Annotated in this window: 55 protein-coding genes (2 of these 55 running past the window's edge); 35 read left to right on the forward strand and 20 right to left on the reverse strand. The window is 29.9% G+C overall.

Annotated features, from left to right (window positions below; genetic code table 11):
• Positions 1-506, forward strand: partial view of an excinuclease ABC subunit UvrB gene (gene uvrB / locus MED152_RS03435; protein WP_015480464.1) — the 3' end only. The gene continues 1,483 nt to the left of window position 1, outside the view; 506 of the gene's 1,989 nt are visible here — the last part of the coding sequence; the start codon falls outside the window, past its left edge; the stop codon is at positions 504-506.
• A gap of 67 nt (positions 507-573) precedes the next feature.
• Here uvrB and sucC read toward each other — a convergent pair whose 3' ends face one another.
• On the reverse strand, positions 574-1,770 hold the full coding sequence (gene sucC / locus MED152_RS03440; RefSeq protein WP_015480465.1) for an ADP-forming succinate--CoA ligase subunit beta: 1,197 nt from the start codon (positions 1,768-1,770) through the stop codon (positions 574-576).
• Between the two features lie 300 nt (positions 1,771-2,070).
• On the opposite strand from sucC, the gene MED152_RS03445 reads away from it, so the two are divergent.
• The 9 genes from MED152_RS03445 to MED152_RS03485 all read left to right on the forward strand — a co-directional run bounded on the left by MED152_RS03445 (position 2,071) and on the right by MED152_RS03485 (position 12,333).
• The gene (locus MED152_RS03445; protein WP_015480466.1) at positions 2,071-4,494 is read left to right on the forward strand and encodes a DUF5916 domain-containing protein; all 2,424 of its coding nucleotides are present in this window, start codon (positions 2,071-2,073) and stop codon (positions 4,492-4,494) included.
• 85 nt (positions 4,495-4,579) lie between these two features.
• Positions 4,580-5,239, forward strand: a complete 660-nt coding sequence (locus MED152_RS03450) for an ABC transporter ATP-binding protein (protein WP_041383839.1) — start codon at positions 4,580-4,582, stop codon at positions 5,237-5,239.
• Positions 5,240-5,256: 17 nt separating this feature from the next.
• A complete protein-coding gene (locus MED152_RS03455; protein ID WP_015480468.1) occupies positions 5,257-5,802 on the forward strand; it encodes a CPBP family intramembrane glutamic endopeptidase in 546 nt (181 codons plus the stop codon).
• Positions 5,803-5,806: 4 nt separating this feature from the next.
• On the forward strand, positions 5,807-6,571 hold the full coding sequence (locus MED152_RS03460) for a TIGR02757 family protein (protein WP_015480469.1): 765 nt from the start codon (positions 5,807-5,809) through the stop codon (positions 6,569-6,571).
• Between the two features lie 68 nt (positions 6,572-6,639).
• Positions 6,640-8,124: a S10 family peptidase gene (locus MED152_RS03465; protein WP_015480470.1), complete on the forward strand. Its 1,485-nt coding sequence runs from the start codon at positions 6,640-6,642 to the stop codon at positions 8,122-8,124.
• A 4-nt stretch (positions 8,125-8,128) separates the two neighbouring features.
• Positions 8,129-10,078, forward strand: coding sequence for a BatA domain-containing protein (locus MED152_RS03470; protein WP_015480471.1), 1,950 nt, complete (start codon positions 8,129-8,131; stop codon positions 10,076-10,078).
• A complete protein-coding gene (locus tag MED152_RS03475; RefSeq protein WP_015480472.1) occupies positions 10,075-11,331 on the forward strand; it encodes a dihydroorotase family protein in 1,257 nt (418 codons plus the stop codon). The genes MED152_RS03470 and MED152_RS03475 overlap by 4 nt, the downstream gene beginning before the upstream one ends.
• A 4-nt stretch (positions 11,332-11,335) precedes the next feature.
• On the forward strand, positions 11,336-11,674 hold the full coding sequence (locus MED152_RS03480) for a hypothetical protein (RefSeq protein ID WP_015480473.1): 339 nt from the start codon (positions 11,336-11,338) through the stop codon (positions 11,672-11,674).
• Between the two features lie 20 nt (positions 11,675-11,694).
• Complete coding sequence (locus MED152_RS03485) at positions 11,695-12,333, forward strand: alpha/beta hydrolase (protein ID WP_015480474.1); 639 nt, start codon at positions 11,695-11,697, stop codon at positions 12,331-12,333.
• 5 nt (positions 12,334-12,338) lie between these two features.
• Here the strand turns inward: MED152_RS03485 and MED152_RS03490 are convergent, their stop codons facing one another.
• The 5 genes from MED152_RS03490 to MED152_RS03510 all read right to left on the reverse strand — a co-directional run bounded on the left by MED152_RS03490 (position 12,339) and on the right by MED152_RS03510 (position 16,429).
• Positions 12,339-13,862, reverse strand: a complete 1,524-nt coding sequence (locus MED152_RS03490) for an ATP-binding protein (protein WP_015480475.1) — start codon at positions 13,860-13,862, stop codon at positions 12,339-12,341.
• Between the two features lie 5 nt (positions 13,863-13,867).
• Positions 13,868-14,353 (reverse strand): Rab family GTPase, encoded by a 486-nt coding sequence (locus MED152_RS03495; RefSeq protein WP_015480476.1) that lies wholly within the window; start codon positions 14,351-14,353, stop codon positions 13,868-13,870.
• A gap of 15 nt (positions 14,354-14,368) precedes the next feature.
• Positions 14,369-15,184 carry a hypothetical protein gene (locus MED152_RS03500; protein ID WP_015480477.1) on the reverse strand — a complete coding sequence of 272 codons (816 nt, stop codon included), beginning with the start codon at positions 15,182-15,184 and terminating at the stop codon, positions 14,369-14,371.
• A complete protein-coding gene (locus MED152_RS03505; RefSeq protein WP_015480478.1) occupies positions 15,185-15,538 on the reverse strand; it encodes a hypothetical protein in 354 nt (117 codons plus the stop codon).
• 108 nt (positions 15,539-15,646) lie between these two features.
• Positions 15,647-16,429, reverse strand: coding sequence for an MBL fold metallo-hydrolase (locus tag MED152_RS03510; protein WP_015480479.1), 783 nt, complete (start codon positions 16,427-16,429; stop codon positions 15,647-15,649).
• A gap of 79 nt (positions 16,430-16,508) precedes the next feature.
• Between MED152_RS03510 and MED152_RS03515 the strand changes: the two genes are divergently transcribed.
• From MED152_RS03515 to MED152_RS03530, 4 genes are read left to right on the forward strand one after another with little or no spacing between them, the layout of a single operon-like run.
• Positions 16,509-17,951 (forward strand): hypothetical protein, encoded by a 1,443-nt coding sequence (locus MED152_RS03515; RefSeq protein ID WP_015480480.1) that lies wholly within the window; start codon positions 16,509-16,511, stop codon positions 17,949-17,951.
• 56 nt (positions 17,952-18,007) lie between these two features.
• Complete coding sequence (locus MED152_RS03520) at positions 18,008-18,556, forward strand: RNA polymerase sigma factor (RefSeq protein WP_015480481.1); 549 nt, start codon at positions 18,008-18,010, stop codon at positions 18,554-18,556.
• 31 nt (positions 18,557-18,587) lie between these two features.
• Positions 18,588-19,127, forward strand: coding sequence for a hypothetical protein (locus MED152_RS03525; protein ID WP_015480482.1), 540 nt, complete (start codon positions 18,588-18,590; stop codon positions 19,125-19,127).
• A gap of 32 nt (positions 19,128-19,159) precedes the next feature.
• Positions 19,160-19,585: a sensor of ECF-type sigma factor gene (locus MED152_RS03530; RefSeq protein WP_148284795.1), complete on the forward strand. Its 426-nt coding sequence runs from the start codon at positions 19,160-19,162 to the stop codon at positions 19,583-19,585.
• Between the two features lie 36 nt (positions 19,586-19,621).
• Here MED152_RS03530 and MED152_RS03535 read toward each other — a convergent pair whose 3' ends face one another.
• From MED152_RS03535 to kdsB, 5 genes are all read right to left on the reverse strand, one after another.
• The gene (locus tag MED152_RS03535) at positions 19,622-19,816 is read right to left on the reverse strand and encodes a hypothetical protein (protein WP_015480484.1); all 195 of its coding nucleotides are present in this window, start codon (positions 19,814-19,816) and stop codon (positions 19,622-19,624) included.
• 121 nt (positions 19,817-19,937) lie between these two features.
• Positions 19,938-20,198: a hypothetical protein gene (locus MED152_RS03540; RefSeq protein ID WP_015480485.1), complete on the reverse strand. Its 261-nt coding sequence runs from the start codon at positions 20,196-20,198 to the stop codon at positions 19,938-19,940.
• Positions 20,199-20,223: 25 nt separating this feature from the next.
• Complete coding sequence (locus MED152_RS03545) at positions 20,224-20,850, reverse strand: chloramphenicol acetyltransferase (protein WP_015480486.1); 627 nt, start codon at positions 20,848-20,850, stop codon at positions 20,224-20,226.
• Entirely contained in the window at positions 20,847-21,539 is a 693-nt protein-coding gene (locus tag MED152_RS03550; protein ID WP_015480487.1) for an HAD family hydrolase, read from the reverse strand. Before MED152_RS03550 ends, MED152_RS03545 begins: the two co-directional genes overlap by 4 nt.
• Positions 21,532-22,269 (reverse strand): 3-deoxy-manno-octulosonate cytidylyltransferase, encoded by a 738-nt coding sequence (gene kdsB, locus MED152_RS03555; RefSeq protein WP_015480488.1) that lies wholly within the window; start codon positions 22,267-22,269, stop codon positions 21,532-21,534. Before kdsB ends, MED152_RS03550 begins: the two co-directional genes overlap by 8 nt.
• 103 nt (positions 22,270-22,372) lie before the next feature.
• Between kdsB and MED152_RS13665 the strand changes: the two genes are divergently transcribed.
• From MED152_RS13665 to MED152_RS13380, 3 genes are all read left to right on the forward strand, one after another.
• Complete coding sequence (locus MED152_RS13665; RefSeq protein ID WP_015480489.1) at positions 22,373-22,543, forward strand: lmo0937 family membrane protein; 171 nt, start codon at positions 22,373-22,375, stop codon at positions 22,541-22,543.
• A gap of 185 nt (positions 22,544-22,728) precedes the next feature.
• Positions 22,729-23,646 carry a hypothetical protein gene (locus MED152_RS13375; protein ID WP_187288767.1) on the forward strand — a complete coding sequence of 306 codons (918 nt, stop codon included), beginning with the start codon at positions 22,729-22,731 and terminating at the stop codon, positions 23,644-23,646.
• A gap of 173 nt (positions 23,647-23,819) precedes the next feature.
• Complete coding sequence (locus tag MED152_RS13380; protein ID WP_015480491.1) at positions 23,820-24,749, forward strand: hypothetical protein; 930 nt, start codon at positions 23,820-23,822, stop codon at positions 24,747-24,749.
• A gap of 6 nt (positions 24,750-24,755) precedes the next feature.
• Here the strand turns inward: MED152_RS13380 and MED152_RS03575 are convergent, their stop codons facing one another.
• Together MED152_RS03575 and idi are read right to left on the reverse strand one after the other, a co-directional pair.
• Complete coding sequence (locus MED152_RS03575; protein ID WP_015480492.1) at positions 24,756-25,169, reverse strand: 6-carboxytetrahydropterin synthase; 414 nt, start codon at positions 25,167-25,169, stop codon at positions 24,756-24,758.
• Positions 25,162-25,680 (reverse strand): isopentenyl-diphosphate Delta-isomerase, encoded by a 519-nt coding sequence (gene idi, locus MED152_RS03580; RefSeq protein ID WP_015480493.1) that lies wholly within the window; start codon positions 25,678-25,680, stop codon positions 25,162-25,164. The genes MED152_RS03575 and idi overlap by 8 nt, the downstream gene beginning before the upstream one ends.
• A gap of 123 nt (positions 25,681-25,803) precedes the next feature.
• Between idi and MED152_RS03585 the strand changes: the two genes are divergently transcribed.
• Positions 25,804-26,499: a peptidylprolyl isomerase gene (locus tag MED152_RS03585; protein ID WP_015480494.1), complete on the forward strand. Its 696-nt coding sequence runs from the start codon at positions 25,804-25,806 to the stop codon at positions 26,497-26,499.
• Here the strand turns inward: MED152_RS03585 and MED152_RS03590 are convergent.
• Positions 26,496-27,089: a hypothetical protein gene (locus MED152_RS03590; RefSeq protein ID WP_015480495.1), complete on the reverse strand. Its 594-nt coding sequence runs from the start codon at positions 27,087-27,089 to the stop codon at positions 26,496-26,498. The two genes, MED152_RS03585 and MED152_RS03590, sit on opposite strands and share 4 nt — an antisense overlap.
• 116 nt (positions 27,090-27,205) lie before the next feature.
• Here MED152_RS03590 and MED152_RS03595 point away from each other — a divergent pair, with 116 nt between their 5' ends.
• From MED152_RS03595 to MED152_RS03640, 10 genes are all read left to right on the forward strand, one after another.
• Entirely contained in the window at positions 27,206-28,798 is a 1,593-nt protein-coding gene (locus MED152_RS03595; RefSeq protein WP_015480496.1) for a peptide chain release factor 3, read from the forward strand.
• A gap of 6 nt (positions 28,799-28,804) precedes the next feature.
• On the forward strand, positions 28,805-30,373 hold the full coding sequence (locus tag MED152_RS03600; protein WP_015480497.1) for a hypothetical protein: 1,569 nt from the start codon (positions 28,805-28,807) through the stop codon (positions 30,371-30,373).
• Between the two features lie 20 nt (positions 30,374-30,393).
• Positions 30,394-31,323: a peptidylprolyl isomerase gene (locus MED152_RS03605; protein ID WP_015480498.1), complete on the forward strand. Its 930-nt coding sequence runs from the start codon at positions 30,394-30,396 to the stop codon at positions 31,321-31,323.
• A gap of 127 nt (positions 31,324-31,450) precedes the next feature.
• Positions 31,451-33,127: a response regulator gene (locus MED152_RS03610; protein ID WP_015480499.1), complete on the forward strand. Its 1,677-nt coding sequence runs from the start codon at positions 31,451-31,453 to the stop codon at positions 33,125-33,127.
• A complete protein-coding gene (locus tag MED152_RS03615; RefSeq protein WP_015480500.1) occupies positions 33,120-34,823 on the forward strand; it encodes a response regulator in 1,704 nt (567 codons plus the stop codon). The genes MED152_RS03610 and MED152_RS03615 overlap by 8 nt, the downstream gene beginning before the upstream one ends.
• 145 nt (positions 34,824-34,968) lie before the next feature.
• Complete coding sequence (locus tag MED152_RS03620) at positions 34,969-36,657, forward strand: response regulator (protein ID WP_015480501.1); 1,689 nt, start codon at positions 34,969-34,971, stop codon at positions 36,655-36,657.
• Complete coding sequence (locus MED152_RS03625) at positions 36,650-38,335, forward strand: response regulator (protein WP_015480502.1); 1,686 nt, start codon at positions 36,650-36,652, stop codon at positions 38,333-38,335. Before MED152_RS03620 ends, MED152_RS03625 begins: the two co-directional genes overlap by 8 nt.
• 74 nt (positions 38,336-38,409) lie before the next feature.
• The gene (egtB, locus tag MED152_RS03630) at positions 38,410-39,555 is read left to right on the forward strand and encodes an ergothioneine biosynthesis protein EgtB (protein ID WP_015480503.1); all 1,146 of its coding nucleotides are present in this window, start codon (positions 38,410-38,412) and stop codon (positions 39,553-39,555) included.
• The gene (locus MED152_RS03635) at positions 39,556-40,503 is read left to right on the forward strand and encodes an L-histidine N(alpha)-methyltransferase (RefSeq protein WP_015480504.1); all 948 of its coding nucleotides are present in this window, start codon (positions 39,556-39,558) and stop codon (positions 40,501-40,503) included.
• 1 nt (position 40,504) lies between these two features.
• Positions 40,505-41,185: an aspartate/glutamate racemase family protein gene (locus tag MED152_RS03640; RefSeq protein ID WP_015480505.1), complete on the forward strand. Its 681-nt coding sequence runs from the start codon at positions 40,505-40,507 to the stop codon at positions 41,183-41,185.
• Between the two features lie 87 nt (positions 41,186-41,272).
• Here the strand turns inward: MED152_RS03640 and leuB are convergent, their stop codons facing one another.
• The 4 genes from leuB to leuC form a co-directional block, all read right to left on the reverse strand.
• Positions 41,273-42,328 carry a 3-isopropylmalate dehydrogenase gene (gene leuB, locus MED152_RS03645; RefSeq protein WP_015480506.1) on the reverse strand — a complete coding sequence of 352 codons (1,056 nt, stop codon included), beginning with the start codon at positions 42,326-42,328 and terminating at the stop codon, positions 41,273-41,275.
• Between the two features lie 28 nt (positions 42,329-42,356).
• Positions 42,357-43,880, reverse strand: coding sequence for an alpha-isopropylmalate synthase regulatory domain-containing protein (locus tag MED152_RS03650; RefSeq protein ID WP_015480507.1), 1,524 nt, complete (start codon positions 43,878-43,880; stop codon positions 42,357-42,359).
• Between the two features lie 20 nt (positions 43,881-43,900).
• Entirely contained in the window at positions 43,901-44,500 is a 600-nt protein-coding gene (leuD, locus tag MED152_RS03655) for a 3-isopropylmalate dehydratase small subunit (protein ID WP_015480508.1), read from the reverse strand.
• Positions 44,501-44,589: 89 nt separating this feature from the next.
• A complete protein-coding gene (leuC, locus tag MED152_RS03660; RefSeq protein ID WP_015480509.1) occupies positions 44,590-45,990 on the reverse strand; it encodes a 3-isopropylmalate dehydratase large subunit in 1,401 nt (466 codons plus the stop codon).
• A 277-nt stretch (positions 45,991-46,267) separates the two neighbouring features.
• Between leuC and MED152_RS03665 the strand changes: the two genes are divergently transcribed.
• The 4 genes from MED152_RS03665 to MED152_RS03680 are packed head-to-tail and all read left to right on the forward strand — an operon-like array spanning position 46,268 to position 48,337.
• A complete protein-coding gene (locus MED152_RS03665; RefSeq protein WP_015480510.1) occupies positions 46,268-46,948 on the forward strand; it encodes a lipopolysaccharide assembly protein LapB in 681 nt (226 codons plus the stop codon).
• Complete coding sequence (locus MED152_RS03670) at positions 46,949-47,485, forward strand: YfiT family bacillithiol transferase (RefSeq protein ID WP_015480511.1); 537 nt, start codon at positions 46,949-46,951, stop codon at positions 47,483-47,485. It abuts the gene before it with no gap.
• Positions 47,486-47,529: 44 nt separating this feature from the next.
• Entirely contained in the window at positions 47,530-47,997 is a 468-nt protein-coding gene (locus tag MED152_RS03675) for a DUF962 domain-containing protein (protein WP_015480512.1), read from the forward strand.
• A gap of 1 nt (position 47,998) precedes the next feature.
• Positions 47,999-48,337, forward strand: a complete 339-nt coding sequence (locus MED152_RS03680) for a tRNA-binding protein (RefSeq protein WP_015480513.1) — start codon at positions 47,999-48,001, stop codon at positions 48,335-48,337.
• Here MED152_RS03680 and MED152_RS13485 read toward each other — a convergent pair.
• Both MED152_RS13485 and MED152_RS03685 read right to left on the reverse strand, forming a co-directional pair.
• The gene (locus tag MED152_RS13485; protein ID WP_015480514.1) at positions 48,334-48,492 is read right to left on the reverse strand and encodes a YqaE/Pmp3 family membrane protein; all 159 of its coding nucleotides are present in this window, start codon (positions 48,490-48,492) and stop codon (positions 48,334-48,336) included. The genes MED152_RS03680 and MED152_RS13485 overlap by 4 nt on opposite strands.
• Before the next feature lie 151 nt (positions 48,493-48,643).
• Positions 48,644-51,133, reverse strand: coding sequence for a M14 family zinc carboxypeptidase (locus MED152_RS03685; protein ID WP_015480515.1), 2,490 nt, complete (start codon positions 51,131-51,133; stop codon positions 48,644-48,646).
• 171 nt (positions 51,134-51,304) lie between these two features.
• On the opposite strand from MED152_RS03685, the gene MED152_RS03690 reads away from it, so the two are divergent.
• From MED152_RS03690 to MED152_RS03700, 3 genes are all read left to right on the forward strand, one after another.
• Positions 51,305-52,348: a family 16 glycosylhydrolase gene (locus MED152_RS03690; RefSeq protein WP_015480516.1), complete on the forward strand. Its 1,044-nt coding sequence runs from the start codon at positions 51,305-51,307 to the stop codon at positions 52,346-52,348.
• An 89-nt stretch (positions 52,349-52,437) separates the two neighbouring features.
• On the forward strand, positions 52,438-55,131 hold the full coding sequence (locus tag MED152_RS03695; protein WP_015480517.1) for a chondroitinase-B domain-containing protein: 2,694 nt from the start codon (positions 52,438-52,440) through the stop codon (positions 55,129-55,131).
• 159 nt (positions 55,132-55,290) lie between these two features.
• Positions 55,291-57,671, forward strand: the 5' portion of a protein-coding gene (locus MED152_RS03700; RefSeq protein ID WP_015480518.1) for an FAD-binding and (Fe-S)-binding domain-containing protein. It continues 523 nt past the right edge of the window; the window shows 2,381 of its 2,904 coding nt (coding positions 1-2,381); the start codon lies at positions 55,291-55,293; its stop codon lies beyond the right edge, outside the window.

The following is a 57,671-nucleotide window of genomic DNA, read 5'->3' on the forward strand; positions in this document are numbered from 1 at the left end:
TTGATGTTTTAATTGGTGTAAACCTTTTAAGAGAAGGGTTAGATTTACCAGAAGTATCTTTAGTAGCCATTTTGGATGCTGATAAAGAAGGTTTTTTACGTAACAATAAATCGTTAACGCAAACTGTAGGTAGAGCTGCAAGAAACGTAAATGGTTTGGCTATTATGTATGCTGATAAAATTACGGACAGTATGCAAAAAACCATAGATGAAACAGAGAGGAGAAGAGAAATTCAAATTGCTTACAACACCAAACATAATAGAGTACCTACACAAATTAATAAGAAAATTGAAGATACTTTAACCAAATCTGCTGTTTCTAGTTTTCATTATGATAATGCCATTACAAAAGCTGCAGAACAAGAATTACAATACTTACCTAAAGAAGAAATACAAGATAGAATTCGTAAAAAACGTAAACAAATGGAAGCTGCAGCTAAAAGTTTAGACTTTATTGTAGCAGCACAATTAAGAGATGAAATTGCAGTTTTAAAAGAGCAAGTTTAAAACTAAATTTCTCATAAATAAAAAACCTCGCAAAAGCGAGGTTTTTTATTATATATAAACTTAAATATTAAGCTTCTAAAACTTCAGCAACTTTATCTGCTGCTTCTTGAAATTCTGTAGCAGAAATAATTTCCATTCCAGAATTGTCTATTAATTCTTTTGCTTCTTTAGCATTAGTACCTTGTAATCTACAAATAATTGGAACTGTAATTTTATCTCCCATACTTTGGTACGCATCTACAACACCTTGCGCTACTCTATCACAACGTACAATACCTCCAAAAATATTTACTAAAATTGCTTTTACGTTTTCATCTTTTAAAATGATACCAAAAGCAGTTTCAACTCTTTGTGCATCTGCAGTACCACCTACATCTAAAAAGTTTGCAGGCTCTCCTCCAGATTCTTTAATTAAATCCATAGTTCCCATTGCTAAACCAGCACCATTAACCATACAACCAACATTACCATCTAAATCTACGTAGTTTAAACCTGCAGCTTTAGCTTCTACTTCAATAGGATTTTCCTCTCTTAAATCACGCATTGCTGCATAATCTTTATGTCTAAATAGTGCATTTTCATCTAAAGAAACTTTAGCATCAACAGCCATTATTTTGTCATCAGAAGTTTTTAATACTGGATTAATTTCAAACATTGAAGAATCTGATTTAATATATGCAGTATATAAAGCAGAAACGAATTTTGTCATTTCTTTAAATGCTGTACCAGATAAACCTAAGTTAAAAGCAACTTTTCTTGCTTGAAATGGCATTAAACCTAATAACGGATCTATTTCTTCTGTAAAAATTAAATGCGGAGTTTCTTCTGCAACAGTTTCAATATCCATTCCACCTTCTGTAGAATACATAATCATGTTTTTACCAGTTGCTCTATTTAATAAAACAGACATATAATATTCTTCTGGCTCAGAATCTCCAGGATAATATACATCTTCAGCAACTAAAACTTGATTAACCAACTTACCTTCTGCAGAAGTTTGAGGTGTAATTAACATCATACCTAAAATATCATCAGCAATGCTTTCTACTTGCTCTAAATTCTTAGCTAGCTTTACTCCACCACCTTTTCCACGTCCACCTGCATGAACCTGAGCTTTAATAACATGCCAACCTGTGCCTGTTTCTTCAGTTAATTTCTTAGCAGCTGCAACAGCTTCAATTGGTGTACTTGCTACAATTCCTCTTTGAATTCTAACACCAAAACTATTTAATATTTCTTTTCCTTGATATTCGTGTAAGTTCATTTGTATCCTTTTAAAAAACGTAAACAAAAATACAAATTCAATAGAGAAAGCAACTAAAGTTTTTTAAAAAAAATAAAATAAAATCAATTCTTATTATTTTCTAGAATTCTGGAAGTAGATTTTGTTAAAATGATACTAAAAATGCCTCTGAAAATTATTTTAATATGCTTTTAAGAATTAATTAACAGTCCATTTTTGTCACACTTGAAATATTACAGTGTCTTTACTTATAGTTACAAATCCTTTAAAATCCTCCTATTAATTTTAAGATAGCGTAACAACAAATCAACCAAAAAATACATGTTACAAAAAATTTCTATGCTTCTTTTTGCAGTATTTCTATTGCAACAGGTAAATGCACAAAATCAAAAGGACAGAAAAACAATTAAAACTACAAGAGTTAGTAAAGCACCTAAAATTGATGGTGTTTTAAATGATGAGGCTTGGAAAAATGCTGAATTAGCTACAGACTTTGTAATTTTTAGACCCGCTAACGGAGTTTTAGTTCCTGCAGAATATCAAACTACAGTTAGAGTTGTTTACGATGATGATGCTGTATATATTTCTGCAGAAATGCTAGATCCTGATCCTGAAGGTATACCAAAAGAATTTGCAGTTAGAGACAATTTTTCTATTGCAGATTTTTTTCTAATAACAATAAATCCAAATGATGATGGCCAAAATCCTTTTGAGTTTATAATACAAGCAACAGGTAACCAATTAGATGCCAAAATTTCTAACGGAAATGAAGATTTTAATTGGAGTGCAGTTTGGGCAAGTGCTGCTATAATTACAGATAAAGGTTGGAACGCAGAAATAGAAATACCTTACAGAGCTATTCGTTTTGCAAATAGACCTGTACAATCTTGGGGATTTAATTTTCACAGAAGACTAGAAAAATTAAACGAACAACATACTTGGACGCACATTGATAATTCTGTTGGAAGATGGACACAATATGATGGTCTTATTGAAGATTTTAGAAACATTAAACCATCAACAAGATTAAATTTATACCCATATGCTTCAGCCACCACAAATACTTTTGAAGGAAATACCGAGTTTGACTGGAGTGTTGGAATGGACATTAAATATGGTATTACAGAAAACTTTACATTAGATGCTACTTTAATTCCAGATTTTAGTCAAGTTGGATTTGACGATGTTGTACTAAATCTAGGGCCTTTTGAACAGCGATTTACAGAACAAAGACAGTTTTTTACTGAAGGTACAGAACTGTTTAATATTGCCAACTTATTTTACTCGAGAAGAATTGGGGCTGCCCCAATTGATCAATTTAATGTTTCTAGTACTTTAACTACTAATGAAGAAATTATAGATTATCCTAGAAAAGTAACTATGATTAATGCAATTAAAATATCTGGAAGAACCAAAAAAGGGCTAGGTATTGGTTTTTTTAATGCCATTACAGAAAAAACAAATGTCACTATTAGAGATAATACTACAGGTGATGTAAGAGAAGAAGTCATAGATCCTTTTACCAACTACAACATTTTGGTGTTAGATCAGCAATTCAACCAAAACTCTACTGTATCTTTAATTAATACAAATGTTACAAGAGATGGTAGATTTAGAGATGCAAATGTAACCGCTTTAGATTGGCATATAGAAACCAAGGATAGTAAATACAATGTTGATGGTTCTTTTAGAATGAGTAATATTTCTGATGATGTGAATAATCCAAATACAGGTTACACTTTTGACAACAGTTTTGGATACAACTCTGGACATTGGTATTGGGAGTTAGGTTATAATTTTGAAAACAAAGATTTCAATCCGAATGATTTAGGAATTCTATTTAGTAATGACCAACAAACCTTTTATAATAATGCAGGTTGGCGAACTTTACAACCCACCAAAAACTTTAATAGGTATAATTTCAATTTTTATAGCCAAACCAATTTTCAACATTTCTCTGGCTTATTTACAGGATTCAATTCTGGTTTAAACTACAATGCACAAACTGTTAAAAGATTCTCTTTTGGTGGAAACTTAAATTATGGCTCTGAACAAAAAGACTTTTTTGAACCAAGACAAGGAACTACTAGTGGAGTTTATTTTTTACAACCAGAAAGAATGAATGTTAATGGCTATATTTCTACCAACTCTCAAAAAAAATTAGCCTTAGACGCAAACGGATATTATTCAGGCTATACCAATAACCCAAAGCAAGGTTTTGGGTTTAGCCTTGCTCCCAGATATCGTTTTAACAATCAATTTTCATTACGTTATCGTTTAAATTATAATAAAACAAATGACGATCAAGGTTATGTAAATGAAACATCAAACAATATTATTTTTGGAATGAGAGATCGTAAAAGTTATACCAATACCATTTCAGGTAAATACAGCTTCAGTACAAATTCTTCTTTATCATTAAGCTTTAGACATTATTGGAGTGATGTAAAATATAATGCATATTACAATTTAAATAGTGAAGGTGGTTTAGATGCTAATAACTCATATATTGGTGAAGATGTAAACTTCAATAGCTGGAATTTAGACTTAAACTACATTTGGCAATTTGCACCTGGAAGTCAATTAATAGCTTTTTATAGAAATTCAATATTTAATTTAGATACACAATCTGAACTTACTTTTTTTGAAAATCTAGACAATTTATTTGAACAATCACAAAGACATACATTTTCAGTTCGATTTGTATATTTTATTGATTACAATAAATTGAAGAAAATATTTTAAATAGGTTCCCCAACTTTAAATAAAAACGGGTATACAATAAAAGTATATCCGTTTTTTCATAAATTCGTATTTCGATATGCAACCTATGATAGTTACAAAAAACATCCATAAATATTATGGTGATGTAGAAGTTTTAAAAGGCTTAGATTTAGAAATTAAGAAAGGAGAAATTGTAGCCATTGTTGGGCCTTCAGGAGCTGGTAAAACTACGCTTTTACAGATTTTAGGCACCTTAGATCAACCTATTAAAGAGCAAGATTTCGAGTTACAAATCAATAATACTTCTTTAAAAAATTTGAGCGACAAAGCACTTTCTAAATTTAGAAATGAACATATTGGTTTTATATTTCAATTCCACCAACTATTACCAGAATTTACTGCCTTAGAGAATGTATGCATTCCTGGTTTTATTGCAAAAAAAGAAAAGAAAGATGTAGAAAACAGAGCCAAGGAATTGCTAACCTTTTTGGGTTTGTCACATAGAATAAACCATAAACCTAGCGAACTTTCTGGTGGTGAGCAGCAAAGAGTTGCTGTGGCTAGAGCTTTAATTAACAATCCATCTATTGTTTTGGCAGATGAACCTAGTGGAAATTTAGATAGTACTTCTGCTAAAAATCTTCATGAACTCTTTTTTAAACTAAGAGACGAATTTGGTCAAACTTTTGTTTTAGTAACTCATAATGAGGAACTTGCAAATATGGCTGATAGAAAATTAACAATGAAAGATGGTAAAATATCTTAAAAATCCAACATAATTTTATGATCGAAACTCTAAAAGAGCTTTTTATTTATTTTAAGAACCCAATTCTTGAAGAAGACCAAAATATTGATTTTAGTTATAGAATTAAAAAATTCATTTCATTATTATTAATATGTTTGGCAACTGGTTTCTTAATATCACCTCTTTTTATTCTTATTGAAAGTTTAGGATTTGTAGACATGCAAAACCATGCTATGGAAGATTTAATGAAGAAACTTTCTAAACCCATAATATTTTTATTTGCAGCAATTATAGCACCTGTTTTTGAAGAATTAATATTTAGAGCACCTTTAACAGCTTTTAAAAAGAAGAATCAATTTAGAATTGCTTTTTATGTTTTTACCATTTTATTTGGTTTAGTTCATATCACAAATTTTGATATCACTACTAATGTTCTACTTCTTTCACCGATTTTAGTTTTACCTCAATTGCTAGTTGGCGGTTATTTCGGATTTATTAGAATACGTTTTGGTTTGGTTTGGAGCATGGCTTTGCATGGCTGTTATAACGCTATTTTAATGCTTGTTTCTTTCTCAACTTACTAGTTAAATGAGGAAAAAAGATTTAAAAATTTTCTTAGACGAAAAAGTTCAGCAATACAACAATCCAAAGTTTATTGATTCTGATCCGATTCAAATTCCACATTTATTTCACAAAAAAGAAGATATTGAAATTGCTGGTTTTTTAGCTGCAACCATTTCTTGGGGTAACAGAACAATGATCATCAAGAATGCAAAAAAAATGATGCAATTGCTAGATGATGCTCCTTATGATTTTGTAATAAATCATGAAGAAAAAGATTTAGAAAACTTAAATAATTTTGTCCACAGAACCTACAATTCAATTGATTTTAAGCAATTTATAAAATCACTGAAACATATTTACAAGAATCATAATGGGCTAGAAAGTGCGCTAAACATCAAAGATAATTCAAATAATTATCAAACTGCCATCCATAGTTTTAAACAAATGTTTTTTGAAATAAATCATGAAAGTAGAACCTTAAAACATGTTTCAGATCCTTTAAAAAATTCTGCAGCAAAACGTATTAATATGTTTTTAAGATGGATGGTAAGAAATGACAAAGCTGGAGTAGATTTCGGAATTTGGCCTAGTCATAATCCTGCAAACCTTTCTTGCCCATTAGATGTTCATTCAGGGAATGTAGCCAGAAAACTAAAGTTACTTACCAGAAAACAAAATGATTGGAAAGCATTAACTGAGCTTGATAAAAATCTTCGAAAATTAGATGCTAAAGATCCAGTAAAATATGACTTTGCGTTATTTGGTTTGGGTGTTTTCGAAAAGTTTTAATAAGTAGTTAACAAGTTTTTTTAGTTCTTTTTATTTGTAATAAATTAGATTCTCTAATCTAATTCATTATGAAAAAACTAATCTTTTTAATAGCGTTAGCTGTACACTTTTCTTATCAAGCCCAAGATCATAGAATACCTTTAGACACCATGGTTGTTACAAACAACTCTGTAGTAATTAAAGGTAAAAATGTACCTTATAAAGCCACAACAGGCATGCAACCTGTTTGGAATGATAATGGAAAAATTATAGCCTCTTTATATTATACTTACTACAAAAGAAGCGATGTTAAAAATGATGAAAACAGACCTATCATTATGTCTTTTAATGGTGGACCAGGATCTGCATCAGTTTGGATGCATATTGCATATACTGGACCAAAAGTTCTAAAAATTGATGATGAAGGATTTCCTGTGCAACCTTATGGCGTTAAAGACAATCCTAATTCAATATTAGATGTGGCTGATATTGTTTATGTAAACCCAGTAAATACTGGCTATTCTAGACCAGTATTGGCAAAAGGAGAAAAATTAGATAAGTCTCAATTTTTCGGAATTAATGCAGATGTAAAATACCTTGCAAGTTGGTTAAATACCTTTATCACTAGAAACAACAGATGGAAATCTCCTAAATATATTATTGGAGAAAGTTATGGAGGAACAAGAGTTATGGGCTTAGCTGCAGAACTTCAAAACAGACAATGGATGTATTTGAATGGAGTAATTATGGTTTCTCCTGCAGATTATAAAGTGCTAAGAACAGAAGGTTCTGTAGATTATGCAATTAACTTACCTTATTTTACAGCTGCTGCTTGGTATCATAAAATGCTTAGCCCTGAATTGCAAAACAAGGACTTAAACCAAATTTTACCAGAAGCCGAAGATTTTGCAATTAACACATTACTACCAGCCATTTCAAAAGGAGGATTTATTTCAGACTTAGAAAAAAACTCTGTTGCCAAAAAAATGGGCTATTATTCAGGATTAAAAACAAAAGTAATATTACAAAACAATTTAGAGGTATCTCCAAGCTTCTTTTGGAAAGAGTTGTTACGTGATAAATCAGGTCAAACAATTGGAAGATTAGATTCTAGATATCTTGGAGTAGACAAAAAAGAATCTGGGGCAAGTACAGATTATAACTCAGAGATAACCTCTTGGCTACATTCTTTTACTCCAGCCATAAATTACTATATCAGAGAAGAATTAAACTTTAAAACCGATGTTAAATACAATGTTTTCGGCTCTGTTTCTCCCTGGGACAATAGAAACAATAACGTTAGAGAAGGATTAAGACAGGCAATGGCTCAAAATCCGTACTTAAAAGTACTCATACAGTCTGGATATTATGATGGTGCCACAACCTATTTTGGTGCAAAATATACGATGTGGAAAACTGATCCTAGTGGAAAAATGAAAGATAGATTTTATTTTAAAGGATACAGAAGTGGCCATATGATGTATCTAAGAAACGAAGATTTACAAAAAGCAAATGATGATTTGAGAACTTTTATAAGCAACAGTTTATCGAATGGAAAATCTGCAAAATACTAAGTAAATGCAATTCCAAAATCCTGAAATTTTATATTTTCTAGCACTCTTAATTATACCAATTTTAGTGCATCTTTTTCAGCTACAAAAATTTAAAAAAGTACCATTTACAAATGTTGCTTTTTTACAAAAAATAGAGCAACAAAGTAGAAAGAGTTCAAGCCTAAAAAAATGGTTAATATTAGCCAATAGATTACTATTATTTTCAGCGATACTTTTTGCATTTTCTCAACCCTATTTAGGTAAAAAAAATGATAAGAAAGATAACCAATTTTTCATTTATTTGGATAATTCTTCTAGTTTAAACACGAAAGGAGAGAGAGGGAATCTGTTTAAAATTTCGGTGCAAGAGGTAATTGAAAATACTCCTAAAAATGCTATTTATTCATTACAAACTAATTCAGATTTCTTTCAAAATTTAGACTATTCAGCGCTTAAAAATAAGCTCTTATCATTAGAAATAAATAGCCAAGAAGCTAAAAAAAGCAATATTCTCTTAAAAATACAGTCAAAAAACAAAGCCGAAACTAAAGATTTAGATGAAGTTATTTTAATATCTGATTTTCAGAATACTTACATTAACGAGTTTACAAATGTAACACCCAGTACTTCTGCTATAAAAGTGAATGCCAGCACAAAAACCAACCTTTCTATTGACAGTGTTTTTATTTCTGGAAGAACCAACAATAACCTTACTGTAAATGTTATTATAAAAAATCAGGGTGAAGCAAAAAACAACGTTCCTATTGCAATATTTAACAACAAAGAACCTTTAAGCAAACAAGCTTTTTCAATAGAAGAAAACACACAAAAGAAAATTGAATTCACACTTCAAGACAAACCAATTCAGCTAGGTAAAATTGAGATAACTTTTAACGATACTTTTCTGTTTGACAACACATTTTATTTTTCACTAAACAATGCTAAAAAAATTAATGTTTTAAGCATTGGAAAAGGAACTGAATACTTATCTAAAATCTACGCAAAAGAGGAGTTTAATTTTATATCATCAACAGCAAAAAACACCAATTATAATTCTTTCGAAAATCAAGATATTATCATTCTAAATGAATTAGAAAATTTACCTCAAATTTTAATAAACAGTTTAAATACATTTTCTGAAAAAGGAGGCACTTTAGTTTTAATTCCGAATTCAAATTCAAATTTGAATTCCTATAATTTGCTGCTTTCTAAATTTGGTAAAACAAAATTACAATCGAAAATTTCGGATACTTTAAAAATCACTTCTATAAATTTTGACCACCCACTTTTTAAAAATGTTTTTTCTAAAAATGTGAAGAATTTTCAATTTCCAAAAGTAAATAGCTACTTCCCTATTAAAGGCTCAAATAGTAGTTCAATTATAGATTTTGAAAACAAATTATCATTTATATCAGAAATTAAAGGCTCTAATGGTAATTTGTACTTATTATCAAGTTCACTATCCAAAGAAAATAGTAACTTCTTAAATTCACCCTTAATTGTGCCTGTTTTCTACAATTTTGGAAAATTAAGTTATCAAAATTCAGAATTATACTATTATTTAAATGAAGAAAACAAGATTGATGTAAATGTAAGTTTAGAGAAAGATCATATTTTAACAATGTCCAACCAAGCATCAACCTTTATTCCCATACAACAAACCTACCAAAACAAAGTTAGTATCGTTACAGAAGACACACCAGTTTCTGCTGGATTTTACTTTGTTTTAAAAGATAAAGATACTTTGCAAACTTTAGCTTATAACAATCCTAAACAAGAGAGTTTATTAAATTTTCTTGATTTAAAATTACTAAAAGAGACAAATAAAAATATTAAAATAGAAGACAGCATAACTTCTGTTTTTAAAGAAATTAACGAAAAAAACGAAGTTCAATGGCTTTGGAAATGGTTTTTAACCTTGGCAATTGTATCTTTGCTACTAGAAATTTTGATTTTAAAATTCTATAAAACATGAGTACGCTTCTAAAAAACGCAACTATTGTAGATGCTTCAAGTCCTTATCATCATCAGCAAAAAGACATTTTAATTAATAATGGAATCATTGAAAAAATTTCAGATTCAATTTCTGCAGATGATACAACTAATATTATTGAATTAGAAAATTTACATATTTCTTGTGGATGGTTTGATACTAGCGTTTCTTTGGGAGAGCCTGGTTTTGAAGAAAGAGAAACAATAGCTAATGGTTTAAAGGTTGCTGCTGAAAGTGGTTTTACAGCTATAGCTGTAAATTCTAATACTAACCCTGTAATTGACTCAAAATCTGATGTGGAGTATTTGATTAATAAAGCTAGAAATTCTGGAGTAACTTTATACCCAATTGCAGCTTTAACTCAAAAAAGTGAAGGGAAAGAATTAGCCGAATTATATGATATGCAACAATCTGGAGCTATTGCTTTTTCTGACTACAATAAACCTGTTGAGAGTGATAATTTAATGAAAGTTGCACTTTTGTATGCTCAAAACTTTGATGGTTTAGTGCTTAGTTTTCCAAAAAATAATTCAATTTCTGGAGAAGGAATTGTTAATGAAGGAATTAATAGCACTAAATTAGGCTTGAAAGGAACACCTACTCTAGCAGAACATATTCAAATTGATAGAGATTTATTTTTACTTGAATATACTGGAGGCAAGCTACACATACCTACAATTTCTACAGCAAAATCTGTAGATTTAATAAAGGAAGCTAAAATGAAAGGCTTGCAAGTAACCTGCAGTGTATCAGCTCATCACTTAACACTTACAGATAATGAATTACATGGTTTTGATAGTAGATTTAAAACAAATCCACCATTAAGAACAGACAAAGACAGAAAAGCATTAGTAAAAGGTATAAAATCTGGAGTGATTGATATCATTACATCAGACCACAACCCAATAGACATTGAACATAAAAAAGTAGAATTTAGTGAAGCTAAAGATGGTGTAATTGGTTTAGAAACTTTATTCCCTGCCACTAATACTGTTTTAGATTTAGATGATTTGATAAATGCTTTAACCACAAAACCTAGAGCTATTTTTGGATTAGAATCTACAAGCATTAAGGAAGATAATAAGGTAGATATCACTTTATTTAATCCTGATAACAACTTCATTTTTACAGATAAACATATAGCATCAACCTCTAAAAACAGTCCTTTTGTGGGTAAAAAATTAAAAGGAGAAGTTTATGGTATTTATGCAAACAACCAATTAACTCTAAAATAAACACATGGAAGTTATCAATAACGAACAAGATGTAAAAGAAGGTAAACTAGCAGCAATTATTTGTCATTTTTGGATTGTAGGATTAGTAATAGGGTTTGTAATGAACCTAAATAAGAAGAATTATTTTACCAGCTTTTACTTAAGACAAATGATAGGAATGAATTTAGCCCAATTTTTAAACGGAGTTGTAGTGTATGCTTATTTAGGAGATACTGCAGGCTGGATTGTTGGAATTTTACTTTTCGTTGGCTGGCTAATATCATTATTTGGTGCTATTAAAGGAGAAGAAAAGTTAGTACCTTATGTAGGTGAATATTTTCAAGATTGGTTTAATCAAATTTAAATTTAGAATTCGTTAAAATTATGAATCTAGAACACATTGTTAGAGAACCATTAGTAAAATCTGAAAATCCACCTTTGTTAATTTTACTACATGGATATGGAAGTAATAAAGAGGACTTATTTTCTTTTGCAGAGGAATTACCTAAAGAACTTTTAATAATAAGTGCACAAGCACCGATTGAAATGGGTTATGGAGGTTACGCATGGTATGCCATTAATTTTGATAATGTAAATGGTAAATTTTCTGATTTAAAACAAGCTAAAGAATCTATAGATAAAATTGCAATTTTTATAGATGATGTAAAAACAAAATACAATACAAACCCAAATAAAACTTTTTTATTAGGTTTTAGTCAAGGAGCTATTCTAAGTTATTCACTAAGTTTATTTTACCCAAACAAAGTAAATCATGTTATTGCTTTAAGTGGTTATATAAATGTTGATTTATTACCAGATAACATACCCACAAACATAAAAACAGATTACTACATTTCTCATGGAATTGTAGATCAGGTTTTACCAATTGATTGGGCTAGAAAAAGCAAACCTTTTTTAGATAGCTTAAATTTAGAAAGTGTTTATTCTGAGTATAAAGTTGGTCATGGAGTAGCACCTCAGAATTTTTATAGTTTTAAAAGTTGGATTGAAGATAGACTATAAAAGTCTTATAAATGACTTTTTAAGATCTCTACAAACTGAATAGCTGTAAATGGTTTAGGTATAACACCTGCAAAACCTAAACCTTTATATATTTCTATATCTTCTTTAGAGTTGTTGGCTGTTAAAGCTAAAAAAGGAATCTCTGAATTAGATTGCTTCATTTCTTCTTTACGCTTAATAAGCTCATCACCTTTTAAGTTTGGCATATTAATATCTAAAAGAACAATGTCAAAAGTACTTTTATTCATGGCAGAAATAGCTTCTATACCATCTTTAACCAAAGTGTGTTCTGCTTCTTCTTTATCTAAAATGTGAGATACAATACTTAAATTCAAAAAGTTATCATCTGCAACTAAAACCTTTTTACCTTTTAAAGAAACAGCTGAATTATCATCAGAAACACCAGCAATTCTAGAATCTGCATTAGCATCTAATTTAAATGGAATATCAATAGAAATTGTAGTACCATAGTTTTTTAAACTATCTACTTTAATTCTACCTTCCATAACATCTACCAACCTTTTTACAATTGATAAACCTAAACCAACTCCATTATGCATTCTATTGTCACTTAACCTATTTTGCTGATATTCATCAAAGATTTTATCAGCTTGTTCAGGCGTCATTCCTCTACCTGTATCTTTTACTTTAAAAGAAATTAAAGCTTTGTCTGTGTCAGAAAAAAGTAATTCTACAGAGGTAGTTACAGTTCCTCTTGGTGTAAATTTTATAGAGTTATTTATTAAGTTGGTAAGTATTTGAATTAAACGTACATCATCTCCCAAAACTTCTTCTGGCAGATTATCTGAAACATTAAATTCTAGTTCAATATCTAAATCTTTATGACTACCTTGATAATTATTTTTTATTTGCTCAATAATAGATGAAATACTCATTGGCTCACTTGCCAAAACAAGCTTACCTGCTTCTACCCTAGATAAATCTAAAATATCATCTACAATTACCTTTAAGTTACGACCAGAAATGGTAATGTATTTTAAATACTCTTGAGCCATCAAGGAAGTTTCTTCTTTATTGATTAGCTCTGTGTATCCTAAAATTACATTTAAAGGGTTACGAACTTCATGACTCATCATTGCTAAAAATCGAGATTTTTCTGAATTTGCTTTATCTGCAATTTCACGAAGTCTAATAAGTTCTTTGTTTTTTTCTGCTATTTCTCTTTTTAAGAAATATAAATCATTTCTACTTTGATTTAAATGATTTACAGACTTGTAAACATTAGATCTATTGTGAATAATGATTGAAATATTTTCTGTGGATTTGAAAAGCTCTAAATCTACATTGAATTCTCTGCCTTCAGAAACAATTAGCATGCTCTCAATTACAAATAATTCGCTATCTGGTAAAGACTGTAAAGTAACTTCTAAAAAAGGGCAAGTATCAAAAATAGATTGACCTAGTTTAAAATCTTGGTCTAAAAATTTACCTTTAATAACCTTAATAATAAGTCCACTAAAATCGGTTATTAAGTCTATAAATATATCGTCTATCTTAGAAGCTTCCAATATATTTATTTTAATGATTGAACAACAATCTCTCTAAATGCTTCTTCTACACTATCGTTATCTTTTGCACTAGTGATTGCGTTAATAGGCAAAGGACATGTAGCTCTAATTTCTTCAATTCTTTCATCTGATAATAAATCTTTCTTATTACCAACCAATAAAATAGTATCTAAACCAGATATTTCTTTTAATTCTTGAATTTTAGCATCTACATTAATATAAGTTTCTTCTCTGTTTAAATCGAAAACATACATGGCAGCACTAGCACCTAAGAAATAAGCTTTTGGAATTTTTTCATCATCACTAGTACCAGCAACATCCCAAATAAGAAGCTTCATTTCTTCTTCTTCTACGTTTAAAATTTTGGTACTTACTCTTACTCCAATTGTACTAATATAGTCTTCAGAAAACTCGTTTAAAACGAATCTTCTTATCAATGAAGTTTTTCCTACTCCAAAATTTCCAACCAATAAAACTTTTTTTGCAATCATTTATAAGTTTATATGCTAATCTTCGATTTCTATAAGGGTTGTTTCTATTAGTTTGTTTAATCTTAGTTCATCTTTCAAAAAACTTCGATCTCTTAATATTTTGTCTGCTAAAGTATTAATATTCTCAGACAATTCTTCCTTAAATTCTCTATTTATTACTCCAGATGTTGCAGTTGCTATATAAATTGAGTTATAATTGGCCATTGATAGCTGAAAAGTCTCGAATTTTATATCTTCTAAATCTTGACCTTCTTTAGAAAAAGCATCTTCTACAAAAGATTTAATTGCTGTTAGCATACCAGAAACCATATCTTTATCTGCAATATTTCCTCTAGAGTAACTACCTATTAATAGGCCAGAATTTTCTTCAATAATAAAAACTTCTTCTATGGTTGGCTCAAAAACTTCTTGAAAAACATCTTCTGCATCTGTTCTTTTACCCTTAAACAATCGTTTTATAATATGTGATAATGAAAATTTATTATTAATAGTTTCATTAATATTATCTGACAATTTGGTAATTTCTGCGACAATAAACTTCTTAACCAATTTACCCATAATAGGATAAAGTGCTTCTACAACTTCGTCTTGAGACTCTCTTATTTGAACTTTAATAGCATTTGTAACTTGGTCTCCAAAATGAAGAGGAAAGTTATCTTTTAGGTCTTTAATCTGTTCATCAATAACAGGTTTTACCTCTTTTTTAATTTGATCTTTCTCTAAATATTTTAGTCTTAAAGATTCAAATTCTTGCCTATCTTCTGTTAATAAAAGTTCTTTAAGTAATTCAAAACGATTTTCTGCTTTATGGTCTAAAGTCGTTTCTTCCATTTATTCTTGCAACATCAATGCAATTTTCTCTAAGGCTTTACCTAATTTTCTTCTATCTGCTTTTTCATCATCTAAATCAGCTAATTTCTTATCTAAATCATCATTTAAATCTTGAAATTTATGATCTACCAAACTTTCTAAATCAGCCAATTTACTTTCTATACTAGCTACAGAATCTGCTAAACTTTTTTGTGAAGCTTCCTCTAAAGATTTGATTCTGTTGTATACATCTTCAAATTCAGAATTGTATTGTTGAATATTTTCACCAAAAATAAGATCTCTTACTGCAGCTATTCTAGTATCAATCTGCTGATTAGCAACTGGTTCTTGATTGTTTTCAGTTGTTTTTGCCATGAATTATATAATTTTGTTTGGACTAATTTTTGTTTTATAAATAAAACTAAAGTCTTGTAAACAATAGCTCTACAAACAAATATACACTAAAATTAAAACTACGAAAGGCTACACAGTAATTTTTAGGCCATCAAAAGCTAGAAAAACGTTTTCGGGTAAATTATTAGACACTTCTTCATGAAAGCCCAATTTGTGACTTATATGCGTAAAATAAGTTCTTTTTGGTTTTAATTCTGCAACAAAATCTAAAGCTTCTTGCAAGTTAAAGTGAGTTGGATGTTCTTCTATTCGTAAAGCATTTACTACTAAAACATCTAAATTTTGTAATTTCTTTTTTTCTTCTTCTACCACAAACTTAACATCTGTTAGGTAAGCAAAATCCTGAATTCGGTATGAAGTAACAGGCAATCGACCATGCATAACTTCTAAAGGAATTATGGTTACATCATTTATAAAAAACGGATCCTTATCTACAATAGTAGGCTCAACACTTGGTGCTCCTGGATACCTGTTTTCTTTGCTAAAAATATACTCAAAACGTTGTTCTAAACTTTTTAAAGTTCGTGCATTTAAATAAATAGGCATCTCTCCTATTTTATAGCAATAGGGCCTTAAATCATCTAGACCAGCTGTATGATCTGCATGTTCGTGAGTAAATAAAACTCCATTAACCAACTGTACATCTTCTCTAATCATTTGTTGCCTAAAGTCTGGGCCACAATCAATTACATAAGACACATCATCCCAAGAAATTAAAATAGAAGAGCGTAATCGTTTGTCTTTTACATCATCAGATAAACATACAGGATCTTTACTTGCAATCATAGGTATACCTTGTGAAGTACCTGTACCAAGAAACGTTATTTCAAGTTGTTTTTTAGCTTTTTTCATTGCTAACAAAAATAAGATAAAAATTGACTGATAGCTATCTTATTTAGTACATTTGTTTAAGATTAAAACACAAAATTAAATGGCAATTTCTTTAAAGGGAGATCAAGAAATTAGTAGTGTACCTACTACTAAAAGTAAAGCATTAAGAATTAATTTAAACTCAGATATTTACGGAACTTTTGCAGAAATTGGGGCAGGTCAAGAAACTGCGCGTAATTTCTTTAGATCTGGAGCTGCATCTGGTACTATTGCTAAAGCAATGAGTGCTTATGATAAAGATTTTTCTGATGCTATTTACGGAGTTGAAAGCGACAATAGATACGTTACTGAATCTCGTTTAAAGAAAATGTTAGGTCATGAAATTAATCTAATGGAAGATAGACTTAGCAGACAAAAACATCCTGATAAGTTATTTTTCAGTTATGCAAATACTGTTACAACGATTGATTTTGCTAGAAAATTTAAAGGACATGGTTGGGTTGGTATCCGTTTTCAGTTAGATCCTTTAGAAGATTATAATGAAATTGTACTTCACCTTCGTTTTAAAGAAACAGATGCTCGTTTGCAGCAAGAAACCTTGGGTGTATTAGGTGTAAACTTAATTTATGGTGCTTTTTATTTAAATGATAATCCAAAAGAATTGGTAAAATCATTTTATCATAACTTAGGAAATCATCAGCTAGAAATTGATATGATTAATTTCTCTGGACCACGTTTTATGTATGTAGACAACAGGTTAATGAGTTTACAATTGCTTAAAAACGGAATGACAAATGCTGTTATGTTTGGGCCTGATGGAAATAACTTATTGCCTGCACAAGTATTATACAAAAAGAATATTTTAGCTTTAAGAGGTAGTTTTAGACCAGTAACTAAAGTTAATATGGATATGTATGAGCAATCTAAAAAGATGTTCTTACAGGAAAACAAGGTTGAAGAAAGTAAAACTCAAGTTATTTTCGAAATTACGTTAAGTAACCTTTCTGCAGAAGGTAAAATTAATGAAAGAGACTTTTTAGATAGAGCTGAATTACTTTGTTCTTTAGGGCAAAATGTAATGATTACCAGCTTTCAACAATACTTTAAACTGGTTGAATATTTTAGTGAATTTACTAAAGAAAGAATGGCACTTGCAATGGGTGTTTACAACTTAATTCAAATTTTCGATGAAAAATACTACAGAGATTTAAGTGGTGGAATTTTAGAGGCATTTGGTAAATTATTCTATAGAGACTTAAAGGTGTACATGTATCCTTATCATGATCAAGATTCTGACGAATTTATTAATAGCGATAACTTAAAAGTACATCCGAGAATGAAAGAATTGTACAAATTCTTTAAAAACAATGGTAAACTTTTAGACATTAAAGGCTTTGATAAAGGCATCTTAGACATCTTTTCTAGAACCGTTTTAAAAATGATCATGAATGGTGAAAAAGGTTGGGAAGCTATGTTACCTGAAGGTATTGCAGAAACTATTAAGCAAAAAAGACTTTTTGGGTATTCTAGAACTAGAAACTAATTTTTTTTTTAATTAAACCTTTTCAGTAAATTTCTGTCTAATAGAAAAAGTATTTTTTGACAGAAGAACTTACCTTAATAACAGAATTACAAAATTCTAAAACAAAAGAAATTGCTTTTCGTAAGTTAATAACTACGTATAAAGAGCGTTTGTATTGGCATATTCGTAAAATTGTTATTAGTCATGATGATGCAGATGATGTTCTTCAAAATACATTCATAAAAATATTTAAGAATATAGATGGCTTTAACAATAACAGTAAACTTTATTCTTGGATGTATAGAATTGCAACCAATGAAGCTATTACTTTTATTAACAAAAGAGCCAAGGAAAGAAATGTAGATATTACTGAATATAACAAATCTGTTGCTAGCACTTTACAAAGTGATGTTTTTTTTGATGGTGATGAAATAGAAATTATTTTACAGCAAGCCATAGCAGCTTTACCAGAAAAACAAAAGCTTGTTTTTAACATGAAGTATTTTGACGAAATGAAATATGATGAAATTTCACAAATTTTAGATACCTCTGTAGGAGCCTTAAAATCATCCTATTTTCATGCCGTAAAAAAAATAGAAAATTATATTAAAACAACTACAAATTAAACCTTTAGCAAAAATTAGTGTCTAAATAATAATGGAAAACGAAACACCAAATAGCGAACAATTTATTCAAAGTACTTTAGGTAATAAAAACCCTTTTGCTACTCCAGATAATTATTTTGATGCTATAGAAGATCAATTCTCAGCTAAATTAGCAGAAGAAAGTTTTTCTAAAGAAAATCCTTTCAAGGTTTCTGATAATTATTTTGATAGTTTAGAAGACACTATTCTAGCCAAGGTTGAATTAGGTAAAAAAGAAGTAAAAGTTATTTCTCTAAAAGATAGATTATTAAAAGTTATTCCTTTTGCAGCTGCAGCATCTATAATATTATTTATAGGTCTTAACACCTTTAATTTTAACACAGATAATACAGCCAGTTTAGATAGTCTTTCTGATGCTGATATTGAATACTGGTTAGATTCAAACACATTACACACTACAGATATTGCCTCTGTTTTAGAAGACGATCTGTTAGAAGAAAATGCTTTTTACTTTACAGATATAGAAGATGCAAGTATTGAAGATTACATTAACACAGACGATAATAGTTATTTATTAAACGAATTAAAATAAAAAAGATGAAGAATATTTTAACCCTAATGTGCTTGAGCATATTTTTTAGTTGGTCTTTGTCTGCACAAAAGCCAAGTGAAAGCAGAGAAAAAATTAAAGCGTTAAAAATTGCTTATTTAACAGAGCAATTAAATTTAACGACTACAGAAGCAGAAAAATTTTGGCCAATTTATAATGCGCACGATAAAGAGCACAATGCTTTGCGTTATAAAATGAGAACAGCCATTAAAAACGCAATAGATAAAAACACTAGCGTAGATAATATCTCAGAAAAAGAAGCACAAGATCTAATTCAATTAAAACTAGAAACAGATAAGAAAATTTATCAATCTCAAAGTGCTTTTATCTCTAATGTAAAAAAAGTACTTAGCTATAAAAAAATCATGAAGCTACAAGTTGCAGAAATGGAATTTGGCCGAAAATTAATGAGGAAATATAAGCGTAAACGAAAAGAATAAATACAAAAAAAGGAAGCAATTTTGCTTCCTTTTTTTCTATGCGATTAGAGGCAAACAAAGGTTTAACTCAGGTTTATTTGCTGTAAAGTGTTTTAACCAAATTGCAAGTTCTTTAATTTCGTAAGGCAATAACCTTTTTAAAGACTTTTCTAACTCTTTACAAAACAACTCTGAATTAAAACTTACTTTCATTAAAATAGTTTTAGTGTATTCAAACATTGCTCTGGCCATAAGTAAAAAGATTTAATAGTTATACAACGATTATTATAAAACTTTATTGTAACCAAATTTAAATAAAAAACCAACACTTGTAAAAATGTTGGTCTTAAAATTTTCCTTAAAAAATGTTAATTTAAATAGCATTAATCTTTTCTACCAAAGCTCTTGCCTTAGTTTCTAATTCTTGATTAATCTCTTTGTAGTGTTTTTTATTATTTTCAACATTCTTAGCATGAACCTTTGCAATTAAAGCATCGAAAGTTTCGATTGCTTCATCTATGATTTTATCACCTTTTTTAGGTTCATTTTTTAATGTTGATACATCTAAAGCATATTCAATAACATCTCCTAAAACGTAATTAATATCTTTCTTTAAGTTTTTAATACTTGCCATTACTTATTTTATTTAAAGTGCAAATTTAGGTGTTTTTATCTAATTGGCTTTGAAATTCTTCAAAAAATAACCCAATATGATAACCATCTACCAATGCATGATTTACCGTAATTGCCACTGGCATTTTTAGTTGATCTTTTTCTATAAACGTTTTTCCGAAAGCAAGTTTAGGTATACTATCATTCTTTACACCAGAAACTGGCTCTTTATGACCTGTGAATGAAAACCAAGGCAATGCAGAGCAATACATGCAATCGTCTGAATTTATTGGAGGAAATAAGTCTGTTGAGTTTAATATTCGTTTTTTTTCTTTTTTAAAATTTTCATTAAAAAGATAAAAATCTTCTTCGAAATTGATAAATGAAAATCCGAAAGTATTATCTTTCCTAGCTATAGTTGCAGATGCATGAATTACATCATAAATAGCGATTTTATCATCATGAATTCTGTATCTAAAATTTTCAACTGAGTTTAATGCTTTTAAGCAAGCATGCAAATACAATACAAAGAAAGGGTGTTCTTCTTTTTGCGCTTTTTTATAAACCTTGGTTACGTCTACATTTACGGTAACTGCAAAAGAAGGATTTTCTAAACTTTTAAAATGAGTATAATGCTGTTTTCTGTTCCAAGTATCAACGTCTAAATATTTCATAAAAGTGATGGCAATTCTTTAATACTTGCCAATGTTTTATAAGTTTCGTTTTGTTTTTCTTGTTCTGTTACTTCTTCATGCATCCAAGTTGTATGAAAAGGAATATGTATTGCAGATGCACCAATTTTAATTAGTGGTAATACATCAGATTTTAAAGAGTTACCAATCATTAATAATTCTGATGGTTGAATATCTAAATGATTAATAAGCTTGGTGTAATCTTTCTCTTTTTTATCGCTCATCACTTCTATATGATGAAAATACTTTAAGAGATTAGATTTTTCTAACTTACGTTCTTGATCTAGTAAATCGCCTTTTGTTGCAACAATTAGTTTGTATTTGCCTTGCAAAGATTTTAAAACCTCTTCTACTCCATCTAAAAGTTCAATTGGTTTTTCTAACATCTTCTTACCAATATTTACAATAGCTTCTATGGTTTTAGGTTGAATATTATAGTTAGACAATTCTAAAGCACACTCTATCATAGACAGTACAAACCCTTTAATACCATAACCATAAAATTTAAGATTTTGAATTTCTTTCTTAAATAATTCCTGATCTATTTTATTTTTGGTTTCGTATTTCGAAAGCAATTTTGCAAATTCTTCTTCTGCCTCTCTAAAATAAGTTTCGTTAACCCATAAAGTATCATCTGCATCAAAGGCTATAACTTTAATATTCTTATTCATGATTTTCTAAAAGTTTTATAGCTTTTTCTAAATCTTCTGGTGTATCTATACCTATAGATTCTACAGATGTTTCTACCATTTTTATTTTTTTACCTATTTCTTGGTAACGAATAGCCTCAATTTTTTCAGCAGCTTCCAAAGGTGTAATTGGTGTATGATAAAAATCGATTAACGCTTGTTTTCTAAAAGCATAAACACCTTTATGTTTAAAGTATTTTACATCAACTGCATCATCTCTATGATAAGGAATAACGCTTCTAGAAAAGTAAATAGCCATATTATTAACATCGGTAATTACCTTAACATTATTTGGATTCTCTATATCTTCCTTTTCTGTAATTTGAACTTTTAGTGAAGCCAAATCGACTTGTTTCTTAGCATCTTCTTTAAAAACTTGAATTAATTTAGTTAACGATTCTGTATCTATAAAGGGCTCATCTCCTTGCACATTTACAACGATATCTACATCCAAATCTAAAACAGCTTCAGCAATTCTGTCTGAGCCACATTCGTGCTCTTTTTTGCTCATAATTGCTTTTCCTTTTGCTTCTGTAATTGTGTTGTAAATAATATCTGAATCTGTAACTACAAAAACATCATCAAACAAATTTGTTTGTAAGGCTGCTTCATAGGTTCTTAAAATAACAGATTTACCACCTAAGTTTTTCATCAATTTACCTGGAAAACGAGACGCTTTATAACGTGCAGGAATCATTGCAATTGTATTCATAGTCTACTTATAAAATATCATCAAAGATAATATTAAAATGGATAGCGTTAATTTTCAAGATATAAAAAATATAATTTTGAAGTGAACTAAAAAAACAGAAATTATGAGAAGTATATTATGGTTAGTAGCAGTTATTTGTATTATTGTTTGGTTATTAGGCTTTTTAGGTCTAGCACCAGGAATTGCAACAGGAAATTTAATTCACATCTTATTAGTTGTAGCAATTATTGCAGTATTATATAATTTAATATCAGGTAGAAAACCTTTGAACTAGTAATAAGTAACGCATATATATAAAAGCCTAAAACTTAGTTTTAGGCTTTTTCTTTTTTAACAAAAATTGATTTTATAATTTATAAATTATTAAGTATTAATTTAAATAATGAATACTCCATTTTGAAATTTAGATAAACTTCTTTTTTACGTATTTTTGTAATGTTTAATTTATTGGGGAGTAAAGTGAATAGCAACAGATTACTTTTTATTTTAATTCTTTTGTGCTGCATCAATTTATATGGTTCAGACAGAACATTATACGTAGATAATTTTAGCAATATTTTAGGCAACCCTGGTAAAGAAGATAAATTATTGCTTTTTGCAAAACGAAATAACTTTAAAACTTTAATATTATATCAACTAAACAAGGTTGATAAACGTTGGTCTTTAACAGATGCTTCGAAAAACGGAATTTTAGCAGAGTTTATTTCTAAAGCAAAAACCAAGTATAGTGTTCAAAATATTGGTGCTTCTGGTGAAAGTGCAACCTTTTTTACCAATAGAATAGATCCTTACAACAATACTAGAACTAAAAGCTCTGAAAAATTTGATATCTACAATTTAGAATTTGAATATTGGTCTAAAAATGCTTCTGGTGATGATGGCTATTATTGCGAAAATTACCTGAGAGATAACAACTTAGCATGTACAAGAACTGGCTCTTTTCAATATTTTGTAAATAATTTAAAAGAACTGAATTCTTTATCATCTAAAAACAAACACAACATTAAGGTAGAAGCCTATTTAGCTTATTTTTCTAAAGAAGAAATGAAAGTAATTAACGAGTTGTGCGATCGTGTAATTATACATGGCTTTGGTAAAAATCCAAAAACAGCAATGAATTCAGCCACAAAAAGCCTAAAATTAATTATGAATTTAAATAGTAGTATTAAAACATCTATTTTACTTTCTACTAGAATGAATCATATGGGTTATTGGTTTAAGCATAATAGCTTAGGTAAAAGCGAATCTTTACTGTTTAAAGAAATGAATGGTAAAAGTCTTGAACTTAGAAAACAACTAAACTTAGATGGTTTTAGCTACCAAACTTATTCTTACTTAGAAAAGGCCATAAGCTATTATTCTTACAGTCAAAACTAACCTTTATCAACTTTCTAATCATTTAAAAATTTCGCAAAGTCGAAAAAGTTTTCGGTTCACAATTAAAAAAATCTCCTATTATTTTGATATTTAGTTAATTATGACTATTTTTAACTAGATCTATTAATGTGTATTAATATATCAAGCCAAAAATTAATTACATCCCCCACATTATGTACACTAAAAAAAGTATTCTTCTTCTTTTATTGATATCATTATCAATTCCAATATTTTCTCAAGAACGCATTCTATACGTAGATAGTTTTAAATCTATTTTGGGTAATGAGAAAAAAGAAATTAAATTACTCAACTTTGCTAAAGAAAATAATTTTTCTAGTTTAATTTTATATGAATTAGATAAGATTGATAAAAAACTATTTCACTTAGCAGATAATACTAAAAATTCAGTTCTTGTAGATTTTATGGTGAAAGCCAGAAAATTTTATGGAATTAAAGAAATCGCTGCTTCTGGAGAAAGTGGAGGGTTCTTTGTGGATGAAATTGCACCTTACAATGCAGGTAGAACAGACCCTAATGAAAAGTTTGATGTTTATAATTTAGAATATGAATATTGGAAATACGACTCTTCTAATTTAGGAGGATATTATTGTGAAAGCTACTTAAGAAAAAACGGAATACCTTGTAATAGAGAAGGTAGTTACAACTACTATAAAGAATCGCTTTCTATAATGGAATTGCTTGCTGAAGAAAGTGATACCAAAATTAAAACTGAAGCGTATTTAGGCAATTTTAAATCTAGTGAAATTAATAAAATAAGCAAACACACAGATCGAATTTTAATAAGTGGTTATGCCAATACTCCAGAAAACAGTTTTACAGTAGTAAAAAAACTAATAAAACTTATTGCAAACTGTGAATGTAAACCAGAAGTTTCTGTTATTTTTTCTTCTGAAGTAGAATATATGAAGGGTTACCTAAATTACCATTCTTTAGATGTTATTGAAGAAAAGTTCATTAATGAAATGAAAAAAAATAATCTTTATAACAAAGTTAATCTTGTAGGTTTTACTTACTACAACTATTCTTACTTAGAAGATGCAGTAGAAAATGAAACTTTTAGAAGAACGGGTATTAGAAAGTAAAATTATTTATTCACCAGAATAACTCACAAAATTTCTAGGCGTTTCGTAAAGTGTAATCTTCAGCTCTAAGTCAGTTGGTAAATGCTTTCTAAGCTTATCATAAGTTACAACACAGATGTTTTCTGCTGTCGGATTTAATTCTTGAAATTCTGGAACTTCAACATTCAAATTTTTATGATCAAAACATTCTTCAATTTCAGATTTAATAAGGTTTTTCAGAATTCCTAAATCATAAACGTAGCCTGTTTCTTTATTAATTTCTCCAGTTAAAGAAACAATTAATTCATAATTATGCCCATGAAAGTTAGGATTGCTACACTTATTAAAAACATCAAAATTTTTCTCATCAGACCAATCTTTTCTGTATAAACGATGTGCAGCATTAAAATGTGCTTTTCTGTGAACTGTAACTTTAGGCATTAGTTAGTCTTTTATAAGATTCTTTAAAAATTATTTTAAACCACTCAGTATAAATCTCAGGGTTTTGCTCAATTTCACTCTTAACATCCTCTAATTGCATCCATTTATAAGCTGCAACCTCATCTTCGTTAATAACTGGTTTATCTTCATATTTACCAATTAACACATGATCTAATTCGTGTTCGGTTAAACCATTATCAAAAGGCGCCTTATAAATAAATGAAAACACTTCTTTTAATTCTGTTGTAAAACCCATTTCTTCTTGTAATCTTCTTCTACCAGCTTCAACATTGCTCTCTCCTACTCTTTGATGAGAGCAGCAGGTATTGGTCCATAACAAAGGCGAATGGTATTTATGTGCTGCCCTTTGTTGCAACATTAACTCACCTTTTTCATTAAATACAAATACTGAAAACGCTCTATGTAAAAGGGCTTTTTCATGGGCTTCCATTTTGGGCATTGTGCCAATTTGATTGTCGTCTTTATCAACTAAAATCACTTGTTCTTCCATATGTTACAAATATACTGCAATCATAATCCTTAAAAAACTAAACTTTTTATAAAATCATCAAATATTTCTATTCTTTTATTTTGATGATTTATATTTGAAGCTGATTCTTCAAATTCAAACAAATTGAAATTTATTTTTAGACTTTCTTTAATTGCATTTGCCATTTTCTTATATCAGTGCAACTCAGCTCCTAAACAGAAAAACAAGTTAGAAGAAAAAAAGCAGGTTAAAATAAAAAAGAAAGAAGAAGAAAAAGTCGTCAAAGCTTGGGACAGCCTAAATAGATTTAATGCTGAAGCTTTTTTAACAGCATATGGCAAAGAGAATCCAGAAACTAAAGTTATTATTAAAACCAAGTTTGGCGATATAAAACTGCGCTTGTATGAAGATGTACCCATTCATAGAGCCAATTTTATTTTTCTAACAAAAATCAAATACTTTAATACCACTGTAATTTATAGAGTTGCCAAAAACTTTGTAATTCAAGGAGGTAATTCAGACAATTTGTACACGCAAAAACAGCGAAGAAAATATGGTAACTATTTGCTTGAACCAGAATTTCGCAAACATAGAAAGCACAAATATGGGGCCTTAGCTGCTGCTAGACAATGGGAAAATAATCCAAACAAACTCTCTAGTCCATTCGAATTTTACATGGTGCACAAAAGAAATGGTGCACATCATTTAGATAATGAACACACTGTTTTTGGAGAAGTTATCTCTGGCTTTGACACCTTAGATAAAATATCTAAAGTAAAAGTGGGTGTAGATGAATGGCCTGTAGATGATATTCCAATGACCATTGAAATTTTAGATTAGTCGTTTTCGATTACTTTATTTAAAACTTCTTGAGGCAGTAATTTACTTATAATTTCAAGCTTTAAATTATCGATGGCTAAATATTTCCAATCCGTTTCTCCATCATAAGAAATACTTACAATAGTTTGATTAACTATTACATTAAAAAATTTAGTTTTCTCATCAAACTTAACGTTTTCACTTCCATATTGCTGCTCAAAATTTAATTTCAGAGCATACAATAATCTATCATCTAAACCTAAAGCCTTGTTATCATCTCCTAAAACTCTAATTCTTTGATTACCTGTAATCTTTAGAATAGCATAAAACTTGTTCTTTACCTGAAAAACATCTGAAATATCTAAAACCTTTGGAAGATCAGAATCAATTTGCATTTTAGGATTGTTAAAGGTAGCCTCCATTACTGATACTAATTGTTCTTTTGGTACAATCTCAAAAAGCTCTTCTGCTGTAAATTCTAATGATTTTTCAAATTCTTTATCTAACAAGGCTTGTTGCATTTTAATAAATCGCTCTTTAATCAATTTATTTTGAGCATTTATTGATGCAATACTTAAAAACAAAAAGGCAAATAAAAATACTTTTTTCATGTGTTTTAGCTTATAAAATCGGCCAAAGATATAAAATTAAACATACAATACATTTGAAATACTTATCATTGACAATTGACTTTGTAAAATGTATCTTTGCACCTCAAATTTTGTAAATGAGTTTTTTAAAGGAGATAGCACGTAGAAGAACATTTGGTATAATTTCGCATCCAGATGCTGGTAAAACTACCTTAACAGAAAAGTTACTTTTATTTGGGGGTGCTATTCAAGAAGCAGGTGCTGTAAAAAATAATAAAATTAAAAAAGGTGCTACTTCAGATTTTATGGAGATTGAGCGCCAAAGAGGTATATCTGTTGCCACATCTGTTCTTGCTTTTATCTATAAAGACAAAAAAATAAACATATTAGATACTCCTGGTCACAAAGATTTTGCAGAAGATACTTTTAGAACGCTAACTGCTGTAGATAGTGTAATTGTAGTTATTGATGTTGCAAAAGGTGTTGAGCCGCAAACCGAAAAATTAGTTGAAGTATGTAGAATGAGAAGCATACCAATGTTGGTTTTTATCAACAAGTTGGATAGAGAAGGAAAAGATGCTTTTGATTTATTAGACGAAGTTGAACAAAAATTAGGTTTACGAGTAACACCAATGAGTTTCCCAATAGGAATGGGTTATGATTTTAAAGGGATTTACAACATTTGGGAAAAAAAATTAAACTTATTTTCTGGTGATAACAAACAAACCATTTCTGAAGGAATTGAGTTTGATGATTTATCGAATCCAGATTTAGATAAAGCCGTTGGTGAAAATGCTGCAAATAAGCTTCGTGAGGAAATTGAACTGATTAGTGAAGTTTATCCTGAATTTAATCAGGAAGAATATTTAAAAGGAGAATTGCAACCAGTTTTCTTTGGTTCTGCCTTAAATAATTTTGGTGTTAAAGAGTTGTTAGATGCATTTATAGAAATTGCACCTTCTCCTCAACCTAAAAAAGCAGAAGAACGTTTAGTAGACTCTAAAGAAAATAAAATGACTGGTTTTGTGTTTAAAATTCATGCAAACATGGATCCTAAGCACAGAGATAGATTAGCGTTTATAAAAGTCGTTTCTGGAACTTTTAAAAGAAACTCTCCTTATTTACATGTTAGAAATGGAAAAAAGGTAAAATTTTCTAGTCCGAATGCATTTTTTGCAGAAAAGAAAGAAATTGTAGATGAGTCTTATCCTGGAGATATTGTAGGTATTCATGATACAGGAAACTTTAAAATAGGTGATACCTTAACTGAAGGAGAAGATTTAAACTTTAGAGGTATACCTAGTTTTTCACCTGAACATTTTAGATATGTAAATAATGCAGACCCAATGAAATCTAAACAATTGTATAAAGGTTTAGATCAATTGATGGATGAAGGTGTAGCCCAATTATTTATTCTAGAAATGAATGGTAGAAGAGTTATTGGTACAGTTGGTGCTCTGCAATTTGAAGTAATTCAATATCGATTAGAACATGAATATGGAGCAAAATGTACCTACGAAAACTTGAGTGTACATAAAGCTTGTTGGGTAGAACCAAAAGATGCTAAAAGCGAAGAGTTTAAAGAATTTAAAAGAGTAAAACAACGTTATCTAGCAAAAGACAAACAAGGTCAGTTGGTGTTTTTAGCAGATTCAGCTTTCACCATTCAAATGACGCAAAGCAAATTTCCGAATGTAAAATTGCATTTTACAAGTGAATTTAAAGACTAATATTTTATGAAAAAACTGCTATTTATATTATGTATTATTAGTTCTTTAAACGGACAGTCACAAGAATTCAATTTATCTAATTTACAAGGTAAAGAACTAAATAATAATATTCGTTTAAATTACATTTTAGTTAATCAACCTGTAGATAAAGTTAGCTACGCATTAGAACCTACAATGGGTTTTGTTGGGTTAAACTATAACATTCCTTTAAACGATTGGTTATATACTGGTGCAGGTTTTCATACTGCTATTACAGGAGATCAAGGTGGATTGTTTACTTTAGGTGTAAACTTAGGGGTAAATTTTCCTTTGTATAAAAATCTTTATTTTGATGCTAGCGTTCACTTTGGTGGTGGTGGTGGTTATAGAAGTTTAGTAAATGGTGGTGGAATTATTTATCCTAATGCTGGTTTACAATACAAAACTGATAAATTTTCTTTCGGAGTTCAATATGGATATGTAAACTTTTTTACAGGAATTCAAAAAAGTGATAATGTATCTTTCTTTATAGAAATTCCGACAACTATTAGAACTAGTTCTTACGCAAATTCTCACAAAACATATACTGTAGATGGTTTAGAAGAAGATGAATTTTGGCAAAAACCTGCAGTTAAAAGCGTTCAGCAAATTACTTTTGATTATTTCTTTCCTGTTGGTAATTCAAGAACAGATGCAAGCACTAACCCAAGATATCAGCAAATAGATAATACTTTATCTATATTAGGGTTTGAATATCAGAGATATTTAACTGATGATACTTTTATCTACGCACATGTAGATGCAATGTATTCAGGTTTAACAGCTGGTTTTATGGATTTGTTTTTTGGAGTTGGAAAAAACTTTATAGAAACAAAGTATGTAAATTTCTTTGCAAAAATGGGTATTGGAGCTGCTGGAGGTAGAATTTTTCCTGAAGGTGGTTTAACTGCTTACCCAAATGCAGGTGCAGATATAAGAATTACAGACAAGTTTGGTTTAAGCGTTCATGGTGGATATCACAGATCTATAGGTGGTGTTGCTAGTTTTCAAGCATATACTGCTGGCTTTAGTTTAAAATACTATGGCTTAAGTGGTGGTGTTACAGATCCTTTTACAAACGAACGTGCTAAAACAATTAGAGCACAGGGCATCCAAATTATAGCCCAAAATCAAACTTATTTTGATGTTGCTAAATTCGGAATTCCAGATAGCGACTTACAGTTAATAGGTATTAAAATTTTATACGACATTAACAAAAGATTTTATTTAGCAGGTGAAGCTTCATTTGCTTACGAAGGCGAATCTGGAGGATATGCTCATGGAGTATTTGGTTTGGGTGTAAAAAGTAATAAATTCTTTAACGAAAAAGTCTCTACCTTTTTAGAAATGTCTGCAGGTGTTGCAGGTGGTGGACGTGTAGATTCTGGAGAAGGTATTTTAGTAAGACCAACTGCTGGTATAAACTATCATGTAAATAATGATTTATCATTTCATGTTTCTGGAGGACAAATGTGGTCTCCATTTGGAAATGTAAACTCAACAAACATAAATATTGGTTTAGCTTATGGCTTATCAATTTTAAATGCAAAAAAATAAAAACGATTAAACAAGTAACAATGAATAACGGAATTTACGCAAAGTTTAAAACACCTAAAGGTGAAATATTAGTACAATTAGAGCACGAAAAAGCACCTGGAACTGTAGGTAATTTTGTTGCCTTAACAGAAGGTAATATGGAGAATGCTGCAAAGCCACAAGGAACTCCTTATTACGATGGTTTAAAATTTCATAGAGTAATTTCAGATTTTATGATACAAGGTGGTTGTCCTCAAGGAACAGGTACAGGTAATCCTGGTTATAAATTTGATGATGAATTTCACCCAGATTTAAAACACGATGCTCCTGGTAAATTAGCTATGGCAAATTCTGGGCCAGCAACTAATGGTAGCCAATTTTATATCACACACGTTCCTACTCCATGGTTAGATGGTAAACATACTGTATTTGGTTCTGTTGTTGAAGGGCAAGATATTGTAGATGCTGTTGCACAAGGAGATGAAATGACTGTAGAAATTGTTAGAGTTGGTGAAGAAGCAACAAACTTTAATGCAATAGAAGCTTTTAGAACTTTTGAAGGTGCAAGAGAAAAAAGAGAAGCAGAAGAAAAAGCAAAACAAAAAGAATTGTTAGATTCTGTAGCAGCTGGCTATGATGAAACTGCAAGTGGTTTACGTTATAAAATATTACAAAATGGAAATGGTAAACAAGCTACAAAAGGTGCTGGTGTTTCTGTACATTATAAAGGTCAATTACTAGATGGTACTGTATTCGATTCTTCTTACAAAAGAAAACAACCAATTGACTTTAATGTAGGAGTTGGGCAAGTAATTTCTGGTTGGGATGAAGGAATTCAATTATTAAAAGTGGGTGACAAAGCTCGTTTTGTAATACCATCTAATTTAGCTTATGGTGCTCAAGGTGCAGGTGGTGTAATACCTCCAAACGCAACATTAATATTCGATGTAGAATTGATGGATGTGAAATAAGAACATCTAAACCTATACTAAAAAACTCCTTAAATCAATGATTTAAGGAGTTTTTTTTGTTAATATCACCAAGAAATACTTATATTGTGGTAACTTTTAATTAAGAACATGATACCTCCCCCAGATTATGTCGAATAAACTTTCAGTTTCTTTTCGAAAAGCAACAGCAAGAACGGCTGTACTTTTCTCGTTGATTTTCCTTAACGGATTTATATTTTGTTATATCACAGGAATTACAACCTACAGAAATTACTTGCTGTTATTTAGTGCTGCTTCATTTTCAGTAGTATTTCTAACCAAACTTAAGAACACATTAATTCCGAGGTTAGTTTTACTAGTTACCCTTTATTTAGGTGTCTTTTTCTATTCTTTGGTTTATGGTGCTAGTGGTTGCGTAGAAATATTTCTTTTAGTAATTGTGGGTATGGTTTTCGGAATGTTTTCTTATGAAAAAGAAAAATGGTACATCTACTTCTTTGCTGCAATAACCTTGGGTATTTGGCTCACTCTTTATTTAATCAATTTTACCATTCCTGGAATAGCGCAATTAACTGCAGCAGAAAGAAATGTTATTTACCTAGATGTAATGATTTGCTTGTTGTTATCTGTAGTGATACAACTGTACAACTATCATCGTTTAAATTACGAATTTTATCAAAATATTAAAGAAATTCAAGTTCAAGCATCACAAGATGCTGAAGAAAAAACGAATTTTTTAAATACCATGAGCCATGAAATTAGAACTCCTTTAAATGCAATAAATGGCTTGTCTTATATTCTTAAAACAGAAAATCCAGAAGAGCATCAAATCGATTATATTAACTCTATAGAATATTCAGGTAAAAGCCTTATGAATATGCTAAATAATTATTTGGAGTTTAGCAAATATCAAGGTGATATGATTGAGTTAGAAATAGCATCATGCACCATTCAAGATGTAATAAAAGATATTGTAATTCATCACGAAGTAGAATGTGAGAATAAAGGAATACTTTTTGAGCTCAATTTAGACGATAATATTCCTGATGTTCATATAGATGTGAATAAGCTAAATAGAGTTATAGACAACCTACTTTCTAATGCTATTAAATTCACAAAAACTGGGCTAATTTCTTTAACGGTTAAAGAAAAAAAATCGAACCCAACCACTTCTGAGATAGAGTTTATTGTAAAGGATACAGGAGCTGGAATATCAAATACCAAACAGCAATTAATTTTAGATAAGAATGATTACATCTATTCCTTATTTAAAAATGATAATAAAATCGGTTTAGGATTACCTATTGTAAAGCACATTTTAGAACTTATGAATAGTAAGCTATTCATAAAAAGTAAACTAGGTTTAGGTAGCCTTTTTCAATTTACACTTGAACTAGAAAAAGCTTCTTTAGCAACAAATAAAAATGAATCATTAAAAGAAGAAAATAAGCTAAAAATTGCTGGTAAAAAATTATTAATTGTAGATGATAATAAGTTAAACATCATGGTTACTCAAAAGTTTTTAGAGCAAGAAGAACTTTTAATAGAATCTGCAAATGATGGTCTAGAAGCAGTAGATAAAATGAAGGCTAATGATTTTGATATGGTATTGATGGATATTCATATGCCAAATTTAAATGGTTATAAGGCAACAGAAGAAATTAGAAAATTCAACACAAATACTCCAATTTTTGCAATGTCTGGCTCAGTGCTAGATGACATCAAAGAAGAATTAGAGTTTTATGGCTTAAATGGTTTAATTATTAAACCTTTTAAACCAAATAATCTTATTGAACTCTTAAAAAACAATATTGGTTATGAATAATATTTTAGGAGCTAAAATATCTACAAGAAGATTCGATTTACTTAAAGCTTACTTATACATAGGTACAGCTATTGCAAGTTCATTTTGGCTAGTTAGTTTTTATATAGACAGTTATTACCTGCGCTTCTTATTCACCATCTGTGTTGCACTTTGTTTTGCGTCTTTGTACTTCTTGTATCGTAAACCAAGAATTGCAAGATTAATTTTTGTAATCGATTATTTTATTACAGTAATTGTATGTACACCCTTAATTGGTAAAGAGGGTATGTTTGATATTTTCTACGGATTTTACTTTCTACTGATTACACTGCTCTATTCATTTAGAAAGGAGAAAGTTCATATTATCACCTTTTTCTCTTTAACAACTGTAGCATGGATTTTTCTAATTTCTTGGAATTATTTTGGAATAAACATTGCAGAAATTGATACCGAAAACGCCTCTACATACTTCTACCCCATTACGTTTTTGGGTAACTTCATTTTTTTATCATCTACTTTAATATCATTCGCGCAAAAAAATGAGAGATATACCAGAATTGTAAACGAGAAAAAGAATGAAGCTCTAAAAATATTAAAACTTAAGAATATCTTTCTAAATGCCATTAACGAAGAAATAAGAGAACCTTTAAATTCAATAATTGGGTTGACACATGTTTTGAAAGATAACAATCCTAGAAAAGATCAAGAAGAATATTTAAAATCTTTAAACTCATCAGGAATTAGTTTGTTAGAACTATTTACAAACGTGATTAACATAAATACACTCGAATCTAAAAAGGTGAGTATTAAAAATAGGGAAACCAATTTAAACACCTTAATTGAAAATGTTATTCAGATTCATAAAACAGCTTGCTCACAAAAAAATGTAAATCTTATTGCAAAAATCGATGCTAACTTTCCCACTATTTTAATAGATCATGTCAGGTATCAGCAAATATTAAATAATTTGGTTTCTAATGCTGTAAAGTTTACCAACGAAGGTGAAATTATTTTAGAAATAAAGATTCTTAGAAAAAACAAAAATAAAATTGTCTTTAGCACGAATGTTATTGATACTGGAATAGGAATTTCTAAAGATAAAATAGACGTGATTTGGCAAAACTTTACACAAGCGTCAAATTCAACTGCTAGATTGTATGGTGGTTCTGGTTTAGGCTTACCTATTGTTAAAAATATTGTAAGAAGCATGGGTAGTGATATTCAGTTAAAAAGTGAACCTAACAAAGGATCTCATTTCTATTTTGAACTTACTGCTAACATTGCGAAAACAAGTAAACTAAGAATAAGAAACATAGCAAAAGTTAAAAAAGAAGAAATAACAGTTATACAAGAATTAGCCAACAAGAAAATATTGGTTACAGATGATAACAAAATTAACATTCTTGTTCTTAAAAAGATTTTGGAAAAAGAAAATGCAATTATAGATGAAGCCTATAATGGTTTAGAAGCAGTAGAAGCAACCAAAGCCAAAAAGTACGATCTAATTATTATGGACCTAAATATGCCTGTAATGAGTGGAGAAAAAGCAATTGCAAATATTCGAAAATTAGACAAAGACATACCAATAATTATTATAACAGCATCTAATAGTTATGATTTAGAAGATTTTAAAAATCAAAATATTAGCTATACCATTCGTAAACCATTTGTACCTAAAGAACTTTTACAAAACATTAAAAAAGCCATATCAACTTAAAATAAATAAATTAAAATTTTGCATCATCTACAGTATAAACTAACAAACAGAAAAAATAATAGTACTATTTGATTTTTTTTGTTAAATTTAAACAACCCAACCTTCTAAATGTAAGCCTTTAGATTACGTTTAGTAAATACAATTAATGCCAACCGCAAGAAAAAAAATACAATCCAAACGACTTATTCGTAATATTTACAAATTAAGCTTCTTTGCCTCTATTTTTGGAGTGCTTGGTTTCTTTTTTGGGTTGTATTTAGATTTAGAATACTTAGCTTATTACCATCTACTAAGTGCTTTTGCGTATGCAGCCTCAGCAATATTGGCAAGAAAACAATTTCTAACTGCCTCTAGAATTATATTTTTTATTTTCATAAATATAGGTATAGCCATTACCTCATCTTATATAGGCAAACCTGGTAGCGTAGAATACTTATTCATGAATGCAATTGCATTGCCTTTTATGATGTTTTCTTTTAGAAACGAAAGACATTTCGTTTACATTTTCTCGATATTTTCTGCGGTTTTATGGGCCATACTTAATGCAACAAATTTTAATCTTTTTAATTCAGAACATTTAGATCCAGCAATCGCTGCAAGTTTTATCTACCCTGTTTCTTGCATAACATTGGTAGGTTTTGTTTTTATACAAATGCTTTATTTCTCTCAAATCAATATTAAACATTATGCAAAAATTTACTCTAAGAGAAAATATGCTTTAGAAGCTTCTGAAGCAAAATCTAAATTTCTTAGCACTATGAGTCATGAAATTAGAACTCCTTTAAATGCGGTTATTGGTTTATCTCATATTTTAAATGAAAGTGATCCTAGAGAAGATCAAAAAGAGAATATTGAGGCTTTAAATTATTCTGGTAAACTATTACTAAATCTACTAAACAACGTTTTAGATTTTAGCAAAATGCAATCAACAGAAATTCAATTAGATCATATTCCTACCAAAATTGATAATGCTGTAAAACAGCTCAAAAAGATTCATGAACCTTCTTGCCAAAGAAAAAACATAAAATTAGACCTTAAAATTGACGATAATTTACCTGTAGTTATTATAGATGTGGTAAGATTTAATCAAGTTTTGAACAACTTGGTTTCTAATGCTGTAAAATTTACGGATAAAGGAAAAGTAACCTTAATCATCAAGAAAAAGAAAATTATTGATGAGCAAGTTTTGTTGCATGTAGAAGTTAGAGATACAGGTATTGGTATACCTAAAACAAAACACGAGAGTATTTGGGAAGCATTTACCCAAGCTTCTAGCTCTACTACTAGAATTTACGGAGGAACAGGTTTAGGATTACCAATTGTAAAGAGCATTTTAAATGCTATGGATTCTAAGGTTAAAATTTTTAGTAAAGTAGGTAAAGGAAGTAGATTTATTTTTGACTTAAAACTAGGTATCGCAAAAGAAACGGAATTAGATGCTACTGCTAACAAAAAGGAATTTGATTTTAAAGGTAAAAAAGTACTGCTTGTAGATGACAATTTGATAAATGTAATGGTTGGTAAACAGATTTTAGAAAAATCGAAACTAACTGTTTCTACTGCTAATGATGGGCAACAAGCTGTAAATAAAATGAAAGAAGAAGATTTTGATATTGTGCTTATGGATATTCAAATGCCAATATTAAATGGTTATGAAGCCACAGAAGAAATTAGAAAATTCAATAGTTCTACCCCTATTTTAGCTTTATCTGCAGCTGTTTTTATGGAGATAAAAGATAAAGTAGAAGCTTGTGGTATGAATGGCTATGTGTTTAAACCATTTAATCCAGAAGATTTATTATCAGAAATTGAAAAGTTTACAAAAGATGTATAATTATAAAGGCCATAAAACTTCTGCAAGAAGAGTAAATATGATATATACCATGTGTAATGTTGGTATGATATCATCTTTGGCTTTTGCTGCCTTTTGTTATTATATACAAGGTTTAGGTATTTCTTTATTTTTGATTTTCCTAGCTGCAGTTTATTTATTTGCAGCCAGCATTACAAAAATAAAACCAGCCTTTGCAAGATTAATATTTATAATATCTTTTAATTTAAGTGTTGCTGTAATAGCATCCTATTTTGGCAGAGGTGCAAGTTTCGAACTTATTTTAATGTATGCCATTGGTCTCTCCTTCATAATTTTTAGCTATAGAAGAGAAAAAGAAATGGTTATTGCTTTTTCTATTTTACCTGTAACTTTGTGGATTATTTTATATTTTACTGATTTTGAATTATTAAAAAACAGTTCTGTAAATCCAGACATTATAGATACTGTTATTTACCCCATTTCTATTTTAACAACGCTTATTTTAGTGTCTTTTCAATTAGGGTACTATATTTATTTGGTTTCAGGTTTTAGTCAATTAGTACATAGTAAAAAACAAGCAGCCATAGATGCATCAAATGCCAAAACAAATTTTCTTAGTACTGTTAGTCATGAAATTAGAACTCCTTTAAATGCAGTTATTGGATTATCGCATATTTTGGGAGAAAACAATCCAAGAGAAGACCAAAAACAAAATATAGAAGCCCTAAATTATTCAGGAAAAATACTATTAAATCTATTAAACAATGTTTTAGATTTAAGTAAAATGCAATCCTCTAATATCAACTTAGATCATGTACCTACAGATTTAACATCAGCTTTAAAGCAGATAAAAAAAATACACGAAACGAATTGTATACAGAAAAAGATTACCATGAATCTTTTTATAGATGATAAAATACCTGTGATTTGGTTAGACATTGTAAGGTACAATCAAGTAATTAATAATTTGGTAACCAATGCAATTAAATTCACCAATAAAGGCTCTGTAACTGTTAGAATTACAAAAGAACTTATTGATGATAATCAGGTTAAAATAATAACAGAAGTTATAGATACAGGTATTGGTATACCAAAAGATAAACATGACACAATTTGGGAGGCGTTTACACAAGCATCTGCAAGCACAAATCGTTTATATGGAGGTACAGGCTTAGGTTTACCCATTGTAAAAAATATTGTGGAAGCTATGGGTTCTAAAATTCATATTGATAGTGAAGTTGGTAAAGGAAGTAGATTTCACTTTGAAATAAAGACGAATATAGCTACGAATAATGATCTTAAAGAAAGTAATAAAGTAAACACTTATAATTTTAACCAAAATAAAATTCTTTTAGTTGAAGATAACCAGATAAATATTATGGTCTGTAAGCAGATTTTAGAAAAAGAAAACTTGGTTGTAGAAACTGCTTTAAACGGATTAGAAGCTGTAAAAATGGTAAAAAAGAATAAGTACGATTTGGTGCTTATGGATATTCAAATGCCAATCATGGATGGTTATACTGCTTCTACAGAAATAAGAAAATTTAATAAAACAATACCAATAATAGCCTTATCTGCCTCTGTATTTATGCAAGTTAAAGACAGAATTAATAAAAGTGGAATGAATGGCTTTATCTTTAAACCTTTTGATCCTGACGATTTATTAAGTCAGATTGAACACCAAATTAATCAATCTTAAGTTTCTCTTTTGCGTTATTTATTTTTCTAATAAAGTACACCAAAATTCTTTTATTATAATTATTTTTGAGTCGGATGATAAATATAATTGAGAATTATAAGCGTGTTCGCAATCATACAGAATACCTCTGTAGCTTTTTAGAAATAGAAGATTTTACACCACAATCTGCAGCTTTTGCAAGCCCTCCAAAATGGCATATAGCACACACTACCTGGTTTTTTGAGCAAATGATTTTACTAAAGTATGATGAAGATTATTCTCTTTTTAATAAAGACTTCTCTTACCTTTTCAATAGCTATTACAACACAATAGGTAAAAGAATTGCAAGACATGAAAGAGGCTTGCTTACAAGACCTTCTGTAAAAGAAGTACTCAATTACAGAAAGTACGTAGATGAAAAAATGTTGACTTTACTTACTAAAGAAATTAAAGAAGTAAATACACTAACTACTCTTGGCTTACATCATGAACAACAACATCAAGAATTATTTTTATCAGATTTAAAATATACATTTTCTAGAAATCCATTAAATCTTGTTTATCGCAAAGAAAATTATGTAAGCGGTTTAAACTCTGAAGATGGTTGGTTAGCTGTAGAATCAGGCATATATGAAATAGGACATCAAAATAGTGACTTTTGTTTTGATAATGAATTGGGTAAACATCGTGTTTTTTTAGAGCCTTTTAAAATCTCTAAAGCTTTGGTAACCAACAAAGAATATTTAGAATTTATTAAAGATGGAGGTTATGAAAAGGCCAAATATTGGTTAGATGATGGTTGGCATTGGTTACAAGAAAATACAATTACACATCCTTTATATTGGGAAAAATTGAACAATGAATGGTATCAATATTCATTATCTGGCTTAATAAAATTAGAAGATAATGATATTGCCTGTCATATTTCTTATTATGAAGCTGCTGCATTTGCATTCTGGAAAGGCATGCGTTTACCAACCGAATTTGAGTGGGAAATAGCGGCTAAAAATTTAAAATGGGGTCAAAGATGGGAATGGACAAATTCTGCCTATTTACCCTATCCTAATTTTAAAATAAGCGATGGTGCAGTTGGTGAATACAATGGAAAATTTATGATTAACACTATGGTTTTAAGAGGCGCATCTACTGCAACATCAAAAAATCATAGCAGAATTACATACAGAAACTTTTTTGCCCCAAATACTCAGTGGCAATTTACAGGAATAAGATTGGCTATATAAATGAAAGAGACTTTTAAAAACGATGTAAATGAAGGCTTAAGCAAGACATCTAAAACATTACCTTCAAAATATTTTTATGATGCCATAGGCGATAAGATTTTCATAAAAATCATGCACATGCCAGAATATTATTTAACCAGAGCAGAGCATGAAATTTTTAAAACTAAAACAGCAGCTATTATAAACGCTTTAAACATTAGTAAAGATTCAAAGTTCGATATTATAGAATTAGGTGCAGGTGATGGTACAAAAACCAAATTACTTTTAGAAGATCTTGTTTCAAAAGAATATCAATTTAAATACTTACCTATTGATATATCTAAAGATGCATTAAATCATTTAAAATGCAGCTTATCTAAAGAAATTAGCTCTTTAGAAGTAGAAACAAAGCAAGGTGATTATTTTCATGTATTAGACGATTTAAAATCGCATAAAAACAAAAAGATTATTCTATTTCTTGGCTCTAATATTGGAAACATGTCTGATGATGAAGCAAAACAATTCTTAGAAAAATTAGGGAATTCTATTCATAAAGATGATGTGATACTTTTAGGAGCTGATTTAATTAAAAGTGAAGATATTGTACTCCCTGCTTACAGTGATGATGCAGGAGTTACCAAAAGCTTTAACCTAAATTTATTAACTAGAATAAACTCAGAATTAGAAGCCAATTTTAATATCAATAAATTTGAACATTTAGCCACTTATACTGAAGATGAAGGTATAGCTAGAAGTTTTTTAGTGAGTAAAGAAAAGCAAGAAGTAGAGATTAAAAGTTTACAAAAAAGCTTTTTATTTGAAGCCAATGAAAAAATACATACTGAAGATTCTAGAAAATACAACAATCAAATTTTAGAAAATTTACTAGAAAATACCTCTTTACAAATTTCTAATAAACTTACAGATAGTAATAATTATTTTGCTGATTATATTTTAACAAAGAAATAAAATGAACAGTGTAATTGGCATATTGGGTTTGGGTGTTCGTTCAACTAACTTTTATACTCAACAGCTGCACACCAAAATGCATAAGCATTTTGGAGGTTACCATACTTTTCCTTTTTTAAACTATCAAATAGACTTTAATCGTTTAAATCCATATTTACCTAATAATTTTGAAAAATTAGAACCTGCTTTAATTAAAATTTTAGAGGAAATAAATCCACTGAAAATTCAGAGATGGTTAATACCAAATATTACGTTACACGAAACTTTAGATAGGATAAATCATCATTTATCACTATTTCATCCAGTAGAATTAGCTATAGAAAATTGTATAAAGAAAAACATCAAGTCTGTTGTTATTCTTGGCACCAATTACTCAATGGAGTCTAACTATTTAGCTTCTAATTTTAATAAAAATGATATTTCAATTATAAAAATTTCTAAGGATGATAAAGCTTTTGTAGATCAATTAAGAATTAAAATTTACAATGCTCAAGAAACCAAAACTGATATTAAAAATTACAATACACTAATTCAAAAATATACTCAGAACTCACATGCAATCATTGCTTGTACTGAATTATCTTTACTTTCAGATAGCATAAATAATAACAAAATTTTAGATTTAGCCCAATTGCAAATTAGTGAAGCGTTTCAATTTTATTTAGAAGTGAATAGAATGTAAGTAACTTTTGATTATATCTAAAAAACAAACTTAATACATAAAAAAAGCGCTCTTAATGAGCGCTTTTTTTATCTATATTCAAATATTCTAAACGTTTTCAGCTAACCAATCACCAACTTCAGAAGTACCATATGATTTTCCGTTTTCTGATAAATCTTCAGTAACAATTCCTTTTTCTAAAGCGCTATTAACAGCATCTCTAATGGCTTTACCTTCTTCTTGTAAACCAAAGTTTTCAAACATCATTGCTGCTGATAAAACTGTAGCCATAGGGTTTGCAATATTCAATCCTGTTGCTTGCGGGTAAGAACCGTGAATTGGCTCGAATAAACCAATGTCTGAACCTAAAGAAGCACTAGGCATTAAACCCATAGAACCAGAAATTACAGAAGCCTCATCCGTTAAAATATCACCAAATAAATTCTCTGTAATTAATACATCATAACTATTAGGCCATTGAACTAATCTCATAGCTACTGCATCTACAAATTCATAAGAAACCTCAACTTCTGGATAATCTTTCTCCATAGCTTGTACAGTTTCTCTCCATAAACGAGATGTTTCTAAAACGTTAGCTTTGTCTACACAACATAATTTTTTATCACGAGTCATGGCTAATTCAAAACCTTTTTTAGCTAGCCTTTGCACCTCTGCTCTTGTATATACGCAATTATCAAAAGCAGTTTCACCTTCTTCTCTTCTACCCTTTTCACCAAAATAAATACCACCTGTTAATTCTCTTAAAAACACCAAGTCTGTGCCTTCAATTCGTTCTCTTTTTAAAGGTGATTTATCCAGTAAAGAAGGAAAAGTAAATGTTGGTCTTACATTTGCAAATAAACCTAATTTTTTACGCATTTTTAATAACCCTTGCTCAGGACGAACTTTTGCAGAAGGATCATTATCAAAGCGTGGATGACCAATTGCACCAAACAAAACAGCATCAGAAGCCATACAAATTTCATGAGTTTCATCTGGATAAGGCTCTCCTACAGCATCTATTGCTGCTGCACCAGTTAAAGCTGGTTTCCAATTAATTTCATGATTAAATTTCTTTGCAATTGCATCAGATACTTTTACTGCTTGATCTATAACTTCAGGTCCTATTCCATCTCCTGCTAATAAGGCTATATTTAATTTCATTGTTTTGTAGCTTTTGGCTTGATTTCTTCTAAATAATATTTAACATTTTCTCTGTAGCTTTAATTGCAGATACTGTTTGATCTGAATCTAAACCATGAGTAACAAATTCTTTTTTATCTCTGCTCCAAGTAATAATTGTTTCGCACAAAGCATCAGAATTACTTCCTGGTGGAATTCTCACTGCATAATCAATCAACTTTGGTAAGTCTTTTTTACTGTGAGTTTTATATAATTTTTTTAGAGCATTCATAAAGGCATCAAATTGTCCATCTCCTTGTGCATGTGCCTCATACAATACTCCTTCTACTCTCAATTGTAAAGTTGTAGACGGTTTTAAACCTCTTGCATGGCCTAAAACATAATTCTCTACAACTACTCTTTTCTCTATAGTGTTAGAGTCTAAAACATCAGAAATGATATATGGTAAGTCTTCTTGAGAAACTATTTCCTTTTTATCACCTAACTCTATAATTCTTTGGGTAACCTTTTTTAATTCATCGTCATTTAAGCTTAAACCTAAATCTTGTAAATTTTTCTGAATATTAGCTTTACCAGATGTTTTACCCAAGGCATATTTACGTTTTCTACCAAAACGTTCTGGCATTAAATCGTTAAAATAAAGGTTGTTTTTATTATCACCATCTGCATGAATACCAGCTGTTTGTGTAAACACATTTGCACCAACAATTGGCTTGTTTACTGGGATTCTAAATCCTGAAAAGGTTTCTACTAACTTACTAACCTTATTTAGGGCTTTCTCGTTTACATTTACAAAAACCTCATTAGATAAGAAATCATTAATTACTGCAATTGCACTAGCAATAGGTGCATTTCCTGCACGTTCACCCATACCATTTACAGTTAAATGTAAACCATGAGCTCCTGCATTTATTGCACTCATAACATTGGCAACACCTAAATCATAATCATTATGACCATGAAAATCTATATGTAAAGTTGGATATTTTTGTTGTACTTCTGAAATAAATTCAAAGGTTTCATCAGGAGTTAAAACGCCTAATGTGTCAGGCAATAGCAGTCTTTCTATGTGTTGCGTTTTTATAAAATCTAAATACTCAAAAACATAAGCTTTAGAATTACGCATTCCATTAGACCAATCTTCTAGATAAACATTTGTTTTAATATTATTTTTAGCTGCTAATTCTATAGTAGCTTGTATATCTGCAAAATGTTGTTCAGGTGTTTTTTTTAGTTGATGCGTTAAGTGATTTAAAGAACCCTTAGTCAATAAATTTTGAACTTTAGCTCCTGATTCTAACATCCATTCAATGGATTTTCCACCATCAACAAACGTTAAAACTTCTATTTTATCTAAGACATTTTCTGAAGCAGCCCATGTTGTAATTTTTTGTACAGCTTCTAACTCACCTTTAGAAACACGTGCAGAAGCCACTTCTATTCTATCTACTTTTAATTCTTCAAGTAAAAGTTTTGCAATAGTTAGCTTTTCTGAAACTGAAAAAGATACTCCAGAGGTTTGCTCTCCATCTCTAAGAGTAGTATCCATTATTTCAATATTTCTTGTAGCCATCAATATATTTTAAGAATAAATTAAAATGGTCTTGTTGCTGCAAAAGCAGCGATTTCATCTTCGATATTTTTTAAATAATCGATATCATCAAATCCATTTAACATATTATCTTTCTTATATGTATTAATCTCAAAAGGCTCAGATTCGCCTGTTGCAACTAACGTTACTGTTTGATTTGGCAAGTCAACTTTAATTTCTGTTTTTGGGTCAGCCATTATAGCATCAAACAACTTATCAGCAAAAACACCTGTAACCTGTACTGGTAAAACACCAACATTTAAACAGTTGTTTCTAAATATATCTGCAAAGAATGATGATATTACACATCGTAAACCAAAATCGTAAACAGACCAAGCTGCGTGTTCTCTTGAAGATCCTGAACCAAAGTTTTTTCCTCCAACTAAAATCTTAGATCCTGCATAAATTTCTTTGTTTAAAGGAAAATCTGCTTTTGGTGATCCATCTTGATTGTATCTCCAATCTCTAAAGAAATTATCTCCAAATCCAACTCTCTCTGTCGCTTTTAAAAAACGAGCAGGAATAATTTGATCTGTATCTACATTCTCAATTGGTAAAGGGTATGCTGTGCTTGTTAAAACGTTAAATTTATCGTAAGCCATTTGTTTTATACTTTGTGCCTTTCGCTAAATGCTTTAGGCATTAATTTTATACTTTATGCTAATGGCTTGTTGCCAAAAGCGAATAGCAATTATGCTGTTAATAATGTTCTTGGGTCTGTTACTTTTCCTTGCACTGCAGAAGCTGCTGCTACAAGTGGAGAAGCTAATAATGTTCTAGAACCTGGACCTTGTCTACCTTCAAAGTTTCTATTTGAAGTTGATACTGATAATTTTCCTGAAGGTATTTTATCATCATTCATAGCCAAACAAGCAGAACAACCTGGTTCTCTTAATACAAAACCAGCGTTTTCTATAATTTTATCTAAGCCTTCTTCTTTAATTTGATCTACAACTTTATGTGAACCTGGAACTAACCAAGCAGTAACATTATTTGCTTTTTTTCTACCTTCAACAATAGAACAAAAAGCTCTAAAATCTTCTATTCTACCATTTGTACAAGAGCCTAAGAATACAAAATCTATTTCTTTACCTAACATTGCATCTCCTTCATCGAAGTTCATATAGGCTAAAGATTTTTTATACGATTTTGCTCCACTATCTGCATCATCTGAATTAGGAATCGACTTTGTAACACCTATACCCATTCCTGGATTTGTACCATATGTAATCATAGGTTCAATGTCTGAAGCATCAAAAGTTACTTCTGCATCAAATTCTGCATTATCTTCTGTATATAAGGTTTGCCAATAATTCATGGCTTTATCCCAAGCCTCACCTTTAGGCGCTAATGCTCTACCTTTTATGTAATGAAATGTCTTTTCATCTGGAGCAATCATACCACCTCTTGCACCCATTTCTATAGATAGGTTACAAACTGTCATTCTACCTTCCATAGACATTTCTTTAAATACATCTCCTGCATATTCTACAAAATAACCTGTAGCACCTGAAGTAGATAATTTTGAAATGATATATAATGCAACGTCTTTTGGAGTTACTCCAACACCTAATTTACCATTTACATTTATTCGTAAACTTTTTGGTTTAGGTTGCATAATACATTGAGTAGACAATACCATTTCTACTTCACTTGTACCAATACCAAAAGCAATAGCCCCAAAAGCACCATGAGTAGATGTATGAGAATCTCCACAAACAATAGTTGCACCTGGTAATGTAATTCCGTTTTCTGGACCTACAACATGCACAATTCCGTTGTTTTTATCTCCTAAACCCCAGTGAGAAATACCGTATTTTTTTGCATTCTCTTCTAAAGCATTTAATTGATTTGCAGATAAAGGATCTTCAACTGGTAAATGTTGATTTATAGTTGGTGTATTGTGATCTGCTGTTGCAAATGTTTTTTCTGGATATACAACACTGTTTCCTCTACTTTCTAATCCTAAAAAAGCAACAGGGCTCGTTACTTCGTGAATAAAATGACGATCTATGAATAAGACATCTGGACCATCTTTTACTTTACGAACAACATGAGCGTCCCAAACTTTATCGAATAATGTATTTGCCATTTTTAATTATTTTCAATCAATTACCAAAAATAGATTTAAAATGTTTTTAAAATTGATTTTACCTTTTGCAAGTACTATATTCATTAAACTTTGCTATATACATTGTATTGATTATCAATTAATTAAATCATTTTAAAATACGATGTCTATCTTTTTTAAACTTCTTCAATAAATTTTTATACTTTAGTTCAACTGATTAAAACATGTATTGGGGTTGGCTCTTTGTAACAATTTATGCAAATCAATCGTCTTATAACAAATCAACCAAAGAAGTACCATGAAAAAATTTATCTATCTATTGCCCTTAGCAATTTTATTTGCAAGTTGTACATCACAAAAAAATTCAGAAGAATTTATCAATAAAACTTCAGGAAGGTATTTGTTTAATGCCAATGAAGTATTAGAAATTTATTTTGAAGATGATGTTATGCATGCAAAATGGAGAGGAAATGATGATATTAAATTGTTAAAAGTAAATGATAGCGCTTTTTACATGCAAGAATTGAATGAAAAAATGCTTTTTGTAGCTAAACCAGAAATGCATATTGAACTTGCTGAAAAGGTGGAGCATGATGGAGTTAAATACTATTTTCAAAAGATGGAAGAAGGAGCAAAAACGGCTAACGAATATTTTAAAGCAGAAGAATATCAAAAGGCAAAGGAGGCTTACTTGAAAATTCAGCAAAAGGATTCTTTAAATTTCCTTATTGAAGAATACAAAATTAATAGATTAGGTTATCAATTTATAAGAAAAGATGAAAATGATAAAGCCCTAGAACTATTTAAAATTAATGCAGCTCTATATCCTAAAAGTTCTAATGTGTACAATAGTTTAGGAGAAGCTTATTTTTTAAAAAAGGATACTGTAAATGCGATTGCAAACTTTAAAAAATCTTTAGAGATTAATTCAGAAAACAAAAACTCTAAAAAGTTTTTAGAGAGATTAACACAAAAATAAATGGAAATAGATTCTTTAAAATACCCAATAGGTTTAGTTCAAATTCCTGAAAATATTACTTCTAAAAATATTGAAATTTGGATTTCTGACATTGAACGTTTTCCTCAAGAATTAGAATTTTTGGTAAAAGATTTATCAGATAACCAATTAGATACTGTTTATAGAGAAAAAGGCTGGACAGTAAGACAGGTAATTCATCATTGTTATGACAGCCACCATAATTCTTACACCCGTTTTAAATGGGCTTTAACTGAAGACAATCCAACTATAAAAGCGTATTTTGAAGAAAGATGGGCAGAGTTGGAAGATTCGAAATCTGCGCCAATATCACTTTCTATAGATGCATTAAAATCACTTCACTCTAAATGGGTTTATTTTTTAAGAGGTTTAACCGAAAAAGATTTATTAAAAACGTTTGTGCATCCTTCAGGAAATAGTGTAAAAACTTTAAAAGAAAATATAGGTATTTACGCTTGGCACTGTCAACATCATTATGCACATATAGAGCAATTAATAAAAAGAAAAGGCTGGCAATAATTTAATTTTAAAAAATAGTACCTTTATTTTTTAATTTTATTTATATGAAATCTGCACAAGCCTACTTTGATGAATATGCTGTAAGTCATCAAAATGAAACCAACCAAACCATACATTACATTTGTGTGCCTTTAATATTTTTTAGTGTTATTGGGCTATTAATGAGTATTCCTACAGGTTTTTTAGAAAGTAATTTAGGGCTCTACAATCCATTAATAGAAAACTGGGCAGTTGTTGTTACTGTGTTTATTTCTATCTTTTATTTAAGATTAGGCTTTTGGTATTTTGCAGAAATGCTATTTGTAATTTTGCTATGTATAATTGGTAATTTCTGGATTAGCAATGTTGCAAATCTTCTATATGTATCTCTAACTATTTTTGTTCTTGCTTGGATTGGCCAATTTTACGGTCATAAAATAGAAGGTGCAAAACCATCTTTCTTAAAAGATTTAGAATTCTTGCTAATTGGCCCACTTTGGGTAATTCAAAAACTTGGCAAAAAGAATAAATAATATGAAAGATGAAATTTCCTTTGAAGATTTTTTAAAGACTGATATTAGAGTTGGAACCATTATAGAGGTTAACGATTTTCCTAAAGCTAGAAAACCAGCTTATCAATTAAAAATTGATTTTGGTTCTTTAGGAATTAAAAAATCTAGTGCCCAAATCACAGATTTATATACCAAAGAAGAGCTGCTTCACAAACAAGTTTCAGCTATAATCAATTTTAAACCCAGACAAATAGCCAATTTTAAAAGTGAAGTTTTGGTTTTGGGTGTTTATAATACTGATGATAAAGTTGTGTTACTACAACCTAGCAAAACCATTAAAAATGGAGAACAAGTTTCTTAATTCTTAGGATTGTTTAAAATTACCAAAGCACCTATTATTCCTGGAATCCATCCACAAAGTGTTAGTAAAAATATGATAAAGAAAGATCCACAACCTTTATCAATCACTGATAATGGAGGAAAAATAATAGCAAATAAAACTCTAAAAAAACTCATTTATATTTAGTTGGTTATACAAATAAGACGATGTACATACCAATTTGTTACAACTTTTTACTAGAGTTATCTTTACAAAAAAATCGCGAAACCTATAATTAAGCTTCGCGATTTTTCAATATTAATTAAAAGTAATTAACGATATAAAATATTACATTTTATCACCAAAGAAAATAGTGTTCATTAATAGTTTGTTAGTACCAAACCAAAATGCTCTAAAATTGGTATTGTCTGTAAAAACAATAACTCTACCTCTACCTAATCTACTTACTTTAAAAGGAACTGTATTAGGAATTACTTTTGCATTTTCTTTAGAAATATAGCCACTTAACAATGGCTCTGAAGTATATTGAATAGGATTATTATAACTATCCTTATCTGCTTCCATAAACATGGTTGAGTTTCTAAATAAAGCCAATTTATCATCTTTGTAACCAAAGTTAATAGGATGAGATCTATCTAATTTTGCCTCAAAAATAGCACCTCCAATTACTTGTGCTCCAGATTTTAATGATCTGTTTTCGAAAGATACATCTTTTATAGAATCTCTTTTAGCCCTCTTAAAGTTAATGTTGATCATTTTATTACTAGCCAACCATCTTGCAGAGTTTTTATACCCAACTAATACTCCACCATTTCGAACCCAAGTTTGTAATTTAGTTATTGCAGATTTCTCTAATCCACTACTTGGAATAACAATGTGGGTATATTTTGCAATATCAACTCTATTAAAATTTCTAGTATCTAAACGTGTAATTGGCATATCAAAACGTTGGTCGAATAAATGCCAAATTTCTCCAGAATCGTTACCAGCAACTCCATCACCAACTATCATAGCTACTTTTGGTTTTGTAATAGCTCTAAAATTATTGCTTCCTAAGTCTATACCATCATTTAAACCAGTCTTCACTGCATAAATATTAATATGACTTTCTTTAGCAACTTCAACCAAAAACGTAAACATTTCTAAGGCATCTAATTTTTGATTTTGAACAGGTATAAAGATGGTTCCATATTCGTAAGAAACACCTCCATTTTTAAAGTTTTTCATTGAAACTTTTGCTTTTAAACCTTTTTGTAAAATAGCATGTAAAGCTTTAGGAGCGTAAAACTCGTTCCAAGGCATTAAGTAACCATACTCACTTTTAAACGAAACTGAACCTGGTTTTAGTTCAAGATTGGTAATTTCATTACCTGCTTTTGATAATGAAATATTTTCTGCATAATCAACGTCAAAAGCATGGTTAAAAGTCCAAGCAGAAACATCATAAAATAGGCTGTCTTTAAAAGTAGTTCTAACATCAAACATCGCTTTCACTAATCTGTGATTTTTTTGATTCATAGGTACTACATAACTGTATCCTTTCTTAAAATTCTTTCCATTTTGAGTGAAGTCACTTTTTATTTCATGAATTTTAACTTGATGTCTTTTTAAAACTTCTGCCAAATGAAACGTTTTGGCTGCATCTTTTTCATCACCAAAAACAATAGCATTTTTAGACCCTGTATTTCTACTTTCTTTATAAAAATCTTGCTGATATTTTAAAATCTTTAAACGCATTTTATTTGCTGCTTCTAATGTAGAAAAAGCAGCTGTAGCTTGATTTCTAATTGTAAATGGGAAAGTTAAAATTCCGTTTGTAGTTTCTTGAGCATGACCTCTAGAACTTGCTTGCTCAAAAAGAATACCTATACTACCATTAATGTCTGGAAAAGTTGAACCTTTACCATAATAAAAGTCATCAAAACTCTCTTCTGAATAATACATAGAGCCAATTTTATCTAATGCCTTTGCATGATATGTAGCAATTTCTTTAGTTAAATCTTGATTCATTTGTGGTGTTAATGGGTTTGTTCTACTAGGAATTCCTGGTTGAAAAAAGAAACTAGAATTGCTACCCATTTCATGATGATCTGTTAAGATGTTTGGTAACCATTTATGAAAAGTGGCAATTCTTGCCTTACTTTCTGGCAATTGAACTGGCAACCAATCTCTATTCATATCAAATTGGTAGTGATTAGTTCTACCTCTTGGCCAAATCTCAGAATATTCTCTATCATTAGGATCTGGATTAATGTTTTTACTTCTATTGGTATTTGCCCAATAAGCAAAACGTTGCAAACCATCAGGATTAAATGAAGGGTCGAATAAAATTACCGTATTTTTTAACAAATCTTGAGTTTCTGCAGTTTTAGAAGCTGCCAGATAATAAGCAACTGCTAATGCAGCATTCGATCCACTTGGCTCATTACCATGTATTGAAAATCCTTGGTACACAACTATTGGGTTATCTATACTTAATGAAGCATCATTTGTAGCATCTATATGTTGCTTTCTAATTTGTTCTAAATTTTTATGATTCTCAGCAGACGTAATCGTCAACAATAACAAAGGTCTACCTTCATAAGTTTTACCTCTATTTTCAATAGAAATTCGGTCTGAAGACGCTGCCAAGGCTTTCATATATTCCACAAGTTTATCATGTGTAATATGCCACTCACCTACATCATGACCTATAATATCTTTAGGTATAGGAATACTAGAATCATAATTCTCTGAAGGCAAATAATAAGATAAATCTACCTGTTGTGCAGAGCTGTATATTGTAAATAAAAGAAAGAAAACAAAAAGTTTTTTCATTGCTAGATTAAAATTTAGTTATCTAACAAATATATGAATTCGTAAATTTAATTTCATCAGGTTAAATTATTGTTTTTAAGAAACAGAAACTTTAACATTTAACAAACTACCCAGAATATAAATTAAAAATTATACGTATTTTGCTGACTGTCAATATCTAAAAATAACTTTATGAAAAGGTTATTACTTTTAACCATCTGTTGCTATTTGCATTTTATAGGCTTAGCACAGATAAATTATGTGGAAAATTTTAATGAAAGAGGGTTACCCACTAATATTCCTGCAGATTCATATTGGAAATTTTATAATGATATAAATCCAAGTCAGACTGAATGGAGTAAATTTATTCCTGGTGATGGTAAAGCCTATATTACTGTTGATGCAGATGTTTCTAATGACACAGATGCCACTTACCCTTATCAAACTTTAGTGTTTGGAGGAGTTGCTGAAAATCACAAATTAGAAGTTAGAATGAAAGGAGCACCTGTAGATGGTGGTTTGGTCGCATTTATTTTTACCTACCATCAAGTGGGTTCTACCTTTAATGAGGTAGATATTGAATTAGTGGCAAATGATAAAAATAGTACACCACACGAAACCTTGCCACCAAATGGATGGACAGATGCCAGATTTAATACTTGGAGAGACGCAGATGAAAACACAGCATTACCTCATACAGGTTCAGCGAAAGCGATAATTGATGCAAATGGCGATAATATTTCTTTGGTGGATGATAAATTTCATACCTACACCATAGATTGGAGAGCAGATGAAGTAGATTTCTTTATAGATGACGTTTTACAAGAATCTTTTAACACAAATATTGCAAAAGGTTGGGCAGAAATAATTATTGGTTACAGACATTTACCTTGGGCAGGTGATTTCAATTGGTCTGGAAGTCATACCATGGTTATAGATTATTTTAAGATTGAACCATTAGGTGCTAAATCTATATTAAACTCAAACAATTTTGAAATGGATACTAACGAAATTCAAATATTTCCAAATCCTGCAAATGATATTTTAAACTTAAAATATTCACATAACTTAGAAATTTTGAAGATGGAAATAATTAATCCTATTTCATCTAAGGTTACTACAATTAAAAGCCTACAAAACCAGATTGACATAAGTACACTTGCAAAGGGAGTTTACTTTTTAAAAACCACTTTAAAAAACAACAAACATCTCATTCATAAAGTTTTAAAACTTTAAAATAACTAGAATTTCATTGAATATTTTTTTCATATATTTGGTTAACCACTTTGGTTTACCAAATATAAATTCAACTAAAAAAGAAAAAAATGACATCCCCAATTCAAAATTCTAGAAGTTTTCCTTTTATTTCGAAACATTATTTAAGTGTAATTATCGTTTTAATATCACTTCAAAATTTTGCGCAAACCACTTATAATATTGATGATCCAGAAAAATTAAGAGATGTTATTTATGAACCTGGAGATGTAATCATATTAAAAAACGGAACCTATACCACAGATGAAAAAATTCAGTTTTTAGGTTCTGGGACAGCAGAAAACCCTGTTACGTTTAGAGCAGAAACTCCTGGTGGTGTAGTTTTTACTGGAGGCCCAAGATTAACTATTGGTGGTGAATCTGAAAATGGAGCTAAAATTGCTACTGGTGAATATTTGGTAGTAGATGGTTTTCACTGGAAAGGTGGTTATGGAGCTAGTAATTTTATAGAATTTAGAAATGGTCAAGATTTTGCACATCATAGTACTATTCAAAACTGTGTAATTGATGGTTTAGGCATAGAACCTACTGAACTAGCAGAAGATTTAGCCAATGAACAAATTACCAAACATAGATGGATTGTTTTATATGGAACATACAACACAGTTATTAATTGTTCATTTATGAATAAAGTTAGTTCTGGTGCAATTATTCTAGGAGAATATTCATATAATGCTTTTCCTGAAGTTGCAGATGGAGAACCTGAGGTAAATAATAGCTGTGAGGAAGTTGGTCATACAATTACTAAAAACTACTTCTATAATTTTCAAAAAATGGAAGATTTATATGGTAGAAAAGCAAATGGAGATCAACTTTCCAATGCTGGTGATAGTGAAACCATTCGAATTGGAACTAGCTCTTATCAAATGGTAAATAGTAATGTAACCATTAGCAACAATTATTTTGTACAATCTGATGGAGAAAATGAAATCATTACCAATAAAAGCAAAGGAAATATAATTACCAACAACACCTTTAGGAGATGCAGAGGCTCTTTGGTTTTAAGACATGGTTCTTATGCCACTGTAGATGGTAATATTTTTTTAGGAGAAAATGTAGATGGAACTGGAGGTATACGAATTACAGATAGCCATCATACAATTACTAACAATTATATTCAAGATTGTATTACAGTGCAAGATCAGGCAAAATGGAATAATGGAATTACCTTTATTGGTGGTAGTGCAAATGCAGACGTTTCCTGTACTTCAGATAATGTTTCTAACGGATATCAGAAATCAGAAAATATAAATGTTTCTAATAATACTTTCGTAAATACAAATGCTCCGCTTTTTTATAATACTGATAAAGGAAGCACAGATCCTACAGGAACAGTAAACAACAATCTTATCTATTTTGATGCAGGTAATACAAACTTATCAGATATAATTTCTGGAGATACAAACACTTCATATACAGATTTAGGGACTACTTTATCTTATTCTGGTAATGTTTTTACAGGCACAAATTTAGGAGTTATAAATAATGGATTTTCTGAAGAAAATGGAATAATTGCAACCGAAAATGGCGAAATGTTTACTTTTTCAGGATCATCTTCAACAAATAAAGGTGCAAATTTAGGCACATACATAGCTACTACAGATGCTATGGTTGGCTATGGAATTGGAGCATGTTTCACCAACAATTTAGGTGAAAGTATTACTGATGGAGATTGCACCATAGAAATATCCGAAAACTTAACTATTAGTAGTTTAGAAACGTTTGCTGCTTCTGCTTCTAGCAAAGATGTAAACGTAACTGCAAATGTAAGTTGGACAGCAGTATCAAATAACGATTGGATTACAATATCTACCACCTCTGGTACAGGAAATGCAACAGTAACAGTTAATATAACTGAAAACTCAGAAACAACCTCTAGAAGTGGCTCTGTAACATTTTCTCAAGTTGCTGGTGGAGATGATATTGTAAGAACTTTAAACGTAAATCAAGAAGGTGCAAATTTAACAGATTTGTACACCTTAATTAATGCAGGCACAAATGGAGCTCCTGTAACCATACATTCGTATTCGAAACAGCAAGACACAGGTGGTAAAACCAATTTTGCCACAAATGCCTTAGACAAAAATTTCTCTACACAATGGACAGCAGATGATGGAGATATTCTTTCTGGAGACTATAAAGGAGATGGAGAGTTTGTAATTTTTGATTTAAGTGATGAATATCAATTAGATTTAATTCAAATCGCAACAGATGATAAATCAGACCCTTATGGTTTGCAAATTTGGGTATCTACTTCAGGTATAGATGCAAGTGATTTTACAAAATTGCTACCAACATCAAATGATTTATTAATCACAACTACAACTGGCACAAGAACAGATTTTGATACTTATCAAGTTTCAGAGAATGCACGTTATGTAAAATTAATTGGTTTTGGAAGATATAATACAGACGGAAATTCACGCAAAAGCGTTTGGACAAACATTACAGAAGTTGAGTTTTATGGAGAATCTACGAGTTTATCTGCAGATTCTTTTCAGGAAAATTCAATTTCAATGTATCCAAATCCTGCTAAAACATTGGTAACTATTAAAGCTAAAGTAGACATTAAAACTATTCAAGTTTTTAGTTTAGATGGAAAAGAAATTTTAAGTAAAAATGTAAATGATTCTAAAAATGAAATTATACTGAATACCAGTAAAATTTCAAATGGAATTTATCTTGTTCGTTTCACAAACGAGAGTGGTTTAAATGAACCTAGATTGATAAACATTGCTCATTAATTACTAGCAAAACCGTTTTATTTTTCAACTTAATTCATTTTTAGGTAGTAGAATTGCATCATTTTATCAAATTAATAAAAATGGTGAAACCTTCTTACAGATTGCAATAATTGATAATATTATTCAGATATTTGTAAAGAAGATAGTTCACTTTTTTAGATGATTTCAAACACAACTTTAGATAGCTTAAACAATTCACTTTCAGGAGATGTTTTGTATGATGATTTACACAAAACATTATATGCTACAGATGCCTCTGTGTATAGAAAAATTCCTTTAGCAGTTGCATATCCAACCAATGAAAAAGACATAAAAGTTTTAATTGATTTTGCTACTAAGAACAATATCACATTAATACCAAGAACTGCAGGTACATCTTTAGCAGGGCAATGTGTAGGTGATGGAATTGTAGTTGATGTTTCAAAACATTTTACAAACATTATAGCTTTTGATGAACTATCTAAAACCATTACTTTACAGCCAGGAATTGTAAGAGATTCTTTAAATGGATTTTTAAAACCATATGGTTTATTCTTTGGCCCAAACACCTCTACTTCTAACAGATGTATGATTGGTGGTATGGTTGGTAATAATTCCTCAGGTAGTACTTCTATAAAATACGGTGTCACTAGAGATAAAGTAATACAAATCAACGCAATTTTAAGTGATGGAAGTACTGCTGTTTTTAAAGAAATAAAATCTCAAGAGTTTATTCAAAAAACCAAACTAGATACTTTAGAAGGTAAAATTTACAAATCAATTATTGATGAACTTTCACCAAAAGAAGCTCAAAGTGAAATACACAATGAGTTTCCAAAACCAGCTATTCACAGAAGAAATACAGGTTATGCAGTAGATGAGTTTTTAAAATCAGACTTGTTTGGTGGAACAGAAAAAACCATAAATGTTGCAAAGTTTTTAACGGGTAGTGAAGGTACTTTAGCCTTTACAACCGAAATTACTTTACAGTTAGATGACTTACCTCCTACCGAAAGTATTATGGTTTGTACTCATTTTAAAAGTATTAATGAGAGCTTACAAGCTACTGTTATTGCTATGAAACATAATTTGTACAACTGCGAATTGATGGATAAAACCATCTTAGATTGTACAAAAAACAATAGAGAATTAGCAAAAAACAGGTTTTTCTTACAAGGTGATCCTGAAGCAGTTTTAATGCTAGAAGTTGCTGCAGAAACATTACCAGAGGCAGAATTATTGGCAGATGAATTAATTGCAGATTTAGCTAAAAATAAATTCGGTTATCATCATCCAAAAGTATATGGTAAGGATATTGCAAAGGTACATTACTTAAGAAAAGCAGGTTTGGGAGCTTTAGGAAATATGGTTGGAGATCAAAAAGCAGTGGCATGTATCGAAGATACAGCTGTAGCTTTAGAAGATTTACCAAATTATATTGAAGAATTTACTCAAATTATGGCAAAATATCAGCAAAATGCAGTGTATTATGCACATGCAGGAGCTGGAGAATTACATTTAAGACCAATTCTAAACCTAAAGAAAAAAGCCGATGTTGTACTTTTTAGGAAAATTACCACAGAAACAGCAGAACTTGTAAAAAAATACAAAGGTTCTTTTTCTGGTGAGCATGGAGATGGAATTGTTCGTGCAGAATTTATTCCTTTAATGATTGGCGATAAAAATTACCAGTTGTTAAGAAGAATCAAAAAAGCTTTTGACGCAAATAATGTTTTCAATAAAGGTAAAGTAACTGATGCTTTTGCCATGGACGAAAATTTACGTTATGAGGTAGATCGTAAAGAACCAGAAATTGATACTATTCAAGATTTTTCGGATAGTAAAGGTATTCTAAGAATGGCTGAGAAATGCAATGGTTCAGGTGATTGTAGAAAACCTGTTGAAGCAGGTGGAACAATGTGCCCAAGTTATAGAGCAACCAAAGATGAGAAAGATACAACCAGAGCAAGAGCAAATACTTTACGTGAAGTTTTAACGAACAACAAAGAACAAAATAAATTTAATTCTAGAGAATTAAAAGAAGTGTTGAGTTTATGCTTAAGTTGTAAAGCGTGTGCTTCTGAATGCCCAAGTAATGTGGATGTAGCTACAATGAAAGCTGAATTTCTTTATCAATATCAAGAAGAAAATGGCTATTCTTTTAGAAACAAACTTTTTGCCAACAATGTTAAGTACAATAAACTAGGTAGTATAGCTCCTGCAATTACAAATTTAGTTTTAAATACCTCGTTAACTAAAGCTATTATGGGAGTCGCTCAACATAGAAGCGTACCAAAGTTAGCTCCTAAAACCTTAAAGAAATGGTATGCTAAACAATCATTTACTTCTAAAACTTACAAAAAAACAGTTTACTTGTTTTGTGATGAGTTTAGTAACTATTATGATGTAGAAATTGGAAAAGATGCCTTTATATTACTTCATAAACTTGGCTATGATTTAAAAATGATAAATCATGCAGAATCAGGGAGAAGTTTTATTTCTAAAGGATTTTTAAAGGAGGCAAAAGCAGTATGTAATTTAAATATTGATTATTTTAAAGA

The sequence above is a fragment of the Polaribacter sp. MED152 genome, assembly GCF_000152945.2.
GTDB lineage: Bacteria > Bacteroidota > Bacteroidia > Flavobacteriales > Flavobacteriaceae > Polaribacter.

What these genes read in the sequence shown, in the direction of transcription:
- MED152_RS03595 (WP_015480496.1), top strand. Translation starts at nt 27,206, where the DNA reads ATGAGTTTTTTAAAGGAGATAGCACGTAGAAGAACATTTGGTATAATT.
- sucC (WP_015480465.1), bottom strand. Translation starts at nt 1,770, where the DNA reads ATGAACTTACACGAATATCAAGGAAAAGAAATATTAAATAGTTTTGGT.
- MED152_RS03600 (WP_015480497.1), top strand. Translation starts at nt 28,805, where the DNA reads ATGAAAAAACTGCTATTTATATTATGTATTATTAGTTCTTTAAACGGA.
- MED152_RS03690 (WP_015480516.1), top strand. Translation starts at nt 51,305, where the DNA reads ATGAAAAGGTTATTACTTTTAACCATCTGTTGCTATTTGCATTTTATA.
- MED152_RS03625 (WP_015480502.1), top strand. Translation starts at nt 36,650, where the DNA reads ATGTATAATTATAAAGGCCATAAAACTTCTGCAAGAAGAGTAAATATG.
- MED152_RS03485 (WP_015480474.1), top strand. Translation starts at nt 11,695, where the DNA reads ATGAATCTAGAACACATTGTTAGAGAACCATTAGTAAAATCTGAAAAT.
- MED152_RS03480 (WP_015480473.1), top strand. Translation starts at nt 11,336, where the DNA reads ATGGAAGTTATCAATAACGAACAAGATGTAAAAGAAGGTAAACTAGCA.
- MED152_RS03650 (WP_015480507.1), bottom strand. Translation starts at nt 43,880, where the DNA reads ATGGCTACAAGAAATATTGAAATAATGGATACTACTCTTAGAGATGGA.
- MED152_RS03460 (WP_015480469.1), top strand. Translation starts at nt 5,807, where the DNA reads ATGAGGAAAAAAGATTTAAAAATTTTCTTAGACGAAAAAGTTCAGCAA.
- MED152_RS03495 (WP_015480476.1), bottom strand. Translation starts at nt 14,353, where the DNA reads ATGATTGCAAAAAAAGTTTTATTGGTTGGAAATTTTGGAGTAGGAAAA.
- MED152_RS03620 (WP_015480501.1), top strand. Translation starts at nt 34,969, where the DNA reads ATGCCAACCGCAAGAAAAAAAATACAATCCAAACGACTTATTCGTAAT.
- MED152_RS03515 (WP_015480480.1), top strand. Translation starts at nt 16,509, where the DNA reads ATGGCAATTTCTTTAAAGGGAGATCAAGAAATTAGTAGTGTACCTACT.
- MED152_RS03575 (WP_015480492.1), bottom strand. Translation starts at nt 25,169, where the DNA reads ATGCCTAAAGTTACAGTTCACAGAAAAGCACATTTTAATGCTGCACAT.
- MED152_RS03455 (WP_015480468.1), top strand. Translation starts at nt 5,257, where the DNA reads ATGATCGAAACTCTAAAAGAGCTTTTTATTTATTTTAAGAACCCAATT.
- MED152_RS03510 (WP_015480479.1), bottom strand. Translation starts at nt 16,429, where the DNA reads ATGAAAAAAGCTAAAAAACAACTTGAAATAACGTTTCTTGGTACAGGT.
- MED152_RS03615 (WP_015480500.1), top strand. Translation starts at nt 33,120, where the DNA reads ATGAATAATATTTTAGGAGCTAAAATATCTACAAGAAGATTCGATTTA.
- MED152_RS03445 (WP_015480466.1), top strand. Translation starts at nt 2,071, where the DNA reads ATGTTACAAAAAATTTCTATGCTTCTTTTTGCAGTATTTCTATTGCAA.
- MED152_RS03540 (WP_015480485.1), bottom strand. Translation starts at nt 20,198, where the DNA reads ATGGCAAGTATTAAAAACTTAAAGAAAGATATTAATTACGTTTTAGGA.
- MED152_RS03695 (WP_015480517.1), top strand. Translation starts at nt 52,438, where the DNA reads ATGACATCCCCAATTCAAAATTCTAGAAGTTTTCCTTTTATTTCGAAA.
- MED152_RS03535 (WP_015480484.1), bottom strand. Translation starts at nt 19,816, where the DNA reads ATGGCCAGAGCAATGTTTGAATACACTAAAACTATTTTAATGAAAGTA.
- MED152_RS03670 (WP_015480511.1), top strand. Translation starts at nt 46,949, where the DNA reads ATGGAAATAGATTCTTTAAAATACCCAATAGGTTTAGTTCAAATTCCT.
- MED152_RS03475 (WP_015480472.1), top strand. Translation starts at nt 10,075, where the DNA reads ATGAGTACGCTTCTAAAAAACGCAACTATTGTAGATGCTTCAAGTCCT.
- MED152_RS03470 (WP_015480471.1), top strand. Translation starts at nt 8,129, where the DNA reads ATGCAATTCCAAAATCCTGAAATTTTATATTTTCTAGCACTCTTAATT.
- leuD (WP_015480508.1), bottom strand. Translation starts at nt 44,500, where the DNA reads ATGGCTTACGATAAATTTAACGTTTTAACAAGCACAGCATACCCTTTA.
- kdsB (WP_015480488.1), bottom strand. Translation starts at nt 22,269, where the DNA reads ATGAATACAATTGCAATGATTCCTGCACGTTATAAAGCGTCTCGTTTT.
- MED152_RS03525 (WP_015480482.1), top strand. Translation starts at nt 18,588, where the DNA reads ATGGAAAACGAAACACCAAATAGCGAACAATTTATTCAAAGTACTTTA.
- MED152_RS03505 (WP_015480478.1), bottom strand. Translation starts at nt 15,538, where the DNA reads ATGGCAAAAACAACTGAAAACAATCAAGAACCAGTTGCTAATCAGCAG.
- leuB (WP_015480506.1), bottom strand. Translation starts at nt 42,328, where the DNA reads ATGAAATTAAATATAGCCTTATTAGCAGGAGATGGAATAGGACCTGAA.
- MED152_RS03610 (WP_015480499.1), top strand. Translation starts at nt 31,451, where the DNA reads ATGTCGAATAAACTTTCAGTTTCTTTTCGAAAAGCAACAGCAAGAACG.
- MED152_RS03450 (WP_041383839.1), top strand. Translation starts at nt 4,580, where the DNA reads ATGATAGTTACAAAAAACATCCATAAATATTATGGTGATGTAGAAGTT.
- MED152_RS03500 (WP_015480477.1), bottom strand. Translation starts at nt 15,184, where the DNA reads ATGGAAGAAACGACTTTAGACCATAAAGCAGAAAATCGTTTTGAATTA.
- MED152_RS03675 (WP_015480512.1), top strand. Translation starts at nt 47,530, where the DNA reads ATGAAATCTGCACAAGCCTACTTTGATGAATATGCTGTAAGTCATCAA.
- leuC (WP_015480509.1), bottom strand. Translation starts at nt 45,990, where the DNA reads ATGGCAAATACATTATTCGATAAAGTTTGGGACGCTCATGTTGTTCGT.
- MED152_RS13380 (WP_015480491.1), top strand. Translation starts at nt 23,820, where the DNA reads ATGTACACTAAAAAAAGTATTCTTCTTCTTTTATTGATATCATTATCA.
- MED152_RS03685 (WP_015480515.1), bottom strand. Translation starts at nt 51,133, where the DNA reads ATGAAAAAACTTTTTGTTTTCTTTCTTTTATTTACAATATACAGCTCT.
- MED152_RS03605 (WP_015480498.1), top strand. Translation starts at nt 30,394, where the DNA reads ATGAATAACGGAATTTACGCAAAGTTTAAAACACCTAAAGGTGAAATA.
- egtB (WP_015480503.1), top strand. Translation starts at nt 38,410, where the DNA reads ATGATAAATATAATTGAGAATTATAAGCGTGTTCGCAATCATACAGAA.
- MED152_RS13665 (WP_015480489.1), top strand. Translation starts at nt 22,373, where the DNA reads ATGAGAAGTATATTATGGTTAGTAGCAGTTATTTGTATTATTGTTTGG.
- MED152_RS03590 (WP_015480495.1), bottom strand. Translation starts at nt 27,089, where the DNA reads ATGAAAAAAGTATTTTTATTTGCCTTTTTGTTTTTAAGTATTGCATCA.
- MED152_RS03680 (WP_015480513.1), top strand. Translation starts at nt 47,999, where the DNA reads ATGAAAGATGAAATTTCCTTTGAAGATTTTTTAAAGACTGATATTAGA.
- MED152_RS03545 (WP_015480486.1), bottom strand. Translation starts at nt 20,850, where the DNA reads ATGAAATATTTAGACGTTGATACTTGGAACAGAAAACAGCATTATACT.
- MED152_RS03635 (WP_015480504.1), top strand. Translation starts at nt 39,556, where the DNA reads ATGAAAGAGACTTTTAAAAACGATGTAAATGAAGGCTTAAGCAAGACA.
- MED152_RS13485 (WP_015480514.1), bottom strand. Translation starts at nt 48,492, where the DNA reads ATGAGTTTTTTTAGAGTTTTATTTGCTATTATTTTTCCTCCATTATCA.
- MED152_RS03550 (WP_015480487.1), bottom strand. Translation starts at nt 21,539, where the DNA reads ATGAATAAGAATATTAAAGTTATAGCCTTTGATGCAGATGATACTTTA.
- MED152_RS03640 (WP_015480505.1), top strand. Translation starts at nt 40,505, where the DNA reads ATGAACAGTGTAATTGGCATATTGGGTTTGGGTGTTCGTTCAACTAAC.
- idi (WP_015480493.1), bottom strand. Translation starts at nt 25,680, where the DNA reads ATGGAAGAACAAGTGATTTTAGTTGATAAAGACGACAATCAAATTGGC.
- MED152_RS03465 (WP_015480470.1), top strand. Translation starts at nt 6,640, where the DNA reads ATGAAAAAACTAATCTTTTTAATAGCGTTAGCTGTACACTTTTCTTAT.
- MED152_RS03665 (WP_015480510.1), top strand. Translation starts at nt 46,268, where the DNA reads ATGAAAAAATTTATCTATCTATTGCCCTTAGCAATTTTATTTGCAAGT.